This is a genomic window from Caballeronia terrestris (assembly GCF_001544515.1).
In the GTDB taxonomy this organism is placed as follows: domain Bacteria; phylum Pseudomonadota; class Gammaproteobacteria; order Burkholderiales; family Burkholderiaceae; genus Caballeronia; species Caballeronia terrestris.
In genome coordinates, this window is record NZ_FCOL02000031.1 from 1 (window position 1) to 55,998 (window position 55,998).

Sequence of the window (55,998 nt, forward strand, 5' to 3'; positions counted from 1 at the left end):
TCGACCGCTTGTCGTCGGTGTTCATCTCGAATACGAATCACGAGGAGAACCAGCCGGCGCACTTGACGCTGAAAGATCCGTCGGTGCCGGTGAACGTGAACCTGCGTACCTATGCGGGACCGGAGAGCCGATACTGCCCGGCTGCGGTGTACGAATTCGTCAAGACCGACGACGGCAACGAACGCCTGCAAATCAACGCGCAGAACTGCGTGCACTGCAAGACCTGCGACATCAAGGACCCGACGCAGAACATCGTCTGGGTCACGCCGGAGGGTGGCGGCGGGCCGAACTATCCGAACATGTGACGGTTTGTGCGTAACCGCATGACAAGAAGGCGTCGGTTCTTAAAAAATCGACGCCTTTTTTACGACCGTTCACTCAATTATTTAGCCTGCGCCGCGATCTTCGGCGTGCTCACCACGACATCGCCGCATTGCGCCCGATGCCGCAGCGCGTGATCGATCAGCACCAGCGCGAGCAGGGCCTCGGCGATCGGCGTCGCGCGGATGCCGACGCACGGGTCGTGCCGCCCGAACGTCTCGACGACGGCCGGCGCGCCTGCCTTGTCGATGGAATGGCGAGGCGTGCGGATGCTCGACGTCGGCTTGATCGCGATCGACACCGTGATGTCCTGCCCGCTCGAAATTCCGCCGAGGATGCCACCCGCGTTGTTCGCGGCGAAACCATCGGGCGTCATTTCGTCGCCGTGGACCGAGCCGCGCTGCGCGACACTCGCGAAACCCGCGCCGATCTCGACGGCCTTCACGGCGTTGATGCCCATCATCGCCTTGGCGATGTCGGCGTCGAGGCGATCGTAGAGCGGCTCGCCCAGGCCGACCGGCACGCCCGTCGCGACCACTTCGATGCGCGCGCCGATCGAATCGCCGTCTTTTCGCAGCGAATCCATGTATTCCTCGAGACGCGGCACGATCTCCGCGTTCGGCGCGAAAAACGGATTCTCGCGCACGTGCTCCCACGACACGAACGGCACGCCGATCTCGCCGATCGCGCTCATATAGCCGCGCGTCTCGATGCCGAAGCGCTCGCGCAGCCACTTCTTCGCGACCGCGCCCGCCGCGACGGTCGGCGCCGTCAGCCGCGCCGATGAACGCCCGCCGCCGCGATAGTCGCGGATGCCGTACTTCTGCCAGTAGGTATAGTCCGCGTGACCGGGGCGGAACGTCTCGACGATATTGCCGTAATCCTTGCTGCGCTGGTCGGTATTGCGGATCAGGAGCGCGATCGGTGTGCCGGTAGTCTTGCCTTCGAACACGCCCGAGAGAATCTCGACCTGATCCGGCTCCTGCCGCTGCGTCACGTGGCGCGACGTGCCCGGCCGGCGGCGGTCGAGTTCGATCTGGATATCGGCTTCGGCGAGTGCCATGCCCGGCGGGCAGCCGTCGATCACGCAGCCGATCGCCGGTCCGTGCGACTCGCCGAAATTCGTGACAGTGAAAAGCGTGCCTAAGGTGTTTCCGGACATGTGCGTCGCCCTGAAAAAGTGATGCGGGGAAACCGCCATTATGCCAGCGACATCTCGATAAAGCGCCGCCCCGCTCTATCTGCGCTCCCCGCGCAGCGCGCTTACGAGCGCCTGCAAGTGCTCGGGCGTGGCATCGGTCGGATCGATCGGCTCGCCGACCGCGAGCGTCAGGCGGCTCATCACGCCGCGGTGGATCGGGCGCGGCCAGCGGGTGTCCTCGTGACGCGAGAACACGCTGCCCCACAGGCCGCGCAGCGCCATCGGCACGACGGGCGCCGCTTGCCGCTTCAGGATCTGCGCGACACCTTGCCGGAACGGATTGATCTCGCCCGTGCGCGTCAGCTTGCCTTCCGGAAAGATGCAGACGAGTTCGCCCGCGGCGAGCGCGCGTCCGCAGGCGTCGTAGGCTTGCTTCAGCAGTTCCGCGTCCTCGTGCGCGGGCGCGATCGGAATCGCCTTCACATGGCGGAACAGCCAGCCGAGGAACGGCGAGCGGAAAATCTGGTGATCCATCACGAAGCGGATCGGCCGCGGGCTCTCCGCCATCATGACGATGGCGTCGACGAAACTTACGTGGTTGCACACCAGCACCGCCGCGCCGCGCTCGGGGATGCGTCCTGCGTCGACGAGACGAATGCGGTAGAACGTGTGCACCAGAACCCACGCGACGAAGCGCAGCAGAAACTCCGGCACGAGCGAATAGATATAGGCCGCGACGGCGATGTTGAGTAGTGCGGTCGTCAGAAACAGCCCCGGAATGCCGACACCCGCCGCCGTCAGACCGAGCGCCATCACCGCCGACACGATCATGAAGAACGAGTTGAGGATATTGTTCGCGGCGATGATGCGCGCGCGATGCGTCGGCTGGCTGCGGCTCTGGATCAGCGCGTAGAGCGGCACGCTATACAGGCCGCCGAAAAGCGCGAGCAGAAAGAGGTCCGCGAGAATCCGCCAGTGCGACGCCACGGCCAGAAACTCGCCGACGCCGAGCAAATGCCCCGCCGGCAGAATGCGATGGCTCGCGAAGAAGAGATCGATCGCGAACACGCTGATGCCGATCGAGCCGAGCGGCACGAGCCCGATCTCGACGCGCCGCTTCGAAAGCTTCTCGCACAGTAGCGACCCGGTGCCGATGCCGATCGAAAACGTCGCGAGCAGCACGGTGACGACATCCGGATTCGCCGAGAGAACATCTTTCGCGAAATTGAAGAACGACGTGAGAAAGGTCGCGCCGACGAACCACAGCCACGAAATGCCGAGCAGGCTCAGAAAAACGGTGCGGTTCTGCCGGGCGAGCGCGAGGTTGCGCCAGGTTTCGGTGAACGGATTCCAGTTGATGCGCAAATCCGGCTGCGGCGCGTCGGACTTCGGCACGAAGTTCGCCGTCACCCGCCCGATCAGCGCGATCGCGAGGCACGCGGCGGCGAGCAGTATCGCGCCGTGCTCGGCGAGGCCCGCCGCCGCCCCGCCGATGATCGTGCCGATCAGAATCGCGACGAACGTCCCCATCTCGACGAGCCCGTTGCCCCCCACCAGTTCCGACGGCTTCAAATGCTGCGGCAGATATGCGTACTTGACGGGTCCGAACACGGTCGAATGGACGCCCATCAGGAACGTGCAGAAGTAAAGCAGCGGCGCGCTGTGCAGCAAAAAACCCGCGCCGCCGACGAGCATCACCGCGATTTCAAAGGTCTTGACGAAGCGCGTGAGCATCGCCTTGTCGAATTTGTCGGCGATCTGGCCCGAGGTCGCCGAGAACAGCACGAACGGCACGATGAAGATCGCGGAAATGAGGAACGCGGCCGTTTTCGGATCGACGCCGGAAAAGCGCGCGGCCTGGAACGTGACGAGCGACGTGAAGCCGACCTTGAAGACGTTGTCGTTCATCGCGCCGAGAAACTGCGTCCAGAAGAAAGGGGCGAAGCGGCGTTCGCTCAGGAGGCGGAACTGGCCTTCGCCATCGTTATTGGACTGGCGACTCACAACGGGATTGGGGCGCTCACTCATGGTTTATTGGAGTTGGTAGCTGAGAAAACCGCAAAAAAAAGCGCGCCGTGCGGGGCGCGCCTTGTACTGCCCATGACTCTTGATGCTGCGCAAAGAGCGCGATAGCTTTAACGCGCTTCTTCCTGCTGCTCCGGCCAGTCGCGGATATAGGCTTTAAGCATGCGATTCTCGAAGCCCTGCTCCTCGACGACCGCGCGCGCCACGTCGTAAAACGAGATCACGCCCATCAGCGAGCGGCTGTCCATCACCGGCAGATAGCGCACGTGATGCTCGAGCATCATGCGGCGCACTTCGTTGACGTCGGTTTCCGGCGTGCAGGTGAGCGGATGGTCGTCCATGACCTTGCGGATCGTCGTGGTGCCGACGCTGCCGCCGTTTTCCTTCAGCGTCAGGATGATCTCGCGGAACGTCAGCATGCCGACGAGATCGCCGTACTCCATGACGACGAGCGAACCGATGTCGTGCGACGCCATCGTGTTGATTGCGTCGTGCAGCGGCGTCTCGGGCGTCACCGTGAAGAGCACATTGCCCTTGACCTTCAGAATGTCGCTGACTCGCATGTTTGTCTCCTTCGCGAAAGGCGGAAATCGTGGATCGATCCTAGCGGAAAGGCCGTCAAAAGGAAAGCGCGGACGGGCTTGGCTGGCTTATCGGACAAGGTTTTCACGTACTCATCCAAACCCTCGCCATAGGTTGGTGCCCTAAGTTCGGCGCGCCGACCCCGATGTTACGATGAAAGACCACCGATCACCGCCGGACGCCCGCGCCCGGCCGCTCACGATGCCCGCCAACCGCTTCGACACGCTCGTGCTGCACGCGGGCGCCGCCCCCGACCCGACCACCGGCGCGCGCGCCACGCCGATCTACCAGACGACGTCGTTCTCCTTCCGCGATACCGATCACGCCGCCGCACTCTTCAACATGGAGCGCTCGGGGCACGTCTATTCGCGCATCTCGAACCCGACCGTCGCGGTATTCGAAGAGCGCGTCGCGGCCCTCGAAGGCGGCGCGGGCGCGATCGGTACGGCGAGCGGGCAGGCCGCGCTGCATCTCGCGATCGCCACGCTGATGGGTGCGGGCGCGCACGTCGTGGCGTCGAGCGCGCTGTACGGCGGCTCGCACAATCTGCTGCATTACACGCTGCGGCGCTTCGGCATCGAGACGACGTTCGTGCCGCCGCACGACCTCGACGCCTGGCGCGCCGCCGCGCGGCCGAACACGCGGCTTTTCTTCGGCGAAACGCTCGGCAATCCGGGGCTCGACGTGCTCGATATCGCCGCCGTCGCGGAAATCGCGCATGCGAACCAGGTGCCGCTGCTCGTCGATTCGACCTTCACGACGCCCTACCTGCTAAGGCCCTTCGAGCACGGCGCCGACCTCGTCTACCACTCGGCGACGAAATTCCTCGGCGGCCACGGCACGACGATCGGCGGCGTGCTCGTCGACGGCGGCACGTTCGACTTCACCGCCACCGACCGCTTCCCCGAATTCACCGAGCCGTACGACGGCTTTCACGGCATGATCTTCGCCGAGGAAAGCACGGTCGCGCCGTTTTTGCTGCGCGCACGCCGCGAGGGCCTGCGCGATTTCGGCGCGTGCCTGCATCCGCAGGCCGCGTGGCAACTGCTGCAAGGTATCGAGACGCTACCGCTGCGCATGGACCGGCACGTCGCGAACACGCGCCGCGTCGTGGAGTTCCTGCTCGCGCATCCGGCTGTGGAAGGCGTGGCGTATCCCGAACTGCCGACGCATCGCGATTACGCACTCGCACGACGCCTGATGTCGCGCGGCGCGGGCGCCGTATTCAGCTTCGACCTGCGCGGCGACGTCGCTGCCGCGCGCCGCTTCATCGAATCGCTCACGCTGTTTTCGCACCTCGCGAACGTCGGCGACGCGCGCTCGCTTGTGATCCACCCCGCCTCGACGACGCATTTCCGCATGGACGCCGCCGCGCTCGCCGCGGCGGGCATCGGGCCGGGGCGGATTCGCCTGTCGATCGGACTCGAAGACCCGGACGACCTCATCGACGATCTGAAGCGCGGCCTCAAGGCGTCGCAAAAGGCGAGCGCGGGCGCGTCCACGCTCGGGAGCCGCGCATGATGCTCGACGTCCACGGCACGCCGGCCTACGCGTACACCGGCGGCAAGGCGTTCGACGCCGCCCGGCCGGCCGTCGTTTTCCTGCACGGCGCGGAACACGATCACAGTGTCTGGGCGCTGCAGACGCGCTACTTCGCGCATCACGGATTCGGCGTGCTCGCGCTCGATCTGCCGGGCCACGGGCGCAGCGCCGGTCCCGCGCTGGCCGACATCGCGTCGCTTGCCGACTGGGTGATCGGCGTGCTCGACGCGGCGCAGGTCGAGAAAGCGCTGCTCGTCGGCCACAGCATGGGCTCGCTGATCGCGCTCGATGCCGCCGCCCGCCATCCGACGCGCGTCGCAAAACTCGCGCTTCTGGCAACCGCCGTGCCGATGACCGTCTCCGACGCGCTGCTCGACGCCGCCCGCGAACACGAGCCCGAAGCCATCGACATGGTCAACCAGTGGTCGCATTCGACGATCGCCGCGAAGCCGTCGAGCCCCGCGCCCGGCTTCTGGCTGCACGGCATGAACCAGCGGCTGATGGAGCGCGTCTCCGCGCGCGGCGAAGGCCTGCTCTTTCACACCGACTTCAGCGCCTGCAACACGTACACCGAGGGTCTCGAACGCGCTCTGCAGGTGCGCTGCCCGGTGCTCGTGATCTCTGGCCAGCGCGACTTGATGACCCCGCCGAAAGCCGCAGGCGCGCTCGTCAAGGCGATGTCGCAGGCGGGCGTCGTCGTAGAAACCGTGACGCTCGACGCCGGTCACGCGCTGATGACCGAGCAGCCCGACGCGACGCTCGACGCACTCTTCACATTCGCGATAAGCCAAGCGTAAACGCCGAAACAGCGCCCCGCTATCGGCCGAACGGCCAGGTTGCGCGGCGTGCGCTTTTCGCCGCACAATGGTTTCGTCCGAGCGCCGAGACGGAGGCAGTCATGGCTCATACCGCACACAGCGACCACTTCGCGAATTTCGCCGAGTTCTATCCGTACTATCTGGAAGAACATCGCAATCTGGTGTCGCGCAGGCTGCATTTCATCGGCTCGCTGGGCGTGATCGGCTGCATCGCGACGGGGATCGCGACCGGCGACTGGCTCTGGCTGCCGGTGGCCGTCGTCTGCGGCTATGGGTTTGCGTGGGTCGGGCACTTTTTCTTCGAAAAGAACCGGCCGGCCACCTTCCGTCACCCGCTCTACAGCCTGATGGGGGACTGGGTGATGTTCAAGGATATCTGCGTGGGAAAGATTTCGCTCTGAGCGTTCAGGCCGGCTGATGCGGCATCGGCACGCGCGTCGCGTCGCGCATGCGCGCGCTGGTCAGGGCTGACACGCGCGCCGCGATCAGCGAGCCGAGCGTGACGCCGAGCTTTTCGTTCTCCAGCACGCCCATCAGCGCCGCGCAGTCCACCTGCGAGGCGTCGAGCCGCAACTGGTACTCCAGCTCGTCGCGATCGATCACGAAGAGGTCGAACAGCATCGCCAGCGTGATCTGGTTCGGATTCGCGATCAGCACGTAGCGCGGCGCCTTCGCGTCGTCGAGCCGGCCAACCCAGCCTTGCGCCTCCACGCGTGAAAGCAGGCGCATCGACGTATCCATGTCGCAACGGAGCATCCGCGCGAGGTCGAGCGCCGTCTGGCCCGGCTTGCCCTCATCGCGCGCGATCACGAGCCGCGCCAGCAATTCGAGCGAATCGAGCAAGTCGCTGCCCGGAAAATCCCGCCGATGAAACTGCCCGATGCGAATCGCCGGCAGCGCGGACGTCACCATCGCGCCGACCAGCGCAATCAGCCAGCACAGATACACCCACAACAGGAACACCGGCAGCGCGGCGAACGCGCCGTACACGGCCGTGTAAGTCGGAATCCGTCGCACGTAGTAGCCGAAGCCGCGCTTGCCGAGTTCGAACGCGACCGCCGCGATCAGCCCGCCGATCACGGCGTCGCGCCATTCGACCTTGCAGTTCGGCATATACACATAGAGCATCGTGAACGCGAGCACCGTAAGCGGCAGCGAAACGCCCGTGAGCGCCCACTCGACGATAGGCGGCAGCAAGTGATGCGACCCCGCGAACGCTACCGACTGCGCGAACAGATACGACGAAATCGAGAGACTGCAGCCGAACAAGATCGGCCCGAGCGTGATGATCGCCCAGTAGACGAGCACGCGCTGCGCGAACGGCCGCGCCTTGCGCACGCGCCAGATCACGTTGAATGCGGATTCGACGGTCATCATCGTCATCACCGACGTGACGAACAGGATGATCATGCCGGCCGTGGTCAAACCCTTGGCCTTGGAGGCGAACTGGTTGAGGTACTTGAAGATCTGGCTGTTGATCTGCGACGGCATCAGATGCACGGACAGAAAGTCCTGCAGCGACTCCTGGAACGAGCCGAAGATCGGAAACGCCGTGAAGAGCGCGAACGCGACGGTCGCGAGTGGCACGAGCGACAGCACGCTCGTGAACGTCAGGCTGCCGGCCACTTGCGCCACGCGGTCCTCGCCCGTGCGCCGCGCGACGAAGCCCGCGAGCCGGCGAACCGCGGCGAGATCGATGGGAAGCTTCTGCAAAAACCATTCTCCTCATTAGGGATCACGCGAACGCGCCGGAAACGGCGGTCAAGTAACGCAAAACCCCGCCCGGACGCCACGAACGTGAACCCATCTCTATAATACCCGTTCACTAAAAAAGCCTTATGAACGACATCCTTGTGCTTTATTACAGCCGGCACGGCGCCACGCGCGAACTCGCACTCGCGATTGCGCAGGGCATCGACAGCGTGCCGGGCATGCAGGCGCGCGTGCGCACGGTGCCGCCCGTGTCCGCGGTCTGCGAGGCGACGCAGCCCGACATTCCCGCCGACGGCCCGCCCTACGCCGAAGTGCGCGACCTGGAGGAATGTGCGGGGCTCGCGCTCGGTTCGCCTACGCGCTTCGGCAACATGTCGGCGGCGCTCAAGTATTTCCTCGATGGCACCACGCCGCAGTGGCTCTCCGGCGCGCTCGCCGGCAAGCCCGCGAGCGTCTTCACGTCGACGGGCAGCCTGCACGGCGGCCAGGAAACCACCCTCCTCTCGATGATGCTGCCGCTCCTGCACCACGGCATGATGATCGTCGGCATTCCGTACACCGAGTCGCGCCTCACGACGACGCAAACCGGCGGAACGCCCTACGGCGCGTCGCATCACGCGCGCTCCAATGGCGACGACGGCCTCAATGGCGGGATCTCCGCCGACGAAAAAGCCCTCGCGATCGCGCTCGGTGCGCGTCTCGCACGCACGGCGCTGCATCTTTCGCGCGGCGCGAGCGCGGGATGATCCGCTCCGCATGAACGCGCCCCTCGTTCAACCTGAAGCCGCCGCCGGGCGTCCCGCCTACGCTGTCGGCGCGCTCGCGAGTCTCGCCGCGTTGATCGTGCTGTCGCTTGCCTGGGAATTGTGGCTCGCGCCGCTGCGTCCCGGCGGGTCCGCACTCGCGATCAAGGCGCTGCCGCTTGCGCTCGCGCTGCGCGGAACCTGGCGGCGCGACGTCTACACGCTGCAATGGACCTCGATGCTCGTGCTGCTCTACCTCGCCGAAGGCGTCGTGCGCGGCATGACGGACGGCGGGCTCTCCGCGCGGCTCGGCTGGCTCGAAGCGCTGCTTTCCATCGTCTGCTTCGCCTGCGCGCTCGCCTACGTCGCGCCGTACAAGCGCGCGGCCCGCGCCGTCAAACGCGCCGGCCAGTGACCCTTTTTAGCACGGATACACGCGCCGGGCGCGGGCCTATGCCATCCGGCCAGGCATCGCTTTGGTGCGACCTGCGCGATACTGTCGACTGAACTTTACGACTTGAACGACATGAATGCCTCCGCACGACCCACCGGCCCCTTCGTCGCTGCCTGCTCGGACTTGCTGGGCGCCGCCCACGTGCTGACCGGCCCCAGCGACACCGGGCCGTTCCTGACCGACTGGCGCCGCCGCTACACCGGCGAAGCGTGCGCCGTACTGCTCCCCGCTGACACGCAGCAAGTTGCCGCCGTCGTGCGGCTCGCGCGCGAATACCGCGTCGCCATCGTGCCGCAGGGCGGGAACACGGGGCTTGCTGGAGGCGCGACGCCGGACACGAGCGGCGCGCAGGCGGTCGTCAGCTTGCGGCGCCTGAACCGCATCCGCGACGTCGATCCGCACAACAACACGATCACTGTGGAAGCGGGCGTCGTCCTCGCGGAAATCCAGGCGCGCGCCGAAGCCGAGCAGCGCCTTTTCGCGCTGAGTCTCGCGGCGGAAGGCAGTTGCATGATCGGTGGCAATCTGTCGACGAATGCCGGCGGCACGGGCGTTTTGCGCTACGGCAATACGCGCGAACTGTGTCTCGGCCTCGAAGTGGTGACGCCGCAAGGCGAAATCTGGGACGGTCTGCGCGCGCTGAGGAAGGACAACACGGGCTACGACCTGCGCGATCTCTACATCGGCGCGGAAGGCACGCTCGGCATCATCACGGCGGCCGTCATGAAGCTGCATCCGGCGCCCGTCGCGAGGGTGACGGCACTCGCCGGCCTCGCGTCGCCGCACGCCGCGCTCGATTTCCTCGCGATGGCGCAGCGTCACGCCGGCGCGCTTCTGACCGGTTTCGAACTGATGTCGGATTTTTCGCTGCGTCTTGTCGGGCGGCATTTCGGGCAGATGCGCTATCCGTTCGCCGAGCCGCACGCTCAAACCGTGCTGCTCGAACTCTCCGACAGCGAAAGCGAAGAGCACGCCCGCACCCTGTTTGAACGGTTGATGGGAGAGGCGATCGGCGAAGGCATCGTCGAGGATGCGGTGGTCGCCGAGAATCTGGCGCAATCGCAGGCGTTTTGGGACCTGCGCGAGCACATTCCGCTCGCGCAGGCCGCGGAAGGACTGAACATCAAGCAGGACATTTCGGTGCCGATCTCGAGCATCGGCCGCTTCATCGACGAAACCGACGCGCTGATCGCCAAAGCGGCGCCCGGCGCGCGCATGGTCACGTTCGGCCATCTCGGCGACGGCAATCTGCACTACAACGTGCAGGCGCCCGAAGGCGTCGATCCGAAGCCATTTCTCGCTGAATACCAGAAGCGCATCAACACGCTCGTGTACGAGCAGGTGCACACGCATCGCGGCAGCATCAGCGCGGAGCACGGGCTCGGGCAACTGAAGGTCGACGAGGCGATGCACTACAAATCGCCCGTCGAGGTCCGGCTGATGCAGGCGATCAAGGCCGCGCTCGATCCCGACAATCTGATGAATCCGGGCAAGGTCGTGCGCGTCCCGGGCTGTTCGGGGGAGAAACCGTCGTGAAGATTCGCGTCTTGTCAGACCTGCATCTGGAAGCCGACGAGCCGGTCGCGATTCCTTACGCTGAGGCGGATCTCGTCGTGCTCGCCGGCGACATCCACAATCACGCGGAAGGATTGCGCTGGGCGGCGGAGAACTTCGACTCCCGCGTGCCGGTGATCTACGTGCCCGGCAACCACGAGTATTACGACGGCGAGTTCGGCGCGCTCGAAGTCGCGATGCAGGACGCCGCGCGCAGCGTCGACAACGTGCACTACCTGAACAACGCGACGCTCGTCGACCGGTACGGCAAGTGGCGCGTGCTCGGCACGACGCTCTGGACCGATTTCGCGCTGTTCGGATCGAGCGAGGAAGAACTGGCGAAGGCACAGGAAGCGTGCGCGCGCGTGATGCTCGACTATCGCGGCGTGATCCAGATCTCGTGGCCGGAACCGGACGGCGAGCCGCGCGCGTTCGCCACCAGCGATTCGCTCGCGCTGCACGAACACGCACGCGCATGGCTCGAAAGCGAACTGGCGAAACCGTTCGACGGCCAGACGATCGTTGTCACGCACCATGCGCCTCTGAAAGAGAGTCTCGCGGAGAAGTACGCGCAGGATCTGGTGTCGGCGGGATTCGTCAACGACCTGCCCTCGCTCGCGCGCGCGCCCGTCGCACTGTGGATTCACGGCCACACGCACACGGCGTTCGATTACACGGTCGAAGGCACGCGGGTGGTCTGCAATCCGCGCGGGTATCTCGACCGGCGCACGCGCGCGCTCGAAAACCCGCATTTCGCGTGGGACAAGGTCGTCGAAATTTGAAGTAGCCGGATAACCGTTGGACTTAGCGGAGACGTGCCATGTGCGGCCGAATCAGCCAGTACCGACTGCCGATGCATTACGCGCAGCGCATGCATCTTAAAAATCCGTTCGTGCTCGTCGATGCCGCGGATCGGCGTCCCGGCTACAACCTTTCGCCGGGCACGCATCCGCTCGCGATCTACCCCGACGAGACGATCCGCGCCGTTCACTGGGGCTATTGCCCACAATGGGCGATCCAGAAAAAACTGCCGCAGACGATCAACGCGCGCGTCGAAACGGCATCGACGAGTGCTTATTTCCGGGCGTTATGGAGAAAAGCGAGGATTCTCGTTCCCGCCGACGGCTGGTTCGAGTGGAAAACGGAGACGCTGGCAGATGGCTCTAAACCGGTGAAGCAGCCCTATTTCATCCGCCGCGCCGACGAAGAGCCAATGTTTCTCGCTGCGCTGACGAGCATCCAGACCGAGGATGACGCGCTCATGCCTGGCGCGGGATTCGTGATCGTGACGGCCGCCGCCGACGAAGGCCTGGTCGACGTCCACGACCGACGGCCGCTCGTGTTCACGCCCGCCGCCGCGCGCCGATGGCTCGACCCGGCGCTGCCGCTCGACGAACTCGACGCCCTCTCCAAAAGCGGCGGTGCGGCAGCGTCGCAGTTCGCCTGGCATCGCGTGACGAGCGACGTAAATCGCGCGATCAACGACGAGCCGCGCCTGATCGAACCGCTGGAACCGTTAGCCGGTTGAAACTCAGCGATCGCGCCGATAATGCTGCCGGTCGTCGATACGGATCGGAATCAGCCGTTTCTTCGCCGAATTGTCGCGAAATGCGCGGAAAAGCTCACGCGTTGCCGGAATAGAGATCAGCACGAGCAACATCACAAGCGCGAACATGAGTGGCGTATTCATCAGGCTTTCCCCGGTCGAGAGCAAATGGGCATGCATCGAAGTTATCAAGATGCGGGCGAAATAAAAGTAAGCAAGTGTTGCATCACACACTTTTGTTGCGCAGTCGCGATCCCACAGGCAAAACGGCGGCAAATCACGTGACGACGAACGCTTTCAGCGATTCGGCGTCGGCGGCGAGTGTCGCGGGCAGTTCGTCGCGCAGGAAATCGACCCATGTGCGGATTTTCGCGTCGAGATACTGCCGCGACGGATAGAGCGCGAACACGTTCAGCTCCTGCATCTGATATTGGGGCAGCACGCGCACGATCGTGCCCGCGCGCAGGAGCGGCAGCGCCGATGACGTCGGCAGGACGCCCAAGCCCATGCCCTCGCGGATCGCGACGGCCATCGCATCGGCGACGTTCACCGTGAACGTCGATTGCCCGAGGCTCACGGTTTCCTGCCCGTTCGGGCCTTCGAAAATCCATTTGTCGGTCGGAAGGACAGGGGTCACGAGTTGCAGGCAGGTGTGGCGCACGAGATCAGACAGCACGTGCGGCGTGCCGTGCTTCTCGATATAAGCCGGCGACGCGCACGCAATGCTGAACGCCGAGCCGAGCCGCTGCGAGACGAGCCCCGAATCGGGCAAGTCGGACGCGAGCACGACCGACACGTCGTAGCCCTCGTCGAGCAGATCCGGCATGCGCTGCGCGAGGGTCAATTCGACCTGCACGGACGGATGCCGCTCCTGGTAGCGCGAAATCATCGGCACGACGTAGTGCTGGCCGAAACCCGTCATCGAATGGACCTTGAGCTTGCCGGACGGCCGCGCGTGGGCATCGCCGGCTTCGGCTTCCGCCTGATCGACGTAAGCCAGAATTTGCTCGCAGCGCTGCAGATAGCGCTCGCCGGCTTCGGTTAGCGCGATGCGGCGCGTCGTACGGTTCAGGAGCCGCGTGCGCAGGTGCGCTTCGAGGTCGGAGACGGCCCGCGAGGCGTACGCCGTAGTCGTATTCAGATGCTGCGCGGCCGCCGTGAAGCTGCCGGCTTCGACGACGCGCACAAAAGCGCGCATGTTTTGTAGCGTATCCATACAGCCTTCCGTCTCTCTCGGTATCGTAGTGTCCTGCCGACGATTATTACACGCCGCGCAATAGCGATTATCTCAAACCTCGTAAGGATGCTTTGCATCGTTACGGGTTATTCCACAATACCCGCAAAAATATAATGAGTTCCTAACGTCTAGATCAGATTCGGGAGCCAATCGTGTCAGCGCCGGTAACAAAGGGAGCGATCGCCATCGCGGCTCTTACAGTAATCTTAACAATCGCCGGATGCGCCAGCACGGGAAATGTCGCTCCTGAAGACACGCTCAGAGAAGCCTCCATGCTCGATGCCGGCGCCGCCATCCGCGCCGCCGACGGAGAAGCCGGCTGGCCATCAGGCCTGTGGTGGCGCGTCTACGGCGACTCGCAGCTCGACGCGTGGATCGACCGCGCGAACGCCGGCAATCCGACACTCGCCATCGCGGCTGCCCGGGTGCGCGAAGCGAACGCGCTGGTGGGCGTCGCGCGCTCGGCGCTCGCACCGCACGTCGACGGCTCGCTTTCCGTGACACGCAAAGGCTGGCCGGAGAACGCCTACTACGGCCCCGGCTCGTTCAACGACACGACGACCTGGAACAACACCGCCGCCCTTTCGCTTTCCTACGACCTCGATTTGTGGGGCCGCAGCGCGAATGCGACCGAACGCGCGGTCGATGCCGCCCACGTGCGCGCCGCCGACGCCCGCGCCGCGCAACTCGAACTCGAAGCGAACGTGGTGCGCGCGTACATCGGCTTGTCGCAGGATTACGCGCTGCTCGACATCGCCCGCGCGACGCTCGATCAGCAGCAGAAAATCGCCGACTATGCGCAAAAGCGCCTGGCGGGCGGCCTCGGCACGCAGCTCGAAGTGAGCCAGGCCGAGACGCCGCTGCCCGAGTACGAGCGTCAGGTCGACATCTATAACGAAGCGATCGACCTCTCGCGCAACCAGCTCGCCGCGCTCGCGGGCGCGGGTCCGGGTGCGGGCGAATCGCTGACGCGGCCGTTGCTGTCGCTCGACAAGCCGGTCGGCTTGCCGTCCGCGCTGCCGGCGGAGCTCGTCGGGCATCGGCCGGACGTCGTCGCGGCGCGCTGGACGGTGGCGGCGCAGGCGCGCGGGATCGATGTCGCGAAGGCCGAGTTCTATCCGAACGTGAACCTGCTCGCGTCCGTGTCGCAGATGGCGGCGGGCGGCGCGCTGCTCACGTTCCTTGGTGGTAGTGGGACCGGTTTCAGCGCAGGCCCGGCCATCACTCTGCCGATCTTCGAAGGCGGACGGCTGCGCGCGCAGCTTGGCGCAGCGTCGGCGCAATACGATCAGGCGGTCGAGCATTACAACGGGACGTTGATCGGCGCGCTGAAGGAAATCGCCGATCAGGTCGTGCGGATGCGTTCGCTCGACTCGCAGCTCAACGCGTCGGGGCGCTCGGTCACGGCGGCGAGCAGGAACTATCAGCTCGCGCGCGAAGGTTACAGGCGGGGCCTGACGGATTACCTCAACGTGCTCGTCGCGCAGACGCAGTTGCTGCGCGCGCAGGACGGCGAGGCGCGTGTGCGCGCCGAACGACTCGCGGCTTATGCATCGCTGCAAGCGGCGCTCGGCGGCGGCCTCGACGATCCGTCGAACGGACCGGACACCGGCACGCTCGCGCCTTCGAAGCACATCGGGCCGTTCAGCGGCGCGCGGACGGCGAGCGCCAAATGAAAACCTCCTCCGCTTTTTCCGTCCCCGGCGAATCGCTCTTTGACGCCCTCACGCACTGGGCACGCACCGAAGGCCTCGCCTGGATCTACATCTTCAAGGCGGTGCTCGCAGCGCTCCTCACGCTCTGGATCGCGATGCGCCTCGACATGCCGCAGCCGCGCACCGCGATGACGACCGTCTTCGTCGTGATGCAGCCCCAAAGCGGCATGGTCCTGGCGAAGAGCTTCTACCGCTTTTGCGGGACGATGGTTGGGCTCGTCGTGATGCTCGTCCTGATCAGCTTCTTTTCGCAGCAGCCGGTGTTGTTCATCACGGCGACGTCGCTGTGGGTCGGGCTCTGCACGGCGGGCGCGGCGCGCAACCGCAATTTCCGCTCATACGGCTTCGTCCTCGCGGGCTACACGGCGGCGCTGATCGGCATTCCGGCCGCGCAGCATCCCGACGGCGCGTTCCTCTCCGCGCTCACGCGGGTGAGCGAAGTGTCGCTCGGCATTCTGTGCGCGGGCGCGGTGAGCGCGCTCGTGTTCCCGCAGCACGCGGGCGAGCAGATCAGGACGACAGTGCGGCGCCGTTTCAGCGGCTTCGTCGATTACGTGTGCCGCGCGCTGTCAGGCCGCATGGAGCGCCCGCAGATCGAGGCGACGAATGCGGCGTTCGTCGCGGATATCGTCGGCTTCGAGGCCGCGCGCAGCGTCGCCGTGTTCGAGAACCCCGAGACGCGCATGAAAAGCGGCCGGCTTGCGCGGCTGAACAGCGAGTTCATGAGCGCATCGACGCGCTTTCACGCGCTGCATCAGTTGATGAACCGGCTGCGCGCGTACGGCTCCGCGACAACGGTCGCGGCGCTCGAACCGTATTTCCACGAAGTCGCGCCGCTATTGGAGAAGTCGGGCGAACCGGTGCTGAACGCCGCCGATGCCGCCCAGGCCGCGACGCAACTCGCCGGTTTCAAGGCGGCGCTGCCAAAACGCATCCGCGCGACGCGTATGGAGCTTCAGGCCGATCCCCACTTCGCGCTGCTCGAATTCGATACCGCTTCGGAGCTGCTCTACCGCTTCGTCGACGATCTGCTCGCGTACGCCGAAACCTACGCGTCGCTCGCCGTGCCGACGCACGAGCGCGAGCGCTGGGTCGCGCGCTACGTGCCGAAGACGAATTTGCTCGCCGCGAGCGTTTCCGGCATCCGCACGGCGATCGTGATGCTCGCGCTCGGCGCATTCTGGATCGCAACGGCCTGGCCGAGCGGCGGCACGATGGTGCTGAACGCAGCGGCGGTGTGCGCGCTGGCGTCGTCGTCGCCGAGGCCGACGCTGATGGCCTTCCAGATGGCGAGCGGCACGCTGCTCGCGATGATCGCGGGGATGATCGTCGTGTTCGGGCTGTATCCGCGTATCGACGGCTTTTTGCTGCTGTCGGCGGCGCTCGTGCCGTTCCTGCTTTTCGGCACGTATCTCAGCACGCGGCGCAATCTGGTGGGCGTCGGCATCGGTTATTGCATCTTCTTCTGCTTTCTCGCCGGCCCCGACAACCTCACGCACTACGACCCGACCGGCTTCATCAACGATGCGATCGCGCTCGTGCTCTCGATGCTCGTCGCGTCGATCGCGTTCGCCGTCCTGCTGCCGACCGACGCGCCGTGGCTGCGCCGCCTGCTGATGAGTGACCTGCGCCGCGAGGTCGTGCTCGGCTGTCGCGCGCGCCTGCCGAAACTGGCGATGCGCTTCGAGAGCCGCACGCGCGACCTGCTTTCGCAGATCAACGCGCTCGCCGCGAACCGGCCCGACTTGCAGCGCGAAGCCTTGCGGTGGCTCTTCGCGGTGCTCGAAACCGGTCACGCCGTGATCGACCTGCGTCACGAACTCGCGGCAATTACGGCCCGCACGCCGTGGCGCGTGTCGATAGCGGCGACGCTCGATGCCGTCGCGCGTCTCTTCGACAAACCCAGCGCAGCGCGTTTCGATGCGGCGCTGGCATCGACTTCAGATGCGATCGCCACGTTGCAGGCAATGCTTGATGCCGAACGTCCGCCGCGCGAAGAGCGTCACCGGCTGCAACGCATCCTGAGCCATCTTCATTTTATCCGCACTGCGCTGCTCGATCCGCAATCGCCGCTCGAGCCGTTCAGCGCCGCCCAACGACAGGGAGCTCGCCATGCCGCGTAGTACCGCGATCCTCGAAGCCTATGTGCCGACCATCCTGCTGCTGTTCGTCGCGGGCGCGCTCTTCACGTGGCTGCTCGACCGCGCCCTCGCGCTGACGGGCCTTTATCGCGTCGTGTGGCATCCGTCGCTCTTTCGCGCGAGTTTGCTCGTGTGTGTCTGCGGGCTCATCGGGCTTGCTTTTTACCGCTAAGCGCTAAAGCGTCGCTCTCAACCAAGCTAAAACGAGTCGCATCATGATCATTCGAAAAATCGTGGGTTTCATCCTGACGGCGGTCATTTTCGCCGCCGCCATCCTGATAGGCCACGCGCTCTGGGTCCACTACATGGACGAGCCGTGGACGCGCGACGGCCGCGTGCGCGCCGATGTCATCAACGTTGCGCCGGACGTGTCGGGCGCCGTGGTGACGATGCCCGTCGCCGATAACCAGTCGGTGAAGAAAGGCGATCTGCTGATGGAGATCGATCCGTCACACTACCGGATCGCCGTGCAGCAGGCGCAGGCGAACGTCGCCGCGCGCCAGGCGGAATTGCGCATGCGCCGCGCCGATGCCGCGCGTCGCGCCGACATGGATAGCCTCGTCGTATCGAAGGAACAGCGCGACAACGCGATGCAATCCGCGTCCGGCGCCGAGGCGCAATTGCAGCAGGCACAAGCCGCGCTCGATGCCGCGAAGCTCAATCTCGAGCGCACGCGGGTGGTTTCGCCGGTCGACGGCTACGTGACGAACCTGAGCGTCTATCGCGGCGATTACGCGACGGCGGGGACGCCGAAGCTCGCCATCGTCGATAGCCACTCGTTCTGGGTGTACGGGTATTTCGAGGAGACGAAGCTGCCGCACGTGCGCGTCGGCGATGCGGCCGAGATGCGGCTGATGAGCGGCGGCGTGCTGAAGGGCCACGTGCAGAGCATTTCGCGCGGTATCTACGATCGCGACAATCCGCAAAGCCGTGAACTGCTTGCCGATGTCAATCCGACGTTCAACTGGGTGAGGCTCGCGCAACGTGTGCCGGTGCGGATTCGTATCGATGACGTGCCGGCGGGGATGGTGCTGTCGGCGGGGACGACTTGTACGGTGGTGATCGGGGCGTCGGGTTGAGTCAACGAAAAACCGCTTGAGTGACTTCAGACTGACAGTCGGCTAGCACTTCCGCTTGCCGGGCGCGTAGAGGACTTGCACCTTCCAGAGTGCGTCCTGGCGGGCGCACAAAAGAAAAAAGCGGCATTTCCGCCGCTTTTTCGAGACCGTCAGGAAGTTGTCTTCCTCGGCATCCCCAACCCGCCCAGCAAAGCCGCCAGCGGCTGCTTCGGCGCAGACTTGCGCTCATGCTCGACCGCTTCGTCATGCCGCTTCACCGATGCCGGCGACGGCTCGTATGGCTTCAAAAAGAATTCATCGATCGGCTGCTGGCGCGCATGCGAGCGCTCGAACGACGTCGCGCGCCGACGGTTTCCCGATTCCTCGCGCGCGTGGCGATGCTCACCGCGCTCCGGCCGCGGCGGCCGTTCATCGCGACGCGACGAGCTTTCACGGCGCGCAGGCGTCGTGATTGTCAGCGTTTGCACTTCCAGCGGACGCTTGATCAGCTTTTCGATGTCGGCGAGCTGTTTCTTCTCGTTCGCGCTGCAGAGCGACAGCGCATCGCCCGACGCGCCCGCGCGCCCCGTGCGGCCGATACGGTGCACGTAGTCCTCGGCGCTGAACGGCAGGTCGAAATTGATGACGGCCGGCAGTTCCACGATATCGAGACCGCGCGCGGCGACGTCGGTAGCGACGAGCGCCTCGATTTCGCCGCGCTTGAACGCCTCGAGCGCCTGCATGCGCTCGCCCTGCGTGCGGTCGCCGTGAATCGCCGTCGCGACGATGCCGTCACGCTCCAGCACGCGCGACAGCCGGCTCGCGCCGATCTTGCTGTTACAGAACACGAGCACTTGCTTGAGCCCGCGATCGCGGATCAGTTGCGCGACGGCGCCCGATTTGTCGCTTTCGTGCACTTCGAACACGATCTGGCGCACGTTCGTCGCCGTCGAATTGCTGCGCGCGACTTCGATCGTCTGCGGATTGCGCAGATAAGTAGCCGCAAGTTTCTTGATTTCGCCCGAGAACGTGGCCGAGAACAGCAGCGTCTGACGCTCCTTCGGCAGCAGGTTCAGGATGCGCTGCAGGTCGGGCAGAAAGCCCATGTCGAGCATGCGGTCGGCTTCGTCGAGGACGAGCATCTGCACCTGGCCCAGGTTGAGCGTCTTTTGCTGGACGTGGTCGAGCAAGCGGCCGGGCGTCGCGATCACGATTTCGACGCCGCGCCGAAGCGCCTCGGACTGCGGATTCATGTCGACGCCGCCGAACACCACCGTGCTGCGCAGCGCCGTGTGCTTCGAGTAAGCCTGCACGTTCGCTGCGACCTGGTCGGCGAGTTCGCGCGTCGGCGTGAGGATCAGCGCGCGCACCGGATGGCGCGCGGGCGATGCGCTCGTGTTCGCCTGCGGCAAAAGGCGCTGAATGATCGGCAGCGAGAAGCTCGCAGTCTTGCCGGTGCCGGTTTGCGCGGCGCCCATCACGTCGCGGCCGGCAAGCACCACGGGGATCGCCTGGGCCTGGATCGGCGTGGGAATCGTGTAGCCGGACTCGGTCACCGCCTTCAGGATATCGGCGGACAGACCGAACTGGTCGAACGTGGGCGCGGCGGCGCTCGCCGGATTTCCGGCGGGTTCGGATGCAGCGGCGGACGTGTTCGTGACGACGGAATCGGACATGGTGACTATCTGGCTTTCGCTAAAAATGCGCCAGAGGCGGCGCGTGAAGCGGTGAATATGCGTGAAATTCGTTCGGTGCGCGGCAAATGGGCGCTGGCCGGGGTTTCTGTGCGGTGTGCTTTGGTGGCGTCGCGGCGCTGGTTTTCGCCGGTTTTTGCCAGCGGCGCCGTTCACGACCTTGCGCTGATTTCATGACAGCGTTCTTTCGGTGGCTGCCGCGCCGTGAGGACTGGCGCCCGTGGCTTGCAGCGGCATCGGCGGCAGGGCCGTTCGGGCCAGCGTCAACCGCGACCGCCAAAGCCGCACATTGTAGCACTCTGTCCGCCAACGCTCTGGCCGCCGATCGGCCAATCCGGACGGGCCGAAGCGGCTTTTCACTGCCCTTTCGATCTTGCCCAGGCGACCTCGCGGCAATGCGCGCTTCGGAACACTACTCCGTAAGCGACATGCGTGCAGCGACGAAAAAACCGGCTGCCCCGAATCGCTTCGGCGCCGCCAGTCCATCCGTCTCGCGGCGACGCCTACTTGCGCGCCTTGCAATCCGCGAGAAGCGGCGGCGCGTTCTCGCCGGCGCGCCCGCTCGACAGGTTGCCCTCCGGACCCTTCGTCCACCAGGTGTATTCGTCAGCGACGTATTTCGCCCCCGAACCCGACATCACGTTGACGAACATCAGCTTGCGGCCGTCGACGGTCAACAACGCAAAGCTCTGCTTGTTCTTCGTGTTGACGTAGCGAACCGACACGCTCTTGCCGTCTCGACAGTCGTACTTGACCGTCTGCGACGAAGCCTCCTGGATCTGCGGCACGGTCAGCGGCATCGCCGAGACCGTATGCGCACCCGTCGCCGCCGCGAGCAGCACGAACAGTTTTTTCATTGCTTTCGCTGGCATGGTGGTCAATCGATGATCTCGGCGCACGCGTCGGTGGGCGCTGCCGCCACGTGCCCGACCACCGGCACGGCCTTCAATACCGCCGACGTCACCCGGCACGGCGCGGCCACCACACCACAGCCGCTCAAAACTACGCAAACCGCACAAAGCGCCGCCAGAAAACACGATTTCACTTGCCACTCCTTACGCCTCTTTCGAGAGCACTTTCGATCCGTCACTTCGTCGAGACGGGTTTGACCTTCGATGCCGCCAGCTTCGCCCTTTCGCGTGCCTCGCCGATGTCGCGTCCGGTCGCGAGCGCAACGCCCATGCGGCGCTTGACGAAACTTTCGGGCTTGCCGAACAGGCGCAGATCGGAATCGGGCACGGCGAGCGCATCGGCGACGCCTTCGAACGCAATGCCCGCTTCCTCCAGCCCGCCATATATCACCGCCGACGCGCCCGGCGCCCTTAACGACGTATCGACCGGCAGGCCGAGAATCGCGCGCGCATGCAGGTCGAACTCCGAGAAGCGCTGCGTGCCAAGCGTGACGAGCCCGGTGTCGTGCGGACGCGGGCTCACTTCCGAGAACCAGACGTCGTTGCCGCGCACGAAGAGTTCCACGCCGAAGAGGCCGCGGCCGCCGAGCGCCGTCGTGACCTTCGCCGCGACGTCGCGTGCCTTTTCGAGCGCGGCCGCGCTCATCGGCTGCGGCTGCCACGATTCCACGTAATCTCCTGCGACCTGCAAATGGCCGATGGGTTCGCAAAAGTAGGTGTCAATCGCGCCGGTCTGCGGATTCGTGGCGCGCACCGTCAACTGGGTGATTTCGTATTCGAAGTCGATGAAGCCCTCGACGATCACGCGTCCTTGATTCACGCGCCCGCCCGCCATCGCGTAGTTCCAGGCTGGCTCGACGTCGGCGTCGCTCTTCAGCACCGACTGCCCCTTCCCCGACGACGACATCACCGGCTTCACGACGCACGGAAAACCGATCGTCGCGATGGCCGCCTTCATTTCATCCAGCGATTGCGCGAACGCGTAGGGCGAAGTTGGCAGGCCGAGCGTTTCAGCGGCGAGCCGGCGGATGCCTTCGCGGTTCATCGTGAGCTGCGTCGCGCGCGCAGTCGGGATGACGACGGCTAGCCCCGCCGATTCGATCTCCGCGAGCATGTCCGTGGCGATGGCCTCGATCTCCGGGACGATCAGGTGCGGGCGTTCCTTCTCGACGAGGGCGCGCAACGCGGCGGGATCGGTCATGTCGATGACGTGCGAGCGATGCGCGACCTGATGGCCGGGCGCGTCGGCGTAGCGGTCGACTGCGATCGTCTCCACGCCCAGCCGCTGCAGCGCGATGATCACTTCCTTGCCGAGTTCGCCCGCGCCGAGCAGCATCACGCGCGTGGCATGCTCGGACAGCGGCGTGCCGATGCGGCTGGTGTTGACGTTGTCTGCTCCGGGGTTCGCGGTCTGCATGAGTGCTCCAGGAATGTGGTCCAAACTGGCGGCGATGTTAACACGCAGCAAGTAGCGCCCGTAACTCGTCCGATCGGCATAAGCACACACAACGCACCATGTCGCGCGGCGAGCATTTTGTTGCACATCGGCGCTGGACAAATCGTAGGACGAGTGCGGTACGCTTACGGTTTCGCCAGCTTGAGGACCCTCGATGCACACGCCCGCTTCCCGCTTCCTGTCGCGTACTTCATCGCGTTCTCTCTCACCTGCCCGCGTGCCCGGCGCGTTCTCTGCGCTCGCGCTTGCCGCGCTTCTCGGCGCCTGTACGTTGCCTCAACATCCCGATAGCGCCGCCCCGCCGACCGACCCGTACAATCCGGCCGCCACGCAACTGCTCGACGACACGCAGTGGGAGCTTACGAGCTGGGCCGATGCAAGCGCCCAGCCGCGCACGATCCCGCACGGCGACAACGGCGAGCCGATCACGCTGAACTTTTCGACCGAAGGCGGCAAGCGGCGCGTAAGCGGATATTCGGGCTGCAACCGCTATATGGGCACGTACGATCTGAAGGACGGCAAGCTCACGTTCGGCCCGCTTGCCGGAACGCGCATGGCGTGCATGCAGGGCGTCGGAGGGGCGCTCGAACAGCCTTATCTGACCGGGCTTACGCATATCGCCAGATCGGGCGTGCAGATGAATCCGCCGCAGCGACTGCAACTCTCGCTCGACGACGGGCAGGTGCTTACGTTCACGCGTCGCGGGAAGTAATACGGCGTTCGCCTTGCGCTGCTCTTTCGGCTTCGAATCGAAGACCGGGACGTCGTTCGTTAATTCATCGGTCGCATTCACCGGTTAAACTCGACGCCCCGGTCTTCGCCGCTTCCCCCATTCGTTGGTTCCTAGCATGCACACCGTAGTTCTCGGCTGGTTCGGCGGGTCAGTCGTCTGGTTTCTCCCTCTCTTGTGGCGACTCGTCAAATCGATGCTCCCCAGTGGCGACGGCCTGCGCGGCCCCGGCACGATTCGCCTTTGGCTCGGGTTTTTCTGCGTGCTGCTCGCGAGCGCGGCGCTCGAAAGCGCGCTTGTCGGCTCGTTCGAGGCGACGGCTGGCGTCAATCGGGTTGGGTATGCGCTTGCGGGTGCGCTCGCCGGACTCGGCGGAAAAGCGGGTGCCGCGATCGCGGCCGTCGTGCTCTTCGTGAGTCTGCCGTGGTTGTGCGATTTTCAATGGCGCTCGTTCATGGGCTGGGCGAATGGCGCGTTCGGGCTGGGAATGAATCGGGAGTGGTTCGAGGTGCGGGAGAAAGCGCCGAAGGAGAAGGTTTCGCGGGAGAAGCCGTCACGCCAGCAAAGCTCGCTCGGTGAATCGGGATACCGCGTGGGCGGCATTCCCGGCCGCACCGCACACGACGCGCCAACGCTCGGCCTGCCGACGGCTACGAACCGCGAAGGCGGACGTTATCAGCGTCCGACCGTATGGCAACCGCCTGCGATCCGGCGCAGTGAAGTAAAAAAGCCTGAAGGTCCTAGCAATCGCCAGGCGAATGGTCGGGAGGCCGCGGCCGGGCGCGGGGTGTCGCGTGAGTTCGTGGAACCGGTTGCGCCGGTGGGTTGGCTCGGCGATGGTGCCGGTGGGCGCGCGGGGGCGTCGAAAGGGGCCGGGTCTGGCAATGCGTCGCAAGGGTTCGGCTCAGCGCGCAATGTCGCAGCGGCCGCTGGGACCGCGTCGCGTACGACGGTTGCTGCGAACGCGCAGGTGTCGCGGTCGTCGGCGCAGCGGGCTGCGGCGATGGGGCAAGTGTCTACGGGTAGTAATGGCGCGGCAGCGGGCACGACATCAGGGGCTGCGGCTGGGCATCGTCCGCCGGGCTTTTCTCGCCCCGCCAAACCCGCAGGACCGCCTCCCGCGCCAGCCACGATTCAGGCAACACTACGCTCGATCGAAGAGACCGCCGCGATGTGGACTTCGCTCGCGAGTGCGAGCCTCGCTCGGCGGAATGAGTCCGACGGGGGACGCGCGGGTCTCGAAGGAAGCGCGCCCGAAGCGACGCCCGCAAGCGAAACAGTTGCTCAGCCATACGCAAGCGAAGGGTCCACAGCGGGCAGCGCGAACCAGGCGAGTACGACGCGTGACGTGACCGAAGCGTCGCAATCAGCGAACAAGCCGCCGACTTCGAATGCTGGCCGATCAAGTGCGATACCTGTGCAAGGTGCCGCACCGAACGCTCCGAGGGACAGAGAAAGTGCGTCGAGCACCACGCCGCGTGGGACTAGTACGTTCAGCGCGAGCACGTCGGCCTTGACTGGCGACCCACAGACTGCGGCTCCTCAATCGTTTTCGGCTGCTCAGTCGATCCCTGCGCAGAAGACAGCGCCTGCTCCTGAACTTGAAGGCGCGGCCCAGACTTCGCACGCTCCGCTGATTACGCGGGAGACGCCTGCGCGTGACTCATCGAATCCGACCGCAGAATCAGTCGCGCCGCAAAACACGACGGTTACGCAGACGACAGCGCCGGCCCCTGAATTTGAGGGCGCGACGCCGTCGAAGGCTCCGCTGATAACGCCCAAGACGCCTGCGCGTGACTCTTCGATTGCGACCGCAGAATCGGCCGCACCGCAAAACACTACGGCTGCGCAGACGATAGCGTCTGCCCCCGAACTTGAAAGCGCAACGCAGCCGAAGGCTCCGCACACACCGTCGATTGCGCCCGAGACGCCTGCTCGCTCGCAAGCGACGCCTGCGCAATATGTGTGGAATCCGCACGCAGAACCCGTCGCGCCCCAAACAGCAGTTGATGGCGCGTCTTCCACTGACATCGAAAGCACGGGGCCATCGCAGGCTCCGCACGCGTCAACGGTTGCGACACCAGCGCGCATATTGTCGAATCCGCCCGTAGAACCATTCGTGCCGCAACAAGCCGCTGAGCTGCAAAGCATTGACGGCGGGCAAGCGGTATCTCCGACAGAAAAAGCCTTCTCGGCAGCGCCTACGCACGCACCGGCTTCGAACGCGGACATCGCCCCGTGGCTGACGCCCATCCCGGCGCCGGATCTCAACCGCCCTGCCCCGTCGCTTCCCCACACTGATGAAATCCTAGCCCCGGCCTCAAACGTCGTCCGCTTCCCCATCGCAGCACCCGCGGCACCGGAGCAGGAAACCCCGCCCCGCCCGCCCATCCGCGGCTTCACCCCGACCGAGTTCGAATTCCACGCTCCCGCCGCGTCAGCCGTAGAACTCCCCGGCTTCGACCTCCTGGAACGCGCCTCCGACGAAATCGAGCCCGTCACCGAAGAGCACCTCGCCGAGACCGGCCAGTTGATCGAACAGCGCCTGCAGGAATTCAAAGTCCCGGTGACCGTCGTCGGCGCATCGGCGGGGCCGGTCATCACGCGCTTCGAAGTCGAGCCCGCGCTCGGCGTGCGCGGCAGCCAGATCGTCGGCCTGATGAAAGACCTGTCGCGCGGGCTCGGCCTCACGTCGATCCGCGTCGTCGAGACGATTCCCGGCAAGACCTGCATGGGCCTCGAACTGCCGAACGCGCAGCGTCAGATGATCCGTCTCTCCGAAATCCTCGAAGCCGACGTCTACCGCGACTCCAAGTCGCACCTGACGATCGCGATGGGCAAGGACATCGTCGGCAATCCGGTCGTGACCGACCTCGCGCGCGCGCCGCACATGCTCGTCGCGGGCACCACGGGCTCGGGCAAGTCGGTCGCGGTCAACGCGATGATCCTGTCGCTCCTCTACAAGTCGAAGCCCGAGGACGTGCGCCTCATCATGATCGACCCGAAGATGCTGGAGCTCTCCGTCTACGAAGGCATCCCCCATCTGCTCGCGCCGGTCGTCACCGACATGAAGCTCGCCGCCAACGCGCTCAACTGGTGCGTCGGCGAGATGGAGAAGCGCTATCGGCTGATGTCGGCGGTCGGCGTGCGCAATCTGCAGGGCTTCAACCAGAAGGTGCGCAACGCCGACGCCGCCGGCAAGAAGCTCACCAATCCGTTCTCGCTCACACCCGACGCGCCCGAGCCGCTCTCCACACTGCCGATGATCGTCGTCATCATCGACGAGCTCGCCGACCTCATGATGGTCGCCGGCAAGCAGATCGAGCAGTTGATCGCGCGGCTCGCGCAGAAGGCGCGCGCGGCCGGCATCCACCTGATCCTCGCGACGCAGCGGCCATCGGTCGATGTCATCACCGGCCTCATCAAGGCGAACATTCCGACGCGCGTGGCGTTCCAGGTGTCGTCGAAGATCGATTCGCGCACGATCCTCGACCAGATGGGCGCCGAATCGCTGCTCGGCGCCGGCGACATGCTGTTCCTGCCGCCGGGCACGGGCTATCCGCAGCGCGTCCACGGGGCGTTCGTCGCCGACGACGAAGTGCATCGCGTCGTCGAATATCTGAAGCAGTTCGGGGAGCCGGAGTACGAGGAAGGGATTCTGTCGGGGCCGGCGTCTGAAGGCGCGTCTCAGGATCTGTTCGGCGAGGCGCCCGACGCCGAAGCCGATCCGCTCTACGACGAAGCGGTGTCGTTCGTGCTGCGCACGCGGCGGGCGTCGATTTCGTCGGTGCAGCGGCAGTTGCGCATCGGCTACAACCGGGCGGCGCGGCTCGTCGAGCAGATGGAAACCGCCGGCCTCGTCTCGCCGATGGGTAACAACGGCAATCGCGAAGTGCTCGCGCCCGCGCAGCCGGATTGAGGAACGGCGCGCTTTACCACAGCCGCAGCTTGCGCAAAAAGGCGAGCGTGCCCGCGGCGCACACCACCATCACCGTGATCACGACCCAGAACGAATGCGGGCCGTGTGTCCCGGGCAGCCCGGCGACGTTCATCCCGAAAATACCGGAAATGAGCGTCGCGGGCATCAGCAACGCGGACATGATCGCGAGCCACAGCAGCTTGCGATTGATGTCCTCGGAGAGCAGCGCGGCGATCTCGTCCTGTAGCAGCTTCGCGCGTTCGTAAAGTCCCTCCAGCCCGGAACCAAGTCCGTTCAGCACCTGGATCGCCTGGATCAGTGCTTCCATCGAGCGCGGCTCGGCCCATTCGAGCCGCCGCGTCACGAGTTGCGTGAGCGCGTTGCGCTCGGGATCGATGAAGCGTTTCACCTCCACCAGCCGCCGCCGCTGTTCCCCCAGCTCGGCGCGCCAGCTCGAATGGCGGCCCTCGAGCACACCCTCCTCTACGTCGTCGAGACGGTCGCCGAGTTCGTCGACGCGGTCCGCGAACGTCTCGTTGAGCGCGCGGATCAGGCCCGCGAACAGATCGACCGTATCCCGAAAATACGCGCCCTCAAGCACCGCGTGGCGCAGCCGGTCGGTCGATTGAAGCGGCTGCGCGCGCACCGTGATCATGCGATGGCTGTCGACGTAAAAGCGCAGCGCGCCCGTCGCGCGCCGTGACGCGCGCGCCTCGGGATCGGCCTCGGCCGTGCCCGCCGGTGACACCGCCGCGCGCTCGACGTCGGCCACGACGCCGTACACGAAGTTCGACCCCATGTGCACGCGCGGGCGCTTGTCCTCGCCGTTCAGGAACTCGCGCGCGACGTCCGGCATCGACGTGACGCCGGTCAGCCAGTTCTCGACGGTGTCGTCGTTCGCGCTCAAGTGCAGCCACGTCGGGCCGGTGCCGGCGATCTCCGCGCGCGCCTCGTCCCACGAGAGGCGCACGGCTTGCGGCCCGGATAGCCGGAACGCGCTGATGAAACCGGCCGGCACCGGACGGTTGCGGTCGGAAACGTCAGGCTTTGCTTGGGTGTTCAACGTTTTATTCCTTACAAACTTCTCGGCCTTTACAACGGCGAAACCAGCTTGAAATCCACCGGCGAGCCGATTTCGAGCCGCTTCGGATCGGATGCGAGTGCGCCGGTCTGCGGATCGCGGCGGAAGAAGTACACGCTGTCGCTCTCCTGGTTGCCGACGATAAGCCAGCGCCCGCCCGGATCGATCGTGAATTCGCGCGGCGTCTTGCCGAGCGTCGACTGGCGCCCGGTCAGCTTCAGCCTCCCGTTCGACGAATCGATGGCGAAGGTCACGAGTTCGTTCGCGTCGCCGCGATTGGTCGCGTAGAGGAAGCGCCCGTCCGGCGACAGGTGCAGCGCGCCGCCGCCGATCTTGCCCTTGAAGCCGGGCGCGGTCATCGGCAGGGTCTGGACTTGCGTGAGCTTGCCATCCCGATAATCGAAGACGACGACCGAAGCGTTCATCTCCGTTGTCAGATAGGCGTGCGCGCCGCTCGCGTCGAAGACCAGGTGGCGCGGGCCGGCGCCGGGTTTGACGGTGGTGTAACGGTTGTCGGTCGGCCCGAGCAGGCCGCGGCTGCCGTCCGGCGTATAGCGGTAGGCGTAGAGCTTGTCCGCGCCGAGGTCCTGCGCGAAGAGGTAGCGGCCGTCGGGCGAGAACACGGTCGAGTGGACGTGTGAGTTGTCCTGGCGGCCCTTCACCGGACCGCCGCTTTCGTGGTGCACCGTCAGCACGGAGGGCGCGACTTCGCCGTTCGCCTTGATCGGCAGCACGGCAAAGCTGCCGCCGGGGTTCGCCGCGACCGAGTAGTTGGCCGTCAGCAGATAGCGGCCGTCGGGCGAAAACGCGAGGTAGCAGGGATCGTTGCCGTCTGCCGAGACCCGGTCGAGGAACGAAAGCTGGCCGCTTTGCGGATCGAAGCGGAACGCGCTCACGCCGCCGCGCTGCGACGCCGGGCCGTTGTCGCCCGGCAGTTCGTTGACGGCGTATACGTGTTGGCGGTCGCGGCTCACGACGAGGTACGACGGATTCACCGTCTTCGCTGATGAGAGCCGCGTGAGCTCGCCGTTACGCGTGTCGAAGCGATACACGTAGATGCCTTCGCTCTTGCCGCTGCCGGTGTAGGTGCCGATCAGGAGGTCGTAGACGCCCTCGCCTGACGTTGCAGCGGGCGTCTGCGCGAACGCCTGCGTTGCGGCGAGCGAAAGAATCAGCGCCAAACCTTTCATCCACACGACGGGCTTGCAAGATTGATGCTGGCGGCATTGCATGTGTAACCTCCTGATCGTCTGTTTGCGGCTTGTTTTCAGGTTATGTTGTCGCTGGCGGATTTCTTGCGACGCCGACACCGTATCACCGATCGGCGTGTGCCACGTTCCATGCTCCGCCGTCGCGCCGAAGAAGTCACACTACGAAAGTCATACCAACAAAAGGAGTTGCGATGAACATTCACCTGAGCCTGGGCCCGCTGGTTTCCCTCATCGCAGGGGTTCTCATTCTGATCATGCCGCGGCTGCTCAGTTTCATCGTCGCGATCTATTTGATCGTGATCGGCCTGATTGGTCTCTTCGGGATGGGAGGGGCGCATTTCTGACGGCGTCAGCGTGTCGCCGTTGCGCGTAAGCTTGGCGCTTGAATGCAAAAACGAGCAGGACCGACGTTCGTCGGTCCTGCTCGTCCGATTGTGCTTGCCGGATCAGCCGTTGGCGAGCTGGTCGAGTCGCAGGCGTCCCTGCAGCGAGAGGCCGCCGACGGAGATCCCGCCGACGCCGTAGGTATAGCGCGTAAAGCAGGCGCGCTCGGTCAGGAAAGCCGCCGCCGTTTCCATGGCGTTACGGGAAAGCCCAAGGTTTTTGTAGTCGAGCGGAAGCAGCGAGTCGGTGTCGGAGACACGGCTCGCTGCGGAAAGTATCGCGATGCAGTCGGCTTTCGACGGGGTGAGCATGGGTTTCTGTTCCTCGAAAACGATACGCTGAAGACGGAGTTGTCCAAACGACGATTTGAAGACCAGCGATGCGCCGCCGCATAAAACTCGTGAAAATCGAAGCCCGAGGCAAGCGCATGAGAAGCGGTTTGAAGCGGCACGGACCACGCGAAAAGTTCGAACGCCGCGTGCGGAAAAGATTCCAGGCCACACTTCATTCTAAAGGTCTGTCCATTTATTTTCCAAGCTGCAAATGCATGATTTCGCGGCTTAAACCGGTCCGGCGATTGCGTGCTCGTCTGCCGAATCCGAACGATTGCGGCAGAATGCGCGTCGAAAGGCGTTTCATTGCATCGGCCCGTTGCGTGGCCGGTGTGTCGAACCATCCGCGGCGCGGCATCATGCGCCGCCACCAGAGAGGCCTTCGCACCCATGCCCTCACCGATTGAAGACTACGCCATGATCGGCGACGGCCACACAGCCGCGCTCGTCGCCCGCAACGGCTCGGTCGACTGGCTCTGCTGGCCGCGCTTCGATTCCGGCGCCTGTTTCGCCGCGCTCCTCGGCACGCCCGAAAACGGCCGCTGGCTGATCGCGCCCGACCTGCCGCCCGATGCCGCCGAGCCCGTCATCAAGCGTCGCTATCGCGGCGACACGCTGATCCTCGAAACCGATTTCGAGACGCCCGACGGCGCCGTGACCGTCATCGATTTCATGCCGTCACGCAACGGTCATTCGGAACTCGTGCGGATCGTGGTCGGCCGGCGCGGCACCGTGCCGATGAAAACTGAACTCGTGCTGCGCTTCGACTACGGTTCCACGATTCCGTGGGTCTGCCGTCTTTCCGACGACAGCGGCATCCGCGCCGTCGCGGGCCCGGATCTCGCGGTGCTGCGCACGCCGGTGGATCTCGTCGGCGCGAACATGAAGACGGTCGCGAATTTCACGGTGAAGGCCGGCGAGCGTGTGCCCTTCTCGCTCTGCTACTCGCTCTCGCACCTGCGCGTGCCGCCCGCGCACGATCCGCACACGCAACTCGCTCGCACCGAGAACCACTGGCGCGAATGGTCCGCGCAAAGCGATCTGCAGGGCAAATGGGCGCCCGCGATCCGCCGCTCGCTGATTACGTTGAAGGCGCTCGCCTACGAGCCGACCGGGGGCATCGTCGCGGCGCCGACGACGTCGCTGCCCGAACAGCTCGGCGGCACGCGCAATTGGGACTATCGATATTGCTGGCTACGCGATGCCACGATCACGCTGCTCGCGATGATGCGCGGCGGTTATTACGACGAAGCCCGCGCCTGGCGCGCGTGGCTCGGCCGCGTGATGGCGGGGTCGCCGGAGCAGGTGCAGATCATGTATGGCATCGCGGGCGAGCGGCGGCTGCCGGAGTGGATCGTCGACTGGCTGCCGGGCTACGAGGGCGCGCAGCCGGTGCGCGTCGGCAACGGCGCGGTCAACCAGTTGCAGCTCGACGTCTACGGCGAAGTGATGAACGCGCTGCATCTCGCGCGCGTCGGCGGCCTGCAGAGCGACGAAACCGCGTGGTCGATCCAGTGCGCGATGTTGAAGCACCTCGAAACCGTCTGGCAGCAACCCGACGAAGGCATCTGGGAAGTGCGCGGCGGGCGCCAGCACTTCACGTTTTCGAAGGTGATGGCGTGGGTCGCGTTCGACCGCGCGCTCAAGTCGGCGGAAAAGTTCGACTTGCCTGGCCCGCTCGATCACTGGCGCGGGTTGCGCGCGCAGATTCACGCGGACGTGTGCGCGCGGAGCTGGAACGCGTCGATGAACTCGTTCGTGCAAAGCTACGACGGCGATTCGCTCGACGCGAGCCTCCTCCTGATCCCGCTGCTCGGCTTTTTACCGCCGAACGATCCGCGTGTGACCGGCACCGTACATGCAATCGAGACCGATCTCACCCATGATGGACTGGTGAAGCGCTACCACACGACCGAAACCGACGATGGCTTGCCGCCCGGAGAAGGCACGTTTCTCGCTTGTAGCTTCTGGCTGGTCGACAACCTGGCGCTGCAGGGCCGGCTCGACGAAGCGGTCGCGATGTTCGAGCGTCTGGTCGGTTTGGCCAACGATGTCGGGCTTTTATCGGAGGAATACGACACCGTGGCGAAGCGTCTTGTCGGTAATTTTCCACAGGCGTTTTCCCACGTTGCACTCGTACATACCGGTATGAACCTGATGCGGCACGAGCAGGACATCGCCCGCGCGACGGGCCAGCCGGCGAGTCATCACGATCGTCCCGCCGAAGCAGGCGAGCCCGTCGAAAGCCAATCGTAACGCAATGTTTCTTTGGGGAAATCGCCAGTTGCCCTTAAGGATTGTTGCGTTGCACAATAACGTTTAGTTAGCTATTATGCGGAAGAAATTCCGACCGGCCGTCCGGTTATGGGCTTGCGAAACAAGCAAGATTTACAAGATTCGCAAGTCCTCCTCCGATCGGCCGATAACCAGGGAGTCGGCAGTACAGTAGCAACGCGAAGTCGCCGTGCAAGCGGCCACGATGCGGAACACGCAGAATCATTGACTGCCGTAAGAGGCTAATCGCCGGGCGCAACACCGCGGGATTCGCGGGTCGAAAGCGTCACCGGTTTTATGCGGGGCAAACATGCTCTACCAATTTCACGAATTCCAGCGAGCAATGCTGTACCCCCTTACAGCATGGGCTCAGGCGGCATCGAAGTCGTTTGTGAACCCGGCCAGTCCGCTCGCTTACGTACCGGGCTCCAGCCGTCTCGCCGCCGGTTACGAACTGCTATACCGCCTCGGCAAGGACTACGAGAAACCCGAGTTCGAGATTCACCAGATCGAGAAGAACGGCCACAAGATTCCGATCGTCGAGCAAACGGTCGTCGAAAAGCCGTTCTGCCGGCTGCTTCGCTTCAAGCGGTACGCCGACGACAGCATGGCGGTCAGCAGCATGAAGGACGAGCCGGTGGTGCTGTTGTGCGCGCCGCTCTCGGGCCACCACTCCACGCTCCTGCGCGATACCGTCAAAACCTTGCTGCAGGACCACAAGGTGTATATCACCGACTGGATCGACGCTCGCATGGTCCCGTTCGAGGACGGCGCGTTCCATTTGGACGACTACGTCGAATACATTCAGGAATTCATCCGCCATATCGGCGCGTCGGATCTGCACGTGATTTCGGTGTGTCAGCCGACCGTGCCGGTGCTCGCCGCGATTTCGCTGATGGCGAGCCGCGGCGAAGACACGCCGCGCACGATGACGATGATGGGCGGCCCGATCGACGCGCGCCGCAGCCCGACGTCGGTCAATTCGCTGGCGAACGAGCACTCTTACGGGTGGTTCGAGAACAACGTGATTTACACGGTGCCGGCAAATTATCCAGGGGTCGGACGCAAGGTTTACCCGGGATTTCTGCAACATGCGGGCTTCGTCGCGATGAATCCCGAGCGACATTTGACCGCGCATTGGGACTTCTATCAGAACCTCCTGCGTGGCGACGATGAAGACGCCGAGCAGCATCGCCGCTTCTACGACGAGTACAACGCCGTCCTCGACATGGCCGCCGAGTATTACCTCGAGACGATCCGCATCGTGTTCCAGGAATTCCGTCTGGCCGAAGGCACGTGGGACGTGAATGGCGAACTCGTGCGTCCGCAGGACATCAGGAACACGGCACTGTTCACGATCGAAGGCGAACTCGACGATATTTCCGGCAGCGGCCAGACACGCGCCGCGCACGACCTTTGCACGGGCATCCCGGTGAAGAACAAGAAGCACTTCACGGCGGAGAAGGCTGGCCACTACGGCATCTTCTCGGGACGACGCTGGCGGACGATGGTCTATCCGCAGTTGCGCGAGTTCATCCTCGAACACGACAAGACGCCGAAGAAGGAAGCTGTTCTCGCCTGACACTTCCCGAAAAAGAACGCCGCGCTCCTCAAGAGCGCGGCGTTTTTCATTGCACCTTCGATGCCTATTTGCGCATCAGATACGCCAGCAACAATTCGGTATTCATCCGTACCATGTCCGCACGCTGATCGGCCTGGCTGAAGTCGAGCCCGAAGGTCGCCTCGAGCGTAAAGCGGTTCGACACGATGTAATACCCGAGCCCCGAGAGCGTCACGTAGAACTTGAGGGGATCGACGTCGTTTCGAAACAGTCCCGCCTTTGCGCCGCGCTCGAGAATGCCCGCGAGTGTCGCGACTACCGGCGATATCAATTCACGTATACGCGTTGATCCCTTGATATATCTCGCCTCGTGCAGATTTTCGTTATTAATCAGGCGAAGCAATTCCGGGTGATCGCGATAATAATCCCAGACGAAATGCGCAAGCCTCGTCATTGCTTCGACGGGCGCGATGCCGTCGAGGTCGAGCGAGCGCTCGGTGTCCACCAGCGCGCCGAACGCGTGTTCAAGCACAGCGGTGAACAGCTGCTCCTTGCTGCCGAAGTAGTAGTAGAGCATTCGCTCGTTGGTCTCGGCGCGACGGGCAATCTGGTCGACGCGGGCGCCGAACAAACCGCCCGCTGCGAACTCATCCGCGGCGGCTAGCAAAATGCGCCGGCGGGTGCCTTCAGGATCTCTTTTGATTTTCGGCTGATTCATGGTCGCATGATCGAGAGCCGCGTTATCCGGATAGCGTCATGCGGCCCATTTCAGGGATACATGACGGGAACGGGCGCGCCAAGGTTATTGGGGAACACCGTCCTGCGGTCAATCGGAAAAGCGCTCTGATTATGCGCACATCGATTGCCTATTGGCAATTGGGAATGTAAGGGAATTGGGAGATAATGCCGCCTTCAGACCGAGCACGGACGTACGAGTCCGCGCCGCTTTCCTCGCAGTATTCCGACATCGACGCGTCGATGCCCGCCAGCGGGTCGCATGACCGGCGATGCCGCCCTCCCCCAAGCCGTGAACGTGACCGCAACCGCTCCAAAGACACTCGCAGATCGCATCGAAGATCTGCTGCCCCAGACGCAATGCACCAAGTGCGGCTATCCCGCATGCCGCCCTTACGCCGAAGCCATCGCGGCGGGCGATGCCAGTTACAACCAGTGCCCGCCGGGCGGTATCGAAGGCGTCGCGCGGATTGCGCGGCTCATGGGCAAGCCCGTGATTGCGCTCAATCCGGAGAACGGTGTCGAGCGTCCGCGGCCGCTTGCCGTGATCGACGAGAACGTGTGCATCGGCTGCACGTTGTGCATGCAGGCGTGTCCCGTCGATGCGATCGTCGGCGCGGCGAAGCAAATGCACACGATCATCCCCGAGCTTTGTACCGGCTGCGATCTGTGCGTGCCGCCCTGCCCCGTCGATTGCATCGCGATGATTCCGGTCACCGGCGACGCGACCGGCTGGGACGCGTGGTCGCAAAAACAAGCTGATGCCGCGCGCGATCGGCATGACCGGCGCATTGCGCGGCTTGCGAAAGAACGCGAGGCGGCGGAAGCGCGCGCCGCCGCGAGGCAGGCTGGACGGCCTACAGCAGCGTCCGTAGCACCTGAAGCATCCGAAGCGAAACCCGCCGCAGCCGACGACGCCGAAGCCAAAAAACGCGCGATCATTCACGCCGCACTCGAACGCGCGCGGAAGAAGAAGGAAGAGCTTGCAAAGGCTGGCGCCGCGCCGAAGAACACCGAGCGCGTGAGCGCCGAGGTGCAGGCGCAGATCGACGCCGCCGAGGAACGCCGCCGCCGGCTGGGCCTGCAAGGCGACGAAGCGTCCGCAAATCCCGCGCACAACGACTCCGACCACTGAGCCGCCGTCCGATGAACCCGAAAAAGCGCCGCGCGATCTTCGAGACGCTGCAAAGCCTCAACCCGCATCCGACAACCGAGCTCGAATACACGTCGCCGTTCGAATTGCTGATCGCGGTGCTGCTGTCCGCGCAGGCCACCGACGTCTCCGTCAACAAGGCGATGCGCAAGATGTTCCCCGTCGCGAATACGCCGGCCAAGGTGCTCGCGCTCGGCGAGGAAGGCGTCGCCGAATACATTCGAACGATCGGGCTTTATCGCACGAAGGCGAAGAACGTGATCGCGACGTGCCGCATCCTCATCGACCAGTACGGCGGCAAAGTGCCCGACGATCGCGAGGCGCTCGAATCGCTGCCGGGCGTCGGGCGCAAGACGGCGAACGTGATCCTGAACACGGCGTTCGGCCATCCGACCATCGCCGTCGATACGCATATCTTCCGCGTCGCGAATCGCACGGGACTCGCGCCCGGCAAGGACGTGCGCGCGGTCGAGGCGGCGCTGGAAAAATCTGTCCCCGAGGAGTTCCTGCACGATGCGCACCACTGGCTGATCCTGCACGGCCGCTACGTCTGCAAGGCGCGCACGCCGGAGTGCTGGCATTGCGCGATCGAGCCGCTCTGCGAGTACAAGCCGAAGACGCCTGCGCCGGTGCTCTGAGCGAAGAACGCGCGCCGCGCCTTAAAATGGCGCTCTGATGCCTGATTCCCCGGAAACCTGCCGTATGTTCAATCCCAGCCGCGACGAAGTCCGTCAATTCTTCACCGAGACCTGGCGCAAGCAGCGCGCGGGCGAAATCCTGACGCCGCTGGAAAGCATCGCCGCCGACTGGGTCGCCGAGCATCCGGAATATCAGCAGGAACTCGCCGATCCCGAATCGAAACAGGCCGATTACTCGCCCGATCGCGGCCAGACCAATCCGTTCCTGCACCTGTCGATGCATCTCGCGATCACCGAGCAGTTGTCGATCGACCAGCCGCCGGGCATACGCCGGGCGCACGAGAAACTGGTCGCGCGGCTCGGTTCGACCCACGACGCGCAGCACGCAATCATGGAATGCCTCGGCCAGATCATCTGGGATGCGCAGCGCACGAACACCCCGCCGGACACCGACGCCTATCTCGCGCTGATCGAACGGCGCGCGTCGCGGGACTAAGTTCGCGAAATCAGCGCCCCAAAACGACAACACCCCGCAGAAGCGGGGTGTCGTCGTTCAAAAGCCTGAAAACAGGGTCTACTTCTTCAGAACCAAAGCGCCCTTCAGCGATTCGATATAAGCCGAAAGATCCTTCAGATCGCTCTGCGACAGGTTCTGCACCTGCGCGGACATGATCGCGTTGCTGCGCCCGAAGTTCGGATTGCCGTTGCCCATCTGGTACTGGCGCAGCGCCCAGTAGATGTACGTCGCATGCTGGCCCGCAAGCTTCGGATACTCGCCGCTCACCGGCGCGTTGAGGTTCGGGCCGTGGCAGGCTTGGCAATTGTGGCTGTCGGACAGCGCCTTGCCGTTGGCGATGTCGGCGGCGTGCGCCGCGTGCATCGACGAAAGACCGATCAGCGCCGCCGCGCATGCTGTCTTGAACACCGTAGGGAGTGCCTGAAAGGCTTTCATGAATTCTCCTATCCCGCGAAATTTGATTGCCGAGTGATTGGCGCCGGAAGCTGGCTGGGTCTTCTGCGCGCGGATCACTTGTCGGGATTGTTCTTCGAAGAGGGGGTTTGCGCGGCGTAGTACGCGGCGATGTCGGCGATGTCCTGATCGGTCAGCGACGCGGCGATGGCGCGCATCGTGTCGAAGTGGCGGTCGCCCTTCTTGTATGCGTGCAGCGCGTTTTCGATGTACTTGGCGTTCTGGCCGCCGAGCATCGGGACGTTGTAGACCTCGGGATACGCCGTGCGGTAGCCCGGAATGCCGTGGCAACCGATGCACATCGCCACCTTGCCCTCGGCCGCCTTCGCGTTGCCGACGACATCGGCCGACGCCTGGGTCGCGAAGCCGGCGAGGCCCGACAGCGCTGCGATCACGGCACATTTGCCGATGAATTTGTTCATAGCTTCTCTAACCTAGCATGAGGGGAAATCCGGCGCGCCCGATGTCCGATCCAAGGGCCACGGCCCGCATCGAGTGCATCACAACCTTCTCGGGACGCTCGTCTCTCTACTGTTTCTTTTGCTCTAGCCACGCAGGCCAAAAAAATCGCGCTAATTGTACCGCGCGACCCACCATGCGTCCACCGGACGGGCGTGGGCGCGATTTCGCACCCTGCGTCCGGATGCCGCAGGCAAGCGGCCTCGCGCGCTACGCAAACCGGCTTCCGAAACCGCTCGCCATGCGAATAACAGCGCGGCTCACAGCATAAGCGCCGCGCGTCCATGACAACAGCTCATCTGACTTATACTGGGTTTTTTTCGCCCACCGGATTCCTTGCCATGCGTTTCGAAGGCTCATCGCAGTACGTCGCCACCGACGATCTCAAGCTCGCGGTCAACGCCGCGATGACGCTGCAGCGCCCGCTCCTCATCAAGGGCGAGCCCGGTACCGGCAAGACGATGCTCGCCGAGGAAGTCGCGGCGGCGCTCGGCATGCCGCTTCTGCAATGGCACATCAAGTCGACGACGAAAGCACAGCAGGGCCTCTACGAATACGACGCCGTCTCGCGCCTGCGCGATTCCCAGCTCGGCGACGAGCGCGTGAAGGACATCCGCAATTACATCGTGAAGGGCGTGCTGTGGCAGGCGTTCGAGGCCGACCAGCAAACCGTGCTCCTCATCGACGAAATCGACAAGGCCGACATCGAATTCCCGAACGACCTGCTGCGCGAGCTCGACCGCATGGAGTTCTACGTCTACGAGACGCACGAGCTCGTGAAGGCGAAGTACCGGCCGCTCGTCATCATCACGTCGAACAACGAGAAGGAACTGCCCGACGCGTTCCTGCGCCGCTGCTTCTTCCACTACATCAAGTTCCCCGAGCCGTCGACGATGAAGGACATCGTCGAAGTGCACTTTCCGGGCATCAAGCAGGAGCTGCTCGCCGCCGCGATGCAGAGCTTCTTCGAATTGCGCAACGTGTCGGGGCTGAAGAAGAAGCCGTCGACGTCCGAACTGCTCGACTGGCTGAAGCTCCTGCTCGCTGAAGACATTCCGCCCGAAGCGCTGCGCTCGACCGATCAGAAGCAGATCGTGCCGCCGCTGCATGGCGCGCTGCTCAAGAACGAACAGGACCTGAATCTCTTCGAGCGCCTGCTCTTCATGAACCGCAACAACCGTTGATCGACATCAAGGAATCGAACGCATGAGCCGCTGGATCGAACCCGTCACGCTCGAAGGACAACACGTCAAGCTCGTTCCGCTTTCGCTCGAACACGAAGCGGCGCTCGAAGCCGCCGCCGCCGACGGCGAATTGTGGAAGCTCTGGTACACGAGCGTGCCCGCCCCCGGCGCGACGCGCGCGTGGATCGAAGCCGCGCTCGCGATGCGCGATAACCTCGGCGCGCATCCGTTCACCGTGATCGATGCGAAGACGGGCAACGTCGTCGGTTCGACGCGGTACTTCAACGTCGAAGCGGCACATCGGCGGCTGGAAATCGGGCATACGTGGTACGCAAAACGCGTGCAGCGCACGGCGCTCAACTCCGAAGCGAAGCTGCTGCTGCTTTCCCACGCGTTCGAGAAGCTGAACGCAATCGCCGTCGAGTTCCGGACGCATTTCATGAACCATCAGTCGCGCGCGGCGATCGCGCGGCTCGGCGCGCGGCAGGACGGCATCCTGCGTAATCACCAGATCGGCAAGGATGGCGCGTATCGCGATACCGTCGTGTTCTCGATCATCGAATCGGAGTGGCCGGCCGTGCGGATTCATCTCAAGCACCGGCTGGAAAGCTGAGGCTCACACCATGCTGATCGACTTCTTCTACTCGTTGCGCGGCGCGAAGCTGCCGGTGTCGGTGAAGGAATACCTGACGCTGCTCGAAGCGCTCAAGGCGCAGGTGATCGCGCCGTCCCTCGACGAGTTCTACTTCCTCGCGCGCATGACGCTCGTCAAGGACGAGAAGTACTTCGACAAGTTCGATCAGGCGTTCGGCGCGTATTTCCATGGCGTCGCGACGCTCGATGAAACCGCGTTCGACGTGCCGCTCGACTGGCTGAAAAAGCGCATGGAGCGCGATTTCACGCCCGAGGAGAAAAAGCAGATCGAAGCGCTCGGCGGCCTCGACAAGCTGATGGAGCGCCTGAAAGAGCTCTTCGACGAGCAGACCGGACGCCATGAAGGCGGCAGCAAGTGGATCGGCACGGGAGGCACGTCGCCGTTCGGGCATGGCGGATACAACCCCGAAGGGATACGCATTGGCGGGGAGTCGTCGGGCAATCGCACGGCGGTGAAGGTGTGGGACGAGCGTGCGTATCGCGATTACGACGATCAGGTCGAGATCGGCACGCGCAACATCAAGGTGGCGCTGCGCCGCCTGCGCCGCTTCGCGCGCGAAGGCGCGGCCGAAGAGCTCGATTTGCCCGACACGATCCGCAGCACGGCCGCAAACGCCGGCTGGCTCGACATCAAGATGGTGCCCGAGCGCCACAACAACGTGAAAGTGCTGATGCTGCTGGACGTCGGTGGATCGATGGACGATCACATCAAGCGCGTCGAGGAGCTGTTCTCGGCGGCGAAGGCCGAGTTCAAGCATCTCGAGTTCTTCTATTTCCACAACTGCGTCTATGACTATCTGTGGAAGAACAACCGGCGGCGCCACGGCGAGCGCACGCCGACCTTCGACGTGCTGCACAAGTTCACGCCCGACTACAAGCTGATCTTCGTCGGCGACGCAACGATGAGCCCCTACGAAGTGCTGCAGCCAGGCGGATCGGTGGAATACAACAACGCCGAGGCGGGCGCAGTGTGGCTCAGGCGTCTCGCCGACCAGTTTCCGCATCACGCGTGGCTCAATCCGGAGCCTGAGCGGCTGTGGGAATACCGGCAGTCGATTTCGGTGATCCGGCAGGTGCTCGGCAACCGCATGTACGGCCTCACGCTCGCGGGCCTCGAAGCGGCGATGCGGGCGTTGTCGAAGTAGGCGCGCTGTCGCCTCGCGAGGTGAGCGCGTAACATGCGCGCTTTCTTCGACGCATCTCGCCGCATGTCCAACTCCACCGCCCTCTCGCCGCAGCCGCTGCGGCCTCTCTCCGATACCTCGGTGTCGGCCGTCGTCGCAGGCTTCGTCGCGATGATGACGGGCTACACCAGTTCGCTCGTGCTGATGTTTCAGGCGGGCCGCGCCGCGCATCTCACCGACGCGCAGATTTCCTCGTGGATCTGGGCGCTTTCGATCGGCATGGCGGTTTGCACGATCGGGCTGTCGCTGCGGTACCGCGCGCCGATCGTGATCGCGTGGTCGACGCCTGGCGCCGCGCTCCTCGTCTCCTCACTGCCGAACGTTGCGTATGCGGAGGCGATCGGCGCGTTCATCGTCTGCGCCGTGCTGCTTACTCTCGTCGGCCTCTCCGGCCTCTTCGACACGATCATGCGACGGATTCCCGCCGGCATCGCATCGGCGCTGCTGGCGGGCATCCTGTTCGAGATCGGCATCGAGATTTTCCGCGCGGCGCAGTTCCAGACGTCGCTCGTTCTCGCGATGTTTTTCACGTATCTCGTCGCGAAACGCCTCGTGCCGCGCTACGCGATTCCCCTGACGCTCGTCGCTGGAATCGCGGTCGCGGGCGCACTCGGGCTGCTCGATTTCAGCCGCTTTCACGTCGCGCTCGCGCGGCCCGTCTTGACGATGCCAATATTTTCGATCGCGGCGGCGGTCAGCATCGGTATCCCGCTCTTCGTGGTCGCGATGGCGTCGCAGAACGTGCCGGGCGTCGCCGTCCTGCGCGCCGACGGCTACACGACGCCGTCCGCACCGCTCATCGCGACCACCGGGCTCGCGTCGCTCGTGCTCGCGCCTTTCGGCTCGCACGGCGTGAATCTCGCGGCGATCACGGCGGCGATCTGTACCGGCCCCGAAGCGCACGCCGACCGCTCGAAGCGCTATATGGCCGCCGTCTGGTGCGGTATTTTTTATCTGCTCGCGGGTGTTTTCGGCGCAACGATTGCCGCTTTGTTCGCTGCGTTTCCGAAGGCGCTGGTCGTCTCGGTCGCGGCACTCGCGCTCTTCGGCTCGATCATGAGCGGCCTGGCGAACGCGATGCACGACGCGCGCCAACGGGAAGCGGCGCTTGTCACGTTCATGGTGACGGCTTCGGGCCTGACGCTGCTGTCGATCGGCTCGGCGTTCTGGGGCCTGGTCACGGGCGTGTTGACGCAGATCGTGCTGAACGCCCGCCGCGCCTAAGAGTAAGACTGAGACTGAAAGCGTCGCGCAATCTTCACACGATGAACGCATGCTGTCGGCACGGGTCGAACCGATGCCCGTCGCGCGGGTATCAGCGCGAACCGCGCACGCAGGAATAGAATGACTACAGGGCGCGCCGCGCGCGAAAAGCGCACGGCGTCGCGACCGATGTTCAACGCGGCCATCCGCATCCTTGACAAGGCGCCACCGCGCCGACGACTCGATATGACAACCGCTCTCGACCAGCTCAAGCAGTACACCACCGTCGTCGCCGATACGGGCGACTTCCAGCAACTCGAGCAGTTCAAGCCGCGGGACGCGACGACCAACCCGTCGCTGATCCTGAAGGCCGTCCAGAAGGACGACTACAAGCCGCTGCTCGAAAAGACCGTGAAGGAGCACGCGGGCAAGCCCGTCGGCCAGATCATCGATCATCTGCTGATCGCCTTCGGCACCGAAATCCTCAAGATCATCCCGGGCCGCGTGTCGACCGAAGTCGACGCACGCCTCTCGTTCGACACCAAGGGCTCGATCGCGAAGGGCCACGAGCTCATCAAGCTGTACGAAGACGCCGGCATCAAGCACGAGCGCGTGCTGATCAAGCTCGCGTCGACCTGGGAAGGCATCCGCGCGGCCGAGGTGCTGCAAAAGGAAGGCATCAACTGCAACATGACGCTGCTATTCGCACCGGCGCAGGCCGTCGCCGCCGCCGATGCGGGCGCGAAGCTGATCTCGCCGTTCGTCGGCCGCATCTACGACTGGTACAAGAAGTCGGCGGGCGCGGAATGGGACGACGTGAAAATGGGCGGCGCGAACGATCCGGGCGTGCAGTCGGTGCGCAAGATCTACGCGTACTACAAGAAGTTCGGCTACAAGACCGAAGTGATGGGCGCGAGCTTCCGCACGGTGAGCCAGATCACGGAACTGGCCGGCTGCGACCTGCTGACGATCAGCCCCGATTTGCTCAAGAAGCTCGCGGAGAGCAACGACACGGTCGAGCGCAAGCTGTCGCCGGAAGCGGTTGCGAACGATTCGATCGACAAGATCGCCGTCGATGAACCGAACTTCCGCTTTGCCGTCAACGACGACGCGATGGCAACAGAAAAGCTTGCCGAAGGCATCCGCACCTTCGCCGCCGATGCGATCAAGCTCGAAAAGGTGATCGCGGCGCTGCAATAACGTCGCTTGATTGGCAAGAACCAACGGCTCCGAAGCGTCATCGTTTCGGAGCCGTTTGACGTTTGTTGACCATGCGCGCGGACCAGGCGCGCGCACGCTGCACTAGACTTCCCGGACTGGCGGGCCGCCCGCCGCCGCACGGAGTCATCATGCGTCTCGAAACCTATCTCTTCTTCCGGCAACTGCGAAGCGGCGCTCGCGTTCTATCGCGAAACGATCGGCGCCGAAACGCTGTTTCTGATGCGCTTCAAAGACTCGCCCGAAGCCCCCGACACCCCGCCCGACTGACAGGACAAAGTCATGCACGCGACGTTTTGCATCGGCGACCGCGAAGTGCTTGCAACGGACGGCATGAAAGGCGCGCAGTCGAAGGGTTACGCTGGCTTCAGCCTGTCGATCGCCGTCCACGACACCGCATCCGGCGAGAAGCTCTTCGCCGCCCTCTCCGATGGCGGCCAGTCGCTGATTCCGTGGCAATCGACGTTCTGGACAAAGGGGTTCGGCATGCTCGTCGACCACCGGTTCGGCGTGCCGTGGATGGTCAGCGTCGCGCATGACGACGCAACAAAGGCCGCCTGAGTCAGCGGTTATCGAAAAAACGGCTGCGCGCCTTCGAGGTTCCAGTGACGCTCGATTTCGATCAGGCGCAGACGCAGCCGGTTCACCTGTTCGGCGAGCCGCATCGCGAGCCAGTGCATGCCCTGCATGTCGGCGTGCGGATGCGCGACGTCGATACCCGGCTTCACCTCCAGCTCGTACGCCGCCGCATGCAGCAAGCCGACTCGCCCGAAGCGCAGCGCCCGCGCCATCAGCAAGAGCGTTTGTCGCACGGCGCGCTCCTCGGCGCTGGAATCGGCGGTCAGCACGCGCGCGCTGCCGGCGTCGGACGTCGCCATCATCTCCAGCGCCGCGAGAATCGAACGATGCAGCCGCTGGATCTCTTCAAGCATCGAAACAGGTACGTCGATTTCCTTCGCCACCGAATCCATCAGCGAACGCGATTGTACGAGCCGCTGGCTCAGCACGAGAAAGCGCCGCGTGACCTGCTCGGGGTCGAGCGGCCTGCCTTCGAGGATCGCGGAATACAGGCGCGCGCATTCGCGCAGGTTGTCGGCAAGACGATAGCGCCACGAATACGTCGCGTATTGCGGCAGCACGAACGAAAAGCCGAGCGCGATCACGATGCCGATCAGCACGTTCGCCGTGCGCCACAGGCCGACGTCGAACGGCAGGTCGCCGTGGCCCGAGACGATCACCATCGTGATCGCAGTCAAGAGCGCGACGTAGCCCGCCTTGCCGATCGCGTAGTACGCGCAGGCGCCGGCGATCGCCGACATCAGCAGGAACGTCAGGAGCAGCGAGCCGAACACCGCCTGCACGATGATCAGCGACAGCCCGAGCCCCGCGCCCAACAGCGTGCCCAAAGCGCGCTCGGCCGCCTTCTTGCGGATGTTGCCGTGATGCTGCAACCCGCCGATGACGACGAGCAGGGTCACCGATGCCCACACGCCATGCGGAATGTTCACGCCGGTAGTCAGCGCGATCGATGCGATCATCGCGAGCGCGACGCGGATCGCGTGGATGAATTTCGCGTGCTTGTAGCGGAAATACGGCGACGCCACGACGTGCAGGAAGCGCCGTGTGTGGCTGCGGCGGGACGTCGGCGAATCGAGTGAAGGCATGATGGAGGCTCGGCCGCGGGGTCTGGGATCGATTCTACGGCGGCATCAGCTAAAACGCCCGCGACTTGCGTGGCGGGCGTTTTGGTTCATCGCGAGGCGTGCGCCCCGTTCAGTTTTCGACGACGTCGAGATAATCTTCCGGCTTTGTGTGATCGTGGGAACGCGTGAGCCCGATCATGCGCACGAGCACGCTGACGACGATCGACACCACCAGGTTCACCACCAGGGCCCACACCGCCGCATAGCCCGGCACGGCATAGCCGAAGAGATGCACGGTAAAGATCGAGCTCGCGAGCTTCAGCGACACCGCCATCCACGTACCGACACCGATCCCCACAGCCCAACCCAGCAGCAATCCCCGATGGTCGAGCACGCGCGTATAGAGGCCGAGCACGAGCGCGGGCAGCGTCTGGATGATCCAGATCCCGCCGAGCAATTGCAGCTGAATCGCGTAGGTGAGCGGCAGCGCGAGAATGAACACGACCGCGCCGACCTTCACCAGCAGCGACACCATCTTCGCGACGTTCGTCTCCTCCTCCGGCGTCATGCCGCGGTTCACGAACTCGCGATGCACGTTGCGCGTGTAGAGATTGGCCGCGGCGATCGACATGATTGCCGCCGGCACCAGCGCGCCGATGCCGATCGCCGCGAACGCCACTCCGACGAACCACGACGGGAAGTAGTGCAGGAAGAGCGCGGGCACCGCGAAGTTCGGCCCGAACGCCTTGAAGTACGGCGCGTATTCGGGCATGTCCTTCACTCCCGAGGCGAGCGCCATGTAGCCGAGGAGCGCGAGCAGCCCGAGCACCAGCGAATACGCGGGCAACAGCGCCATGTTGCGCCGGATCGTGTTGCCCGAATTCGACGACAGGATCGCCGTCACCGAGTGCGGGTACAGGAAGAGCGCGAGCGCCGAGCCGACCGCGAGCGTCGCGTAGGCGCTGTAGCCGTTGAGGCTCGCGGCATCGGGCGCTTTCAGCAGCAGCTTGGCCGGCGGAATCGTGCTGAAGATGTGGCCGAAGCCGCCCAACTGCGCCGGAATGACGATCATCGCGGCGATGATCGTGATGTAGATCAGCACGTCCTTGACCACCGCGATCATCGCGGGAGCCCGCAGGCCCGACGTGTACGTGTACGCCGCCAGGATCGCGAACGCGATGATCAGCGGCAGGTCGCCGACGAAGCCTTTCGTATCGAAGCCGAGGCCGCCGATCACCACTTCGATGCCGACCAGTTGCAGCGCGATATACGGCATCGTCGCGACGATGCCGGTCACCGCGACCGCGAGCGCCAGCATGCGGCTGTTGTAGCGCGCGCGCACGAAGTCAGCGGCGGTCACATAGCCGTGACGCTTCGCGATGCTCCAGAGCTTCGGGAACACGACGAACGCGAACGGATAAATCATGATCGTGTACGGCAGCGCGAAGAAGCCCATCGCGCCCGCGCCAAACACGAGCGCCGGGACGGCGACGAACGTGTAGGCCGTATAGAGATCGCCGCCGAGCAGGAACCACGTGACGACCGTGCCGAAGCGCCGGCCGCCGAGACCCCATTCGTCGAGCTGGCCGAGATCGCCTTTGCGCCAGTGCGCGGCGATGAAGCCGAGAATCGTGACGCCCACGAAGAACAGGACGAAGACCAAGGTTGCGGTGGAATTTATCATCGCGAAGCTCCCCGCTTGTGCGTCGGGAGCGCCTTGGTCTTCGAGTAGACGATCGCCGTGATCGCCGCGCTGACCAGCACCCAGAGCAACTGGAACCAGTAAAAAAACGGAAAGCCCCAGAGCTCGGGTTCGATCTTGTTATAGAACGGCACTGAGACAGCCCCGATCCAGGGGATCACCAGAAGCCACAGCCATTTCTTGTTGCGGGGTTGCCCCGTGCCGGTCGCAGCTTCGTGAGCCATGACGGTCTCCTATATTGTTCTTGGATTTGGTTGAGCCCAGCGCGTCGTCGGATAGACAGACCACTGAGCGGCAAGCGTCTCAAAATAACAGGAGGAGTATATGGATGCCTAATACAGGGTCAAGCAGGGCGAACCCCATGCATTCGACAGACGTGAAAGGAATATGTAATAAGGCGCACAGCCGCTGTGCGCCTGGGTTTCCGTCTTAGATCGCGAAGCGTTCCTGCGTGCCTTCGCTTACATGTTCCGCCGCCGATTTCGCGAGCGCGCGGACCCACTCGCGCGCGGGCAGGTTCAGTTCCTTTTCCACCAGCTTCGCGCGTTTTTCGAGCGCGGCGTACGGCACATCGAGATCCGGACCCGCGAACGCGATCGCCACTCGGTTGCCGTCGTGCACTTCGGGCAGCGCGATCACGCGGCCGTCGAAGGCTTCGTTCAGGCGCTTCATGTTGCGCACGAAGCTCGGGTGATCGCCGAACAGGTTGATCGTCACGACGCCCGCGTCCTGCGTCAGGCACGCGCGGCACGCGCGATAGAACGAGACGCTGTCGAGCACCGGGCCGCGCGCGGTGGCGTCGTAGACGTCGATTTGGAGCGCACCGATCGTGCCGTGATTCGCTCGATCGTTGACGAATTCCCACGCGTCCTGCTCGTTGACGGTGAGACGGGCGTCGTCGGAAGGAAGCTCGAACATCGTGCGCGCCGCGATCACGACGGCCGGATTCAGCTCGACCGCCTCGACCTTCGCGCGCTTCAGGAACTTGTGGCAGAACTTCGTGAGCGCGGCCGCGCCGAGGCCGAGTTGCACGATTCGCTTCGGCGTCTCGATGAAAAGCAGCCACGCCATCATCTGCTGCGCGTATTCGAGTTCGATGTGGTTCGGCTTCTTCAGGCGCATCGCGCCCTGGACCCATTCGGTACCGAAGTGCAGGAAGCGCACGCCGCCCTCTTCCGAGAACGTCACGGGCGCAAAGCGCGGCTTGCGCGGCGTGTCGATGCGCGGGGCGTCGTCGAGATCGTCGGCGCGCTCGCGCTTCGAGCGTTTGTCGTGCTTGTCGTGCTTGTCGTGTTTCTCGTGCTTCTTGCTGCCGAACGCGCGTGCTTCGGCAGACGCGCGCTTGATGAGTTTCGTCATGTCGTGAGGATCTCGCGCCACAGGCGCAATTTTTGGTCGAACGAGAGAATAGCATTCGCCGGACTCGACGACGGCAGCACGAGCGTCGCGTACCCCGCCGCGCGGATCACCGGCTCGAAGCGGCCCGATGTCTTGCCATTGAAGCAGACTTTTCGCAGTTGCGGCGCGTGCCGGCGAAAGGACGCGAAGTCGTTGGGATTCGCGTGGCGGATCGCGGCGTCGAGACTGCCTTCGCGCTCGCAGGCGGCGAGCACGTCCCACAAGCCGATGCCGTGCGCGAGCAGGCGTGCTATGCGGGCGTCGTAGGTAAGCTCGTGCAGCGATTCGCCGATCACCGTGCCGACCAGCCGCCAGAACTGGTTGCGCGGATGTGCGTAGTACTGCGTCGCCACAAGCGACGCGACGCCCGGGAAGCTGCCGAGAATCAGCGTGTGCGTGGCTTCATCGGCGATCGGGGGAAAGCCCTGAAGCATCACTTCGCCTCCGCGCGCGTTGCGCGTGTCGCGTGCGAGGCCAGATGCCCGAGCGGCCGCGAATGCTCGCGATGCGATTCATGCGGCGCCCCCGGCGACGACAGCCGCGCCCACAGCGCGGGCAACATGCATTCGGTGACCATCAGCGGCGCGCGATGCCGCTCGAATACCGATCGGCGCGCGACCAGCGTATGCGCCTTCGCGTCATCGATAATTCCCGCAGCGAGCCGATACAGCGCATGCCGCGCCGTCACGCGACGGCTTGCGAGCGCCGAACGCGCGACGCTGCTGTCGCTATAGAGAAGCTCCGCGAGCGGCCTTGTGCGCAGCGCGCGCATCGCCTGCCAGATGCCCGCGCTGCTATCGAGCGGCACGACACTGTGCGCCGCGACGAACGCCACGCCATCTACGCTCAGCACGACTTCGCGCACCCAGCACGGCGTGCGCGGCGCGACCCGCAGCGCGCGCCATTCGTCGGCGAACGGCACATCGACGGCTTCGCGCGTGACGTCGACCGTCACCGCGCCGAGCGTGCGCAAGTGCGCGGTGAGCGAGCCGCCGCGCGTCAGCCAGTCTTTCTGATCGTCAGTGAACGTGGGAAGCGGCGCGATGCGCCAGTGGGTATCGACGGGATTGGTGGGGATCGGCATGGCGGTGATTATAAAACCGTCATGCAGATAGGACGATTCGTATGGAACCAGCCATTTCGGCGATCGAAACTGCCGCGCCGGTCATGGCGATATGGCCGGTCTCGCCTCGCGCCCAACGATGCGAGTCGATCAAAACTCACTGAGAGGACATTCAATGTCGAACAATACGAAGCAAACATCCAAAACAGTTGCGCATCTCGCGGCTGAAACGTTGCATGACCCGAAGGCGTCGGCGATCGCGAAGAGCCTCGCGGCCTCCGCGCTTTCGCAAACTCACAGCGCCAGGCAGACGAGCGCCGAGATAGAACACAAGGCCAGCGAAGTCCTGAATAGCGACAAGTATTCGAAGGACACGAAGACGCTCGCGGCATCGGTGCTTGCACAAGCCAACAAGGAACGTAAGCTGAAGTAAAAAAACGCGCTGCCGGGGCAACCCGGCAGCGCGTTTTCCAATGAAGCGAAGCGCTATTTACCGTGCGAGCAACAGCGTATTCGTGCGCTTCACAAAACTCGCCGGATCTTCGAGCGAGCCGCCTTCCGCGAGCAGCGCCTGATCGAAGAGCAGGTGACACCAGTCGCTGAAATTCGCGCTGTCGCTGTTCAGGCCCTTCACGAGCGGATGGTCCGGATTCACTTCCAGGATCGGCTGCATCTGCGGCGCCTGCTGCCCCGCCGCCTTCAGCATGCGTTGCAGATAACCGCTCATGTCGCCTTCATCGGCGACGAGGCACGTCGGCGAATCGGTGAGACGGAACGTGAGGCGCACGTCCTTCGCCTTGCCTTCGAGCGCTTCCTTCATCTTCTCGACGAGCGGCTTCATCTCCTCGCCGACCTTGTCCTGCTGCTGCTTTTCCTCGTCGTTCAGCGCGCCGAGATCGAGGTCGCCGCGCGCGACGCTTGCGAGCGGCTTGCCGTCGAATTCGTTCAGGAACGACAGCATCCATTCGTCGACGCGATCCGTCAGCAGCAGCACTTCGACGCCCTTCTTGCGGAACACTTCGAGGTGCGGGCTGTTCTTCGCGGCCTGCCAGCTATCGGCGGTGACGTAGTAGATTTTCGTCTGCTCGGGCTTCATGCGCGACACGTAGTCGGCAAGCGACACGTTCTGCTCGGCCGTCGCGTTTTGCGTCGATGCGAAACGCACGAGCTTCGCGATGCGCTCGCGATTGCCGAAGTCCTCGCCGATGCCTTCCTTGAACACCTGCCCGAATTCGTTCCAGAAGGTGGCGTACTTCTGCTTGTCGGCCTCTTCCGTGGCCTCAGCCGAAGACGACGCGATCTCTTCCAGTATCGACAGCACGCGCTTGGTCACGCCTTCGCGGATCGCCTTCACGTCGCGGCTTTCCTGCAGGATTTCGCGCGAGACGTTGAGCGGCAGGTCCGACGAATCGACCACGCCCTTCACGAAGCGCAGATACTGCGGCAGCAATTGCTCGGCGTCGTCCATGATGAAGACGCGCTTCACGTACAGCTTCAACCCGCCGCGATGATCGCGGTTCCACAGGTCGAACGGTGCGTGCTTCGGCACGTAGAGCAGTTGCGTGTATTCGCTGCGGCCTTCGACGCGGTTGTGCGTCCACGCGAGCGGATCGTCGTGATCGTGCGACAGGTGCTGATAGAACTGCTTGTACTGCTCGTCCGTGATCTCGTTCTTCGCGCGCGTCCAGAGGGCGCTCGCCTGATTGACAGTCTCGTCCTCGTCCTTCGTGACCATCTCGCCTTTTTCCGCGTCCCACTCTTCCTTCGCCATGAGGATGGGCAGCGCGACGTGGTCCGAATACTTCTGGATGATCGACTTCAGGCGATGCGTGGACAGCAGTTCGTCTTCTTCAGCGCGCAGATGCAGCGTGATGGTCGTGCCGCGTTGTGCGCGTTCGATATCCTCGACCTCGAAGTCGCCCTCGCCCGCGCTCGTCCAGCGCACGCCGGCGCTCGCCGGCAGCCCGGCGCGGCGCGTCTCGACCGTCACTTTGTCCGCGACGATGAAGCCCGAATAGAAGCCCACGCCGAACTGGCCGATGAGCGCGGCGTCCTTCTGCTGGTCGCCGGAGAGCTTCGAGAAGAATTCCTTCGTGCCCGAGCGCGCGATCGTGCCCAGGTGCGAGATGGCTTCCTCGCGGCTCATGCCGATGCCGTTGTCGTCGATCGTGATCGTGCGCGCGGTTTTGTCGATGGACACGCGGATGCGGAGGTCCGAATCGTTTTCGTAGAGCGCGCTGTTTTCGATCGCTTCGAAGCGCAGCTTGTCGGCGGCGTCGGAGGCGTTCGAGATCAGCTCGCGCAGGAAGATTTCCTTGTTGCTGTAGAGCGAATGGATCATCAGATGCAGAAGCTGCTTCACTTCTGCCTGAAAGCTCATGGTTTCTTGCGCCACGGTCGGTTCCTCTAGTTGGGTTTTCGGTGGATTGACGGCAGCGGCGCCCTCGAAGGCGCGCGCTTTGTCCGAATTTGTCGAATCGTGCGACAAATTGGGGCTGACGCGGGATTTTCAAGAGGCGCGGCGAGCGGCCCTGTCGAGATGGCCCGCAAGCATCGCCGGGAGCGCCGGATCGCCGCAATTGGCGATGTTGAAGCGCATCCAGGTGGTCGGCGACTGGTGCGGCGAAAAGAGGCTTCCCGGCGAGAGCAGGAACCCCGCTTCGTGCCCGGCGGCGGCAAGCCCTTCGGAATCGACGCCCGCGTCGGCCCACAGGAACATGCCCGCGGACGGCTCCGAAAAGAGCCGGAAACCGGTGCGCTCCAGCATCCGCCCGGTCTTGTCGCGCACGGTGTCGAGCCGCGCGCGCAGGCGCTCGACGTGGCGCCGGTAGTGGCCTTCGGTCAGCACCTTGTAGACAACGCGCTCGTTCAACTCGGGACTCGTCATGCCGACGAGCATCTTCTGGTCGGTCAGCGCCTTCGCGACCTCCGCCGACGCCGCCACGTACCCGACGCGCAGATTTGCCGCCAGCGTCTTCGAAAAGCTGCCTAGGAAGATCACGCGCTTCAGTTGATCGAGGCTCGCGAGGCGCGTCGCGGCGAAGCCGGGCGGGCAGAGATCGCCGTAGATATCGTCCTCGACGACGATGAAGTCGTAGGTTTGCGCGAGTTGCAGGATGCGAAACGCCTGCGCCGCCGTGAGCGACGTGCCGGTCGGGTTTTGCAGCACCGAGTTGATCACGAGCATCTTCGGGCGCCAGGTCTGGACCATCGTTTCAAGCGCGTCGAGGTCGGGGCCGTCGGGCGTGTACGGCATGCCGACGAGCCGCGCGCCCTGCGACGCGAAGCGCCCGAACATCTGGAACCACGCCGGATCGCCGACGATCACAGTGTCGCCCGGCTGGACGTAGATGCGCGAAATCAGGTCGATCGCCTGCGTGATGCCGGACACGAGCACGATCTGCTGGGTCGACGCGCCGATCTCCAGTTCTTCCAGCCGCGTCTGCAACTGCTGGCGCAGCGGCAAAAACCCCTGCGGCGTGCCGAAGCCGAGCATCTGCGCGCCGCTCTGGCGGCTCATCGAGCGCAGCGCGTTGGTGAGCAGCTCGCCGTCGAGCCACCGTCCGGGCAGGTAGCCGAGTCCTGGCCCCTTTTCCGGGCTGGACGTATGCAGCATGTTGCGCAGCAACCAGACGACGTCGATCGTGCTCTGCACCGGTTCGCGCTCGGGCGTGGGGACGACGCTCAAAACGGCCGCCGGCGCCGCCCGGTCTCGCACGTAGAAGCCGGAGCCGCGCCGCGAGTCGAGATAGCCGTGCGCGACAAGCCGCTCGTACGCCTCGACGACCGTGAAACGCGACACGCCCTTGTCGAGCGCGAGCTTGCGGATCGACGGCATGCGCATGCCAGGGCGGAACACGCGCTCGTCGATGCGCCGCCGGCCCCACTGGACGAGCTGATCGACGAGCGTCAGTTGTGGCGCGTCGTGCGGGGCGGGAATCTGGTCGAGAGGTACGGACATGGGCGGCTCCGTCGTCGGGTAAGTTTGAAACGGAATCGGCTGAAAACTGTACCGAATAGTATGGGTCCGATTGTACCGTTACTGTGCAGGTGTTAGGCGCTACATTCGACATTCCCCGAGGCGAGCGGGGTCGCCAGGCGGTTTATGCTAGTGGCCCAGTTTTCGTAAGACGGATAGCCATGACTTCTCACGCCCTGAAACTCGATCATCTCGTCATTGCCGCGCGCTCGCTCGAAGAAGGCGAGCGGTTCGTCGTCGCGAAGTTCGGCGTCGCGACGGCCGGCGGCGGTGCGCATCCGCTGATGCGCACGCACAACCGGCTGCTGAACCTGTGGGGCGGCGCCTATATCGAAGTGATCGCGATCGATCCGGGCGCGTTGCCCGCCGATACGCCCCGCGCGCGGCTTTACGCGCTCGACGATCCCGCGTTGCAGCGGCGGATCGCGGACGGCCCGCAACTCGTGCATTGGGTAGCGCGCGTGGATCGGCCGAGGTCGCTCGGACGCTGGCAGGCGCAGTATCGAGAGCGCATCGCGCCGGTCGTACCGATGACGCGCGGTTCGAACACCTGGGGCCTGACCGTCCCCGACGACGGTGCGTTTCCTTCGTGGCAAGGCGCGGGCGACGGGATCGTACCCTCGCTGATCCAGTGGGGCACGCCTTTGCATCCGTCGACGGTGCTGCCGGAGACGGGCATCGCGCTGCGCTCGCTGACGGGGTTTCATCCGCAGGCGGAAATTGTCGCGGAACAGCTTGCCTGGCTGGGCGTCGAGCATTTGATGCGCGTCGAGACGACGGTTGGCGCACCTGCGATCGTCGCGGAGTTTGAACTGCCGGATGGGTCGGTCGTGACGATGGGGGAATCGGCGGAGTCGGTCGTTGCGGCGCGGCGCGCGGAAGCGGAAGCGGGCGAGGCGGCGAAGAAGGCGCGTCGGCGGGTGAAGGTGCAACCGCAGGCGCACTTGGCAGGGCAACCGCAGGAAGAAGCAGAATCGCCGGCCGCTGAAGCCGTATCGCGACCGGACTCGCGCACGGCGTCGGAACCTTCCGACGACGCCACCAACCCGCCAGCAACGACGCATCAACCCGAATAACCGGTCGCCGGGCGCGTCCCCCGACGACTCAAAACGCGCAAAGCGGTCATCCGAACCGCTGCGCTGAAAAACTGGAGAACCGCTCGTAATGAAGTCCCGCGAAACCGAAGGCATGCTGCTCGGCCTGATCGGCGTAATCATATTCAGCCTCACCCTGCCGATGACCCGCATCGTCGTGCAGGAAGTCCATCCGATCCTGAACGGGCTCGGCCGCGCGCTCGTCGCGGCGATCCCCGCCGCCGCCCTGCTCGCCTGGCGCCGCGAACGCTGGCCGACGTGGCCGCAGGTCAAGAGCCTCGGCGTCGTCGCGCTGGGCGTGATCATCGCGTTTCCGGTGTTCTCCGCCTGGGCGATGAAAACCGTGCCGGCGTCGCACGGCGCAGTCGTCAACGGGCTGCAGCCGCTGTGCGTCGCGATCTACGCGGCGTGGCTCTCGCACGAAAGGCCGTCGAAGGCGTTCTGGTTCAGCGCGCTCGCGGGCAGCGCGATCGTCGTCGCGTTCGCGTTGCAGGCGGGCGGCGGCGGCTTGCAGGCGGGCGACCTGCTGATGCTCGTCGCGGTCGGCATCGGCGCGCTCGGTTATGCGGAGGGCGCGCGGCTCGCGCGTCAGATGGGCGGCTGGCAGGTGATCTGCTGGGCGCTCGTGCTCTCGGCGCCGTTTCTGGTGCTGCCGGTCGGCTGGCTCGCCTGGGCGCATTACGCCGCGCACCCGGGGCCGCTCGCGCTGCGCACGTGGCTCGCGTTCGGCTACGTAACGCTCTTTTCGCAATTCATCGGATTCTTTGCGTGGTACGCGGGCCTCGCGATGGGCGGCATCGCGCGCGTCGGACAGGTGCAACTGCTCCAAATCTTTTTCACAATGGCGTTTTCAGCGCTGTTCTTCGGCGAACACGTGGAGGCGTCGACCTGGATTTATGCGGCTGCGGTGATCGCGACCGTTGTGATCGGCAGGAAAACGGCGGTGCGCACCGCGCCGCGTGCCGCCGTGGCGGCTGCGCCCGTCGTGCGGCCGACGAATTCGAGATGACACCGGCGTGCGGCTTCTCCGCCGCGTCCCGCTGCGATCGGGCCGACGCCAGCCGTCCGCCCGACGAACTCAAGATGGCGGCCCCGAGCGATAATGAATGTTTTCGAAACGCGCACCCGAAGTTGTTAAGACCGACCATCTGCCGTTGAACGGCAACGCGCCCGAATCAAATTCAGCCCACTGAAAAAACGCAGCCCCGCTGCACCGAGACGACCGAGGAATCCATGAATCAAGCCGAACTTCGCGCCATGCCCTGGCAACTTTCCGAACGCGCACGCAAGCTGACCAGCTCGGCGATCCGTGAGATTCTGAAGGTCACGGAGCGGCCTGAAGTTATCTCCTTCGCGGGCGGCCTGCCGTCGCCGGCGACGTTCCCTGTCGAGGAAATGCGCCGCGCCTCCGAGCACATCCTGCGCGACCACCCCGCCGCCGCCCTCCAGTACAGCGCGACCGAAGGCTTCATGCCACTGCGCGAATGGGTCGCCGCGCGCTATTCGGTGGGCGGCGCGCGCATCCGCGCATCGCAGGTGCTGATCACGACCGGCTCGCAGCAGGCGCTCGACCTGCTC

56 protein-coding genes and 1 pseudogene (1 of these 57 only partly in view) are annotated in these 55,998 nt (G+C 64.5%); 32 read left to right on the top strand and 25 right to left on the bottom strand.

Annotated elements, in window-relative coordinates; genetic code table 11:
• A partial coding sequence (locus AWB67_RS22450) for a 4Fe-4S dicluster domain-containing protein (RefSeq protein ID WP_200822281.1) occupies positions 1-305 on the top strand: 305 nt, incomplete at its 5' end.
• Between the two features lie 77 nt (positions 306-382).
• Here AWB67_RS22450 and aroC read toward each other — a convergent pair.
• From aroC to AWB67_RS22465, 3 genes are all read right to left on the bottom strand, one after another.
• Entirely contained in the window at positions 383-1,483 is a 1,101-nt protein-coding gene (gene aroC, locus AWB67_RS22455) for a chorismate synthase (protein WP_087658491.1), read from the bottom strand.
• 75 nt (positions 1,484-1,558) lie between these two features.
• Positions 1,559-3,490 (bottom strand): MFS transporter, encoded by a 1,932-nt coding sequence (locus tag AWB67_RS22460; RefSeq protein WP_087658432.1) that lies wholly within the window; start codon positions 3,488-3,490, stop codon positions 1,559-1,561.
• Between the two features lie 107 nt (positions 3,491-3,597).
• On the bottom strand, positions 3,598-4,050 hold the full coding sequence (locus AWB67_RS22465) for a CBS domain-containing protein (RefSeq protein ID WP_087658433.1): 453 nt from the start codon (positions 4,048-4,050) through the stop codon (positions 3,598-3,600).
• A gap of 220 nt (positions 4,051-4,270) precedes the next feature.
• Between AWB67_RS22465 and AWB67_RS22470 the strand changes: the two genes are divergently transcribed.
• The 3 genes from AWB67_RS22470 to AWB67_RS22480 all read left to right on the top strand — a co-directional run bounded on the left by AWB67_RS22470 (position 4,271) and on the right by AWB67_RS22480 (position 6,830).
• Positions 4,271-5,590 carry an O-acetylhomoserine aminocarboxypropyltransferase gene (locus AWB67_RS22470; protein WP_087658434.1) on the top strand — a complete coding sequence of 440 codons (1,320 nt, stop codon included), beginning with the start codon at positions 4,271-4,273 and terminating at the stop codon, positions 5,588-5,590.
• Positions 5,587-6,408 carry an alpha/beta fold hydrolase gene (locus AWB67_RS22475; RefSeq protein WP_087658435.1) on the top strand — a complete coding sequence of 274 codons (822 nt, stop codon included), beginning with the start codon at positions 5,587-5,589 and terminating at the stop codon, positions 6,406-6,408. The genes AWB67_RS22470 and AWB67_RS22475 overlap by 4 nt, the downstream gene beginning before the upstream one ends.
• Before the next feature lie 101 nt (positions 6,409-6,509).
• Positions 6,510-6,830, top strand: a complete 321-nt coding sequence (locus AWB67_RS22480) for an Mpo1-like protein (RefSeq protein ID WP_087658436.1) — start codon at positions 6,510-6,512, stop codon at positions 6,828-6,830.
• A 4-nt stretch (positions 6,831-6,834) separates the two neighbouring features.
• Here the strand turns inward: AWB67_RS22480 and AWB67_RS22485 are convergent, their stop codons facing one another.
• The gene (locus AWB67_RS22485; RefSeq protein WP_087658437.1) at positions 6,835-8,142 is read right to left on the bottom strand and encodes a YihY family inner membrane protein; all 1,308 of its coding nucleotides are present in this window, start codon (positions 8,140-8,142) and stop codon (positions 6,835-6,837) included.
• A 125-nt stretch (positions 8,143-8,267) separates the two neighbouring features.
• On the opposite strand from AWB67_RS22485, the gene wrbA reads away from it, so the two are divergent.
• The 5 genes from wrbA (at position 8,268) to AWB67_RS22510 (ending at position 12,421) form a co-directional block, all read left to right on the top strand.
• Positions 8,268-8,888 carry an NAD(P)H:quinone oxidoreductase gene (gene wrbA / locus AWB67_RS22490; RefSeq protein ID WP_087658438.1) on the top strand — a complete coding sequence of 207 codons (621 nt, stop codon included), beginning with the start codon at positions 8,268-8,270 and terminating at the stop codon, positions 8,886-8,888.
• 10 nt (positions 8,889-8,898) lie between these two features.
• Positions 8,899-9,300: a DUF2069 domain-containing protein gene (locus AWB67_RS22495; RefSeq protein WP_087658492.1), complete on the top strand. Its 402-nt coding sequence runs from the start codon at positions 8,899-8,901 to the stop codon at positions 9,298-9,300.
• Between the two features lie 111 nt (positions 9,301-9,411).
• Positions 9,412-10,875: an FAD-binding oxidoreductase gene (locus AWB67_RS22500; RefSeq protein WP_087658439.1), complete on the top strand. Its 1,464-nt coding sequence runs from the start codon at positions 9,412-9,414 to the stop codon at positions 10,873-10,875.
• The gene (locus AWB67_RS22505) at positions 10,872-11,675 is read left to right on the top strand and encodes a metallophosphoesterase (protein ID WP_087658440.1); all 804 of its coding nucleotides are present in this window, start codon (positions 10,872-10,874) and stop codon (positions 11,673-11,675) included. The genes AWB67_RS22500 and AWB67_RS22505 overlap by 4 nt, the downstream gene beginning before the upstream one ends.
• 38 nt (positions 11,676-11,713) lie before the next feature.
• Positions 11,714-12,421 (top strand): SOS response-associated peptidase, encoded by a 708-nt coding sequence (locus AWB67_RS22510; RefSeq protein WP_087658441.1) that lies wholly within the window; start codon positions 11,714-11,716, stop codon positions 12,419-12,421.
• Between the two features lie 3 nt (positions 12,422-12,424).
• Here AWB67_RS22510 and AWB67_RS40855 read toward each other — a convergent pair whose 3' ends face one another.
• A complete protein-coding gene (locus tag AWB67_RS40855; protein WP_159964902.1) occupies positions 12,425-12,583 on the bottom strand; it encodes a hypothetical protein in 159 nt (52 codons plus the stop codon).
• A 133-nt stretch (positions 12,584-12,716) separates the two neighbouring features.
• Complete coding sequence (locus AWB67_RS22520; RefSeq protein ID WP_087658443.1) at positions 12,717-13,655, bottom strand: LysR family transcriptional regulator; 939 nt, start codon at positions 13,653-13,655, stop codon at positions 12,717-12,719.
• Positions 13,656-13,828: 173 nt separating this feature from the next.
• On the opposite strand from AWB67_RS22520, the gene AWB67_RS22525 reads away from it, so the two are divergent.
• Genes AWB67_RS22525 through AWB67_RS22540 form a run of 4 tightly spaced genes read left to right on the top strand, consistent with a single transcriptional unit; the run spans position 13,829 to position 18,611 of the window.
• The gene (locus tag AWB67_RS22525) at positions 13,829-15,352 is read left to right on the top strand and encodes an efflux transporter outer membrane subunit (protein WP_087658444.1); all 1,524 of its coding nucleotides are present in this window, start codon (positions 13,829-13,831) and stop codon (positions 15,350-15,352) included.
• On the top strand, positions 15,349-17,514 hold the full coding sequence (locus AWB67_RS22530; RefSeq protein WP_087658445.1) for an FUSC family protein: 2,166 nt from the start codon (positions 15,349-15,351) through the stop codon (positions 17,512-17,514). The genes AWB67_RS22525 and AWB67_RS22530 overlap by 4 nt, the downstream gene beginning before the upstream one ends.
• Positions 17,504-17,704: a DUF1656 domain-containing protein gene (locus tag AWB67_RS22535; protein ID WP_087658446.1), complete on the top strand. Its 201-nt coding sequence runs from the start codon at positions 17,504-17,506 to the stop codon at positions 17,702-17,704. Before AWB67_RS22530 ends, AWB67_RS22535 begins: the two co-directional genes overlap by 11 nt.
• A gap of 43 nt (positions 17,705-17,747) precedes the next feature.
• Positions 17,748-18,611, top strand: coding sequence for an efflux RND transporter periplasmic adaptor subunit (locus AWB67_RS22540; protein ID WP_087658447.1), 864 nt, complete (start codon positions 17,748-17,750; stop codon positions 18,609-18,611).
• A gap of 149 nt (positions 18,612-18,760) precedes the next feature.
• Here AWB67_RS22540 and AWB67_RS22545 read toward each other — a convergent pair whose 3' ends face one another.
• On the bottom strand, positions 18,761-20,266 hold the full coding sequence (locus AWB67_RS22545) for a DEAD/DEAH box helicase (protein WP_087658448.1): 1,506 nt from the start codon (positions 20,264-20,266) through the stop codon (positions 18,761-18,763).
• Between the two features lie 57 nt (positions 20,267-20,323).
• On the opposite strand from AWB67_RS22545, the gene AWB67_RS40860 reads away from it, so the two are divergent.
• Positions 20,324-20,461: a hypothetical protein gene (locus AWB67_RS40860; protein WP_159964904.1), complete on the top strand. Its 138-nt coding sequence runs from the start codon at positions 20,324-20,326 to the stop codon at positions 20,459-20,461.
• Between the two features lie 326 nt (positions 20,462-20,787).
• Here the strand turns inward: AWB67_RS40860 and AWB67_RS22550 are convergent, their stop codons facing one another.
• Genes AWB67_RS22550 through purT form a run of 3 tightly spaced genes read right to left on the bottom strand, consistent with a single transcriptional unit; the run spans position 20,788 to position 22,612 of the window.
• On the bottom strand, positions 20,788-21,141 hold the full coding sequence (locus tag AWB67_RS22550) for an MliC family protein (protein ID WP_087658493.1): 354 nt from the start codon (positions 21,139-21,141) through the stop codon (positions 20,788-20,790).
• A 20-nt stretch (positions 21,142-21,161) separates the two neighbouring features.
• Entirely contained in the window at positions 21,162-21,329 is a 168-nt protein-coding gene (locus AWB67_RS41470) for a DUF6726 family protein (protein WP_200822282.1), read from the bottom strand.
• Positions 21,330-21,370: 41 nt separating this feature from the next.
• Positions 21,371-22,612, bottom strand: a complete 1,242-nt coding sequence (purT, locus tag AWB67_RS22555; protein WP_087658449.1) for a formate-dependent phosphoribosylglycinamide formyltransferase — start codon at positions 22,610-22,612, stop codon at positions 21,371-21,373.
• Between the two features lie 193 nt (positions 22,613-22,805).
• Here purT and AWB67_RS22560 point away from each other — a divergent pair, with 193 nt between their 5' ends.
• A complete protein-coding gene (locus AWB67_RS22560; RefSeq protein ID WP_087658450.1) occupies positions 22,806-23,363 on the top strand; it encodes an META domain-containing protein in 558 nt (185 codons plus the stop codon).
• 169 nt (positions 23,364-23,532) lie between these two features.
• Here AWB67_RS22560 and AWB67_RS41920 read toward each other — a convergent pair whose 3' ends face one another.
• Positions 23,533-23,823 (bottom strand): hypothetical protein, encoded by a 291-nt coding sequence (locus tag AWB67_RS41920; RefSeq protein WP_235025261.1) that lies wholly within the window; start codon positions 23,821-23,823, stop codon positions 23,533-23,535.
• Positions 23,824-25,500: 1,677 nt separating this feature from the next.
• Here AWB67_RS41920 and AWB67_RS43375 point away from each other — a divergent pair.
• Positions 25,501-27,300, top strand: coding sequence for a DNA translocase FtsK (locus AWB67_RS43375; protein ID WP_445344244.1), 1,800 nt, complete (start codon positions 25,501-25,503; stop codon positions 27,298-27,300).
• A 13-nt stretch (positions 27,301-27,313) separates the two neighbouring features.
• Here the strand turns inward: AWB67_RS43375 and AWB67_RS22570 are convergent, their stop codons facing one another.
• A complete protein-coding gene (locus AWB67_RS22570) occupies positions 27,314-28,363 on the bottom strand; it encodes a transporter (RefSeq protein ID WP_087658452.1) in 1,050 nt (349 codons plus the stop codon).
• Between the two features lie 29 nt (positions 28,364-28,392).
• Positions 28,393-29,613: a lactonase family protein gene (locus tag AWB67_RS22575; protein ID WP_087658453.1), complete on the bottom strand. Its 1,221-nt coding sequence runs from the start codon at positions 29,611-29,613 to the stop codon at positions 28,393-28,395.
• Between the two features lie 170 nt (positions 29,614-29,783).
• Between AWB67_RS22575 and AWB67_RS22580 the strand changes: the two genes are divergently transcribed.
• Positions 29,784-29,936 carry a DUF3096 domain-containing protein gene (locus AWB67_RS22580; protein WP_087658454.1) on the top strand — a complete coding sequence of 51 codons (153 nt, stop codon included), beginning with the start codon at positions 29,784-29,786 and terminating at the stop codon, positions 29,934-29,936.
• Positions 29,937-30,038: 102 nt separating this feature from the next.
• On the opposite strand, the gene AWB67_RS22585 is transcribed toward AWB67_RS22580, so the two are convergent.
• The gene (locus AWB67_RS22585) at positions 30,039-30,287 is read right to left on the bottom strand and encodes a hypothetical protein (RefSeq protein WP_087658455.1); all 249 of its coding nucleotides are present in this window, start codon (positions 30,285-30,287) and stop codon (positions 30,039-30,041) included.
• A 411-nt stretch (positions 30,288-30,698) separates the two neighbouring features.
• Between AWB67_RS22585 and AWB67_RS22590 the strand changes: the two genes are divergently transcribed.
• Both AWB67_RS22590 and AWB67_RS22595 read left to right on the top strand, forming a co-directional pair.
• The gene (locus AWB67_RS22590; RefSeq protein ID WP_087658456.1) at positions 30,699-32,564 is read left to right on the top strand and encodes a glycoside hydrolase family 15 protein; all 1,866 of its coding nucleotides are present in this window, start codon (positions 30,699-30,701) and stop codon (positions 32,562-32,564) included.
• 328 nt (positions 32,565-32,892) lie between these two features.
• Positions 32,893-34,164: a polyhydroxyalkanoate depolymerase gene (locus tag AWB67_RS22595; protein ID WP_087658457.1), complete on the top strand. Its 1,272-nt coding sequence runs from the start codon at positions 32,893-32,895 to the stop codon at positions 34,162-34,164.
• Between the two features lie 64 nt (positions 34,165-34,228).
• Here the strand turns inward: AWB67_RS22595 and AWB67_RS22600 are convergent, their stop codons facing one another.
• Entirely contained in the window at positions 34,229-34,861 is a 633-nt protein-coding gene (locus AWB67_RS22600) for a TetR/AcrR family transcriptional regulator (protein ID WP_087658458.1), read from the bottom strand.
• Positions 34,862-35,176: 315 nt separating this feature from the next.
• On the opposite strand from AWB67_RS22600, the gene rsxB reads away from it, so the two are divergent.
• The 3 genes from rsxB (at position 35,177) to AWB67_RS22615 (ending at position 37,165) form a co-directional block, all read left to right on the top strand.
• Positions 35,177-36,013 (top strand): electron transport complex subunit RsxB, encoded by an 837-nt coding sequence (gene rsxB, locus AWB67_RS22605; protein ID WP_374729842.1) that lies wholly within the window; start codon positions 35,177-35,179, stop codon positions 36,011-36,013.
• 11 nt (positions 36,014-36,024) lie between these two features.
• The gene (nth, locus tag AWB67_RS22610) at positions 36,025-36,669 is read left to right on the top strand and encodes an endonuclease III (protein WP_087658460.1); all 645 of its coding nucleotides are present in this window, start codon (positions 36,025-36,027) and stop codon (positions 36,667-36,669) included.
• A 64-nt stretch (positions 36,670-36,733) separates the two neighbouring features.
• Complete coding sequence (locus AWB67_RS22615) at positions 36,734-37,165, top strand: DUF1841 family protein (protein WP_087658461.1); 432 nt, start codon at positions 36,734-36,736, stop codon at positions 37,163-37,165.
• Between the two features lie 78 nt (positions 37,166-37,243).
• Here AWB67_RS22615 and AWB67_RS22620 read toward each other — a convergent pair whose 3' ends face one another.
• Entirely contained in the window at positions 37,244-37,621 is a 378-nt protein-coding gene (locus tag AWB67_RS22620) for a c-type cytochrome (RefSeq protein WP_087658462.1), read from the bottom strand.
• 74 nt (positions 37,622-37,695) lie between these two features.
• Positions 37,696-38,061, bottom strand: coding sequence for a c-type cytochrome (locus tag AWB67_RS22625; protein ID WP_087658463.1), 366 nt, complete (start codon positions 38,059-38,061; stop codon positions 37,696-37,698).
• A gap of 378 nt (positions 38,062-38,439) precedes the next feature.
• On the opposite strand from AWB67_RS22625, the gene AWB67_RS22630 reads away from it, so the two are divergent.
• The 6 genes from AWB67_RS22630 (at position 38,440) to AWB67_RS43205 (ending at position 44,102) form a co-directional block, all read left to right on the top strand.
• Complete coding sequence (locus AWB67_RS22630) at positions 38,440-39,282, top strand: AAA family ATPase (RefSeq protein ID WP_087658464.1); 843 nt, start codon at positions 38,440-38,442, stop codon at positions 39,280-39,282.
• A gap of 22 nt (positions 39,283-39,304) precedes the next feature.
• Positions 39,305-39,895, top strand: a complete 591-nt coding sequence (locus AWB67_RS22635; protein ID WP_087658465.1) for a GNAT family N-acetyltransferase — start codon at positions 39,305-39,307, stop codon at positions 39,893-39,895.
• 10 nt (positions 39,896-39,905) lie between these two features.
• Entirely contained in the window at positions 39,906-41,081 is a 1,176-nt protein-coding gene (locus AWB67_RS22640) for a vWA domain-containing protein (protein WP_087658466.1), read from the top strand.
• Between the two features lie 63 nt (positions 41,082-41,144).
• The gene (locus AWB67_RS22645; protein WP_087658494.1) at positions 41,145-42,344 is read left to right on the top strand and encodes a benzoate/H(+) symporter BenE family transporter; all 1,200 of its coding nucleotides are present in this window, start codon (positions 41,145-41,147) and stop codon (positions 42,342-42,344) included.
• A 225-nt stretch (positions 42,345-42,569) separates the two neighbouring features.
• A complete protein-coding gene (tal, locus tag AWB67_RS22650) occupies positions 42,570-43,523 on the top strand; it encodes a transaldolase (protein WP_087658495.1) in 954 nt (317 codons plus the stop codon).
• A 300-nt stretch (positions 43,524-43,823) separates the two neighbouring features.
• Entirely contained in the window at positions 43,824-44,102 is a 279-nt protein-coding gene (locus tag AWB67_RS43205; protein ID WP_327366327.1) for a VOC family protein, read from the top strand.
• Positions 44,103-44,110: 8 nt separating this feature from the next.
• Here the strand turns inward: AWB67_RS43205 and AWB67_RS22660 are convergent, their stop codons facing one another.
• The 6 genes from AWB67_RS22660 to AWB67_RS22685 form a co-directional block, all read right to left on the bottom strand.
• Positions 44,111-45,205 carry an FUSC family protein gene (locus tag AWB67_RS22660; RefSeq protein ID WP_087658467.1) on the bottom strand — a complete coding sequence of 365 codons (1,095 nt, stop codon included), beginning with the start codon at positions 45,203-45,205 and terminating at the stop codon, positions 44,111-44,113.
• A 109-nt stretch (positions 45,206-45,314) separates the two neighbouring features.
• Positions 45,315-46,865: a monocarboxylate uptake permease MctP gene (mctP, locus tag AWB67_RS22665; RefSeq protein ID WP_087658496.1), complete on the bottom strand. Its 1,551-nt coding sequence runs from the start codon at positions 46,863-46,865 to the stop codon at positions 45,315-45,317.
• The gene (locus AWB67_RS22670; protein WP_087658468.1) at positions 46,865-47,110 is read right to left on the bottom strand and encodes a DUF3311 domain-containing protein; all 246 of its coding nucleotides are present in this window, start codon (positions 47,108-47,110) and stop codon (positions 46,865-46,867) included. Before AWB67_RS22670 ends, mctP begins: the two co-directional genes overlap by 1 nt.
• A gap of 205 nt (positions 47,111-47,315) precedes the next feature.
• A complete protein-coding gene (locus tag AWB67_RS22675) occupies positions 47,316-48,245 on the bottom strand; it encodes a class I SAM-dependent methyltransferase (protein ID WP_087658469.1) in 930 nt (309 codons plus the stop codon).
• Positions 48,242-48,718: a DNA-deoxyinosine glycosylase gene (locus tag AWB67_RS22680; protein WP_200822283.1), complete on the bottom strand. Its 477-nt coding sequence runs from the start codon at positions 48,716-48,718 to the stop codon at positions 48,242-48,244. The genes AWB67_RS22675 and AWB67_RS22680 overlap by 4 nt, the downstream gene beginning before the upstream one ends.
• The gene (locus tag AWB67_RS22685; protein ID WP_087658471.1) at positions 48,718-49,368 is read right to left on the bottom strand and encodes a chorismate--pyruvate lyase family protein; all 651 of its coding nucleotides are present in this window, start codon (positions 49,366-49,368) and stop codon (positions 48,718-48,720) included. The genes AWB67_RS22680 and AWB67_RS22685 overlap by 1 nt, the downstream gene beginning before the upstream one ends.
• A gap of 154 nt (positions 49,369-49,522) precedes the next feature.
• On the opposite strand from AWB67_RS22685, the gene AWB67_RS22690 reads away from it, so the two are divergent.
• Entirely contained in the window at positions 49,523-49,780 is a 258-nt protein-coding gene (locus tag AWB67_RS22690) for a hypothetical protein (RefSeq protein WP_087658472.1), read from the top strand.
• Between the two features lie 57 nt (positions 49,781-49,837).
• Here the strand turns inward: AWB67_RS22690 and htpG are convergent, their stop codons facing one another.
• Together htpG and AWB67_RS22700 are read right to left on the bottom strand one after the other, a co-directional pair.
• Positions 49,838-51,742: a molecular chaperone HtpG gene (htpG, locus tag AWB67_RS22695; protein WP_087658497.1), complete on the bottom strand. Its 1,905-nt coding sequence runs from the start codon at positions 51,740-51,742 to the stop codon at positions 49,838-49,840.
• 114 nt (positions 51,743-51,856) lie between these two features.
• On the bottom strand, positions 51,857-53,308 hold the full coding sequence (locus AWB67_RS22700) for an aminotransferase-like domain-containing protein (RefSeq protein ID WP_087658473.1): 1,452 nt from the start codon (positions 53,306-53,308) through the stop codon (positions 51,857-51,859).
• A 179-nt stretch (positions 53,309-53,487) separates the two neighbouring features.
• Here AWB67_RS22700 and AWB67_RS22705 point away from each other — a divergent pair.
• The 3 genes and pseudogenes from AWB67_RS22705 to AWB67_RS22715 all read left to right on the top strand — a co-directional run.
• A pseudogene (locus AWB67_RS22705) lies at positions 53,488-54,150 on the top strand (VOC family protein); the annotation flags it as partial.
• Between the two features lie 340 nt (positions 54,151-54,490).
• The gene (locus AWB67_RS22710) at positions 54,491-55,429 is read left to right on the top strand and encodes a DMT family transporter (RefSeq protein WP_087658475.1); all 939 of its coding nucleotides are present in this window, start codon (positions 54,491-54,493) and stop codon (positions 55,427-55,429) included.
• A 224-nt stretch (positions 55,430-55,653) separates the two neighbouring features.
• A protein-coding gene (locus AWB67_RS22715; RefSeq protein ID WP_087658476.1) for an aminotransferase-like domain-containing protein crosses the window boundary here: on the top strand, positions 55,654-55,998 show its beginning. Its footprint extends 852 nt past the window's final position; only the first 345 of its 1,197 coding nucleotides appear in the window; the start codon lies at positions 55,654-55,656; the stop codon falls past the right edge of the window.

Excerpts from the sequence above, each read along its gene's own strand:
- aroC (WP_087658491.1), bottom strand. The coding sequence starts at position 1,483 with ATGTCCGGAAACACCTTAGGCACGCTTTTCACTGTCACGAATTTCGGC.
- AWB67_RS22460 (WP_087658432.1), bottom strand. The coding sequence starts at position 3,490 with ATGAGTGAGCGCCCCAATCCCGTTGTGAGTCGCCAGTCCAATAACGAT.
- AWB67_RS22465 (WP_087658433.1), bottom strand. The coding sequence starts at position 4,050 with ATGCGAGTCAGCGACATTCTGAAGGTCAAGGGCAATGTGCTCTTCACG.
- AWB67_RS22470 (WP_087658434.1), top strand. The coding sequence starts at position 4,271 with ATGCCCGCCAACCGCTTCGACACGCTCGTGCTGCACGCGGGCGCCGCC.
- AWB67_RS22475 (WP_087658435.1), top strand. The coding sequence starts at position 5,587 with ATGATGCTCGACGTCCACGGCACGCCGGCCTACGCGTACACCGGCGGC.
- AWB67_RS22480 (WP_087658436.1), top strand. The coding sequence starts at position 6,510 with ATGGCTCATACCGCACACAGCGACCACTTCGCGAATTTCGCCGAGTTC.
- wrbA (WP_087658438.1), top strand. The coding sequence starts at position 8,268 with ATGAACGACATCCTTGTGCTTTATTACAGCCGGCACGGCGCCACGCGC.
- AWB67_RS22495 (WP_087658492.1), top strand. The coding sequence starts at position 8,899 with ATGAACGCGCCCCTCGTTCAACCTGAAGCCGCCGCCGGGCGTCCCGCC.
- AWB67_RS22500 (WP_087658439.1), top strand. The coding sequence starts at position 9,412 with ATGAATGCCTCCGCACGACCCACCGGCCCCTTCGTCGCTGCCTGCTCG.
- AWB67_RS22510 (WP_087658441.1), top strand. The coding sequence starts at position 11,714 with ATGTGCGGCCGAATCAGCCAGTACCGACTGCCGATGCATTACGCGCAG.
- AWB67_RS40855 (WP_159964902.1), bottom strand. The coding sequence starts at position 12,583 with ATGAATACGCCACTCATGTTCGCGCTTGTGATGTTGCTCGTGCTGATC.
- AWB67_RS22520 (WP_087658443.1), bottom strand. The coding sequence starts at position 13,655 with ATGGATACGCTACAAAACATGCGCGCTTTTGTGCGCGTCGTCGAAGCC.
- AWB67_RS22530 (WP_087658445.1), top strand. The coding sequence starts at position 15,349 with ATGAAAACCTCCTCCGCTTTTTCCGTCCCCGGCGAATCGCTCTTTGAC.
- AWB67_RS22535 (WP_087658446.1), top strand. The coding sequence starts at position 17,504 with ATGCCGCGTAGTACCGCGATCCTCGAAGCCTATGTGCCGACCATCCTG.
- AWB67_RS22540 (WP_087658447.1), top strand. The coding sequence starts at position 17,748 with ATGATCATTCGAAAAATCGTGGGTTTCATCCTGACGGCGGTCATTTTC.
- AWB67_RS22545 (WP_087658448.1), bottom strand. The coding sequence starts at position 20,266 with ATGTCCGATTCCGTCGTCACGAACACGTCCGCCGCTGCATCCGAACCC.
- AWB67_RS40860 (WP_159964904.1), top strand. The coding sequence starts at position 20,324 with ATGCGTGAAATTCGTTCGGTGCGCGGCAAATGGGCGCTGGCCGGGGTT.
- AWB67_RS22550 (WP_087658493.1), bottom strand. The coding sequence starts at position 21,141 with ATGAAAAAACTGTTCGTGCTGCTCGCGGCGGCGACGGGTGCGCATACG.
- purT (WP_087658449.1), bottom strand. The coding sequence starts at position 22,612 with ATGCAGACCGCGAACCCCGGAGCAGACAACGTCAACACCAGCCGCATC.
- AWB67_RS22560 (WP_087658450.1), top strand. The coding sequence starts at position 22,806 with ATGCACACGCCCGCTTCCCGCTTCCTGTCGCGTACTTCATCGCGTTCT.
- AWB67_RS22575 (WP_087658453.1), bottom strand. The coding sequence starts at position 29,613 with ATGCAATGCCGCCAGCATCAATCTTGCAAGCCCGTCGTGTGGATGAAA.
- AWB67_RS22580 (WP_087658454.1), top strand. The coding sequence starts at position 29,784 with ATGAACATTCACCTGAGCCTGGGCCCGCTGGTTTCCCTCATCGCAGGG.
- AWB67_RS22585 (WP_087658455.1), bottom strand. The coding sequence starts at position 30,287 with ATGCTCACCCCGTCGAAAGCCGACTGCATCGCGATACTTTCCGCAGCG.
- AWB67_RS22590 (WP_087658456.1), top strand. The coding sequence starts at position 30,699 with ATGCCCTCACCGATTGAAGACTACGCCATGATCGGCGACGGCCACACA.
- AWB67_RS22595 (WP_087658457.1), top strand. The coding sequence starts at position 32,893 with ATGCTCTACCAATTTCACGAATTCCAGCGAGCAATGCTGTACCCCCTT.
- AWB67_RS22600 (WP_087658458.1), bottom strand. The coding sequence starts at position 34,861 with ATGAATCAGCCGAAAATCAAAAGAGATCCTGAAGGCACCCGCCGGCGC.
- nth (WP_087658460.1), top strand. The coding sequence starts at position 36,025 with ATGAACCCGAAAAAGCGCCGCGCGATCTTCGAGACGCTGCAAAGCCTC.
- AWB67_RS22615 (WP_087658461.1), top strand. The coding sequence starts at position 36,734 with ATGTTCAATCCCAGCCGCGACGAAGTCCGTCAATTCTTCACCGAGACC.
- AWB67_RS22620 (WP_087658462.1), bottom strand. The coding sequence starts at position 37,621 with ATGAAAGCCTTTCAGGCACTCCCTACGGTGTTCAAGACAGCATGCGCG.
- AWB67_RS22625 (WP_087658463.1), bottom strand. The coding sequence starts at position 38,061 with ATGAACAAATTCATCGGCAAATGTGCCGTGATCGCAGCGCTGTCGGGC.
- AWB67_RS22630 (WP_087658464.1), top strand. The coding sequence starts at position 38,440 with ATGCGTTTCGAAGGCTCATCGCAGTACGTCGCCACCGACGATCTCAAG.
- AWB67_RS22635 (WP_087658465.1), top strand. The coding sequence starts at position 39,305 with ATGAGCCGCTGGATCGAACCCGTCACGCTCGAAGGACAACACGTCAAG.
- AWB67_RS22640 (WP_087658466.1), top strand. The coding sequence starts at position 39,906 with ATGCTGATCGACTTCTTCTACTCGTTGCGCGGCGCGAAGCTGCCGGTG.
- AWB67_RS22645 (WP_087658494.1), top strand. The coding sequence starts at position 41,145 with ATGTCCAACTCCACCGCCCTCTCGCCGCAGCCGCTGCGGCCTCTCTCC.
- tal (WP_087658495.1), top strand. The coding sequence starts at position 42,570 with ATGACAACCGCTCTCGACCAGCTCAAGCAGTACACCACCGTCGTCGCC.
- AWB67_RS43205 (WP_327366327.1), top strand. The coding sequence starts at position 43,824 with ATGCACGCGACGTTTTGCATCGGCGACCGCGAAGTGCTTGCAACGGAC.
- AWB67_RS22660 (WP_087658467.1), bottom strand. The coding sequence starts at position 45,205 with ATGCCTTCACTCGATTCGCCGACGTCCCGCCGCAGCCACACACGGCGC.
- AWB67_RS22670 (WP_087658468.1), bottom strand. The coding sequence starts at position 47,110 with ATGGCTCACGAAGCTGCGACCGGCACGGGGCAACCCCGCAACAAGAAA.
- AWB67_RS22675 (WP_087658469.1), bottom strand. The coding sequence starts at position 48,245 with ATGACGAAACTCATCAAGCGCGCGTCTGCCGAAGCACGCGCGTTCGGC.
- AWB67_RS22680 (WP_200822283.1), bottom strand. The coding sequence starts at position 48,718 with ATGCTTCAGGGCTTTCCCCCGATCGCCGATGAAGCCACGCACACGCTG.
- AWB67_RS22685 (WP_087658471.1), bottom strand. The coding sequence starts at position 49,368 with ATGCCGATCCCCACCAATCCCGTCGATACCCACTGGCGCATCGCGCCG.
- AWB67_RS22690 (WP_087658472.1), top strand. The coding sequence starts at position 49,523 with ATGTCGAACAATACGAAGCAAACATCCAAAACAGTTGCGCATCTCGCG.
- AWB67_RS22700 (WP_087658473.1), bottom strand. The coding sequence starts at position 53,308 with ATGTCCGTACCTCTCGACCAGATTCCCGCCCCGCACGACGCGCCACAA.
- AWB67_RS22710 (WP_087658475.1), top strand. The coding sequence starts at position 54,491 with ATGAAGTCCCGCGAAACCGAAGGCATGCTGCTCGGCCTGATCGGCGTA.